Genomic DNA, 57,671 nt, shown 5'->3' with positions numbered 1-57,671 from the left:
TCGTCGGCGGGATCCTGGTCGGCGAGCTCGGCACGGTCGGGGCGCTCGCCCGGGCCTGGGAGGCCGACGACCCGCTGCCCGGCGACGGCGCACCCCTGCTCCACCTGCTCACTCACGACGGAGGCCTCTGAGATGCCCACCATGCCCACACTCGTACTCGTCGGCCACGGCATGGTCGGCCAGCGCTTCCTGGAGGCCCTGGCCGAGCGCGGTCTCACGGACACGCACCGCGTCGTCGTGCTGTGCGAGGAGCCGCGCCCCGCCTACGACCGGGTCCAGCTCACCTCGTACTTCTCGGGCCGCACCCCGGACGAGCTCTCGCTCACGGACGCCGGGTTCCTCGCCCGGCACGGCATCGAGCTGCACCTCGGGGACCCGGCCGAGCACATCGACCGCGCGACGCGGACGGTCACGGCGCGCTCGGGTCTCCAGGTCAGGTACGACACCCTCGTCCTCGCGACCGGCTCCTACCCGTTCGTGCCGCCCGTGCCCGGCAAGGACGCGACGGGCTGTTTCGTGTACCGCACGATCGAGGACCTGCTCGCGATCGAGGAGTACGCGAAGCGGCGCGCCACGACCGGCGCGGTGGTGGGCGGCGGGCTGCTCGGCCTGGAGGCGGCCGGCGCCCTGCGCGGCCTCGGCCTCGCCACGCACGTCGTGGAGTTCGCGCCGCGTCTGATGCCGGTGCAGGTCGACGAGGGCGGCGGCGCGGCCCTCCTGCGCACCATCACGGGCATGGGCCTGAGCGTCCACACGGGCGTCGGCACGCAGGAGATCCTGACCGGCGGCGAGGACGGCGCGGTGCGCGCCATGAAGCTGTCGGACGGCTCGGAGCTGGCGACGGACCTGGTGGTGTTCTCGGCGGGCGTTCGGCCGCGCGACCAGCTCGCCCGCGACATGGGCCTCACGGTGGGCGAGCGCGGCGGCATCACCGTCGACGAGCGGTGCCGCACCAGCGACCCGGCCGTCTACGCGATCGGCGAGTGCGCGCAGGCCGTGGACGGCCGCGTGTACGGCCTGGTCGCGCCGGGCTACGAGATGGCGCAGACCGTGGCCGCCTCGATCGCCTCGCAGGACGGGCAGTTCACCGGTGCCGATCTGTCGACGAAGCTGAAGCTGCTCGGCGTGGACGTGGCGTCGTTCGGCGACGCGCACGGCGCGGCCGACGGCTGCCTCGACGTCGTCTACTCGGACTCGCGCTCGGGCACGTACAAGAAGCTCGTCGTGGGCCCGGAGGGGGAGCTGCTCGGCGGGATCCTGGTCGGGGACGCGGAGGCGTACGGGACGCTGCGCGCACTGACCGGTTCGGTGCCGCCCGTGGCGCCCGAGCAGCTGGTGCTGCCCGCCGGTGCGGGGGCGCCGGTGGCGCTCGGCCCGGAGGCGCTGCCCGGCGACGCGGTGATCTGCTCCTGCCACAACGTCACCAAGGAGGCGATCCAGGCGCACGCCACGCTGCCCGAGGTGAAGAAGTGCACCAAGGCCGGAACGGGCTGCGGCAGTTGCGTGAAGCTGATCGGCCAGCTCCTCCCGCAGAGCGGCGACAAGGGCCTGTGCGGCTGCTTCCCGCACACCCGCGCCGAGCTGTACGAGATCGTCCGGGTCAAGCGGATCGCGTCGTACGCGGAGCTGCTCGACGCGCACGGGCGGGACGGGGCGCGTGGCGGCGAGGGCTGTGAGGTGTGCAAGCCGGCCGTCGGCTCGATCATCGCCTCGCTCGCCCCGACGATCGGCGCCGAGGGCCATGTCCTCGACGGCGAGCAGGCGGCGCTCCAGGACACGAACGACCACTTCCTCGCCAACCTCCAGAAGAACGGCTCCTATTCGGTCGTGCCCCGCATCCCCGGCGGGGAGGTCACGCCGGAGAAGCTGATCGTGATCGGTGAGGTGGCGCGTGACTTCGGCCTCTACACAAAGATCACCGGGGGGCAGCGGATCGACCTGTTCGGCGCGCGGGTCGAGCAACTGCCGCTGATCTGGGCGAGGTTGGTGGACGCTGGTTTCGAGTCGGGCCACGCGTACGGCAAGGCGCTGCGGACGGTGAAGTCGTGCGTGGGTCAGACGTGGTGCCGCTACGGCGTCCAGGACTCGGTGCGTATGGCGATCGACCTGGAGCTGCGCTACCGGGGTCTGCGGGCGCCGCACAAGCTGAAGTCGGCCGTGTCGGGCTGCGGGCGCGAGTGCGCGGAGGCCCAGTCGAAGGACTTCGGGGTGATCGCCACGGCCAACGGCTGGAACCTGTACGTGGGCGGCAACGGCGGCGCGACCCCGCGTCACGCGGACCTCCTCGCGCAGGACCTGTCCGACGCCGAGCTGATCCGGCTGATCGACCGGTTCCTGATGTTCTACATCCGCACGGCCGACCGTCTGGAGCGTACGGCGGGCTGGCTGGAGCGGATCGAGGGCGGCCTCGACCACGTTCGGGACGTCGTCGTGCACGACTCCCTCGGCCTCTGTGACGAGCTGGAGGCCCTGATGGCCGACCACGTCGCGCACTACCGCGACGAGTGGGCCGACACCATCAACGACCCGGAGCGCCTGGAGCGCTTCGTGTCCTTCGTGAACGCGCCCGACGCGCCGGACCCGCTGGTGCGGTTCGTCCCGGAGCGCGGCCAGATCAAGCCGGACCTGCCCCTGCTGTCCATCGGCTCCCGCCCCCTGGAAGGATCGGTGACGTCATGACCGTCGCACCCGAGAAGACCGCCGTGATGGTGCAACTCCACCTGGAGGACGCCTGGTTCACGGTCTGCGAACTGACCCGGCTGACCCCGGGCCGCGGGGTCGCGGCGCTGCTCCCCGACGGCCGGCAGGCCGCCGTGTTCCTGGACCGCACGGGCCGCCTCTACGCGGTCGGCAACCGTGACCCGTTCACGGGCGCCGCGGTCCTCTCACGCGGCCTGATCGGCTCGACCGAGGGCCGCCCGTTCGTCGCGTCGCCGCTGCTCAAGCAGCGCTTCGACCTGGAGAGCGGCGCATGCCTCGACGACGAGGCGTACGCGGTCGCCACGTACGCCGTGCAGACCACGCCGAGCATCACCTGACCCACGCCGAGCACTTCCTGACCGACCGTTCCGCTTACGCCGGTCGCAGCGGCACAGCCCGCTGAGGGACGGGGGCGGGTCAGTCGTCGATGCCCGAGCGCTCCACCCCCGCCACGATCCACCGCTGGAAGAACAGGAACACCACGAGCAGCGGCACGATCGACACGGCCGCCGCGATGAACAGCTCGTGGAGCCTCACCACTTGGGACGTGGTGAAGGAAGAGAGCGCCACCTGGACGGTCCATGCGTTGCGGTCCTGGCCGATGACCAGGGGCCACAGGAAGGAGTTCCACGCGCCGATGAAGACGATCGTGCCGACGGCCGCGAAGACGGGCCGGGAGTTGGGCACGACCACCCGCCAGTACGTACGCCAGTGGCCGAGCCCGTCGACGCGCGCCGCGTCCTCCAGCTCCCCGGGAAATCCCAGGAAATACTGGCGGAAGACGAAGCAGGCGAACGCGGAGAACAGGCTCGGGACGATCAGTCCGCGCAGTGTCGAGATCCAGCCCAGCGACGAGACGAGCACGAAGCTGGGCACGAAGGTGACCGCGGCCGGGACCATCAGGGTGCCGAGGATCGCGTAGAAGACCTTGTTCGCGTGCCGGTACGGGATGCGGGCCAGGCCGTAGCCGGCGAGCGAGGCGAGAAGGAGGGTGCCGAGCGTCGTCGCGACGGCGATGAGCGCGGAGTTGAGCAGGGAGCGGGCGTAGGGGACGGACGTGTCGCCGAAGAGTTCGTTCACGTTCCCCCAGTGCAGCGAGGACGGGAAGAACGTCCACTCGGGCGAGGTGATGTCGCTCTCGGCGGCGAGCCCGTTGCGTACAAGGAGGTAGAAGGGGATCAGGAACAGGAGCGCGAGCGCGATCAGCAGGGCGAGGCGCAGGGCGCGGCCCGCCCTGACCCGGGAGTCGTCCCTCACTGCGCCTCCTTCCGGCCCAGGCCGAACCACTTGGCCTGCCCCACCGTCACCACCGCGATGATCAGGGCGAGCAGCACCGCGCCGGCGCTGCCGAGCCCGAGGTTCTGCCCCTGGCCGAGCGCCGTGTAATAGAGGTAGACGAGCGGGGGCCTGGCGTACGGCGGATAGCCGCGGGCGTCCGAGAGCAGGTTGTAGAACTCGTCGAAGGCCTGGAAGGCGTTGATGACGAGGAGCAGGACGACCGCCACGGAGGTGGCCCGCAGCTGCGGGAACGTGATGTGCCGGAAGACCTGCCAGCCGGGCCGCGCCCCGTCGACGGCCGCCGCCTCGTAGAGGGTGGGGCTGATGCGCTGGAGCCCCGCGAGGAACAGCACCATGTAGAAGCCGGCCTGGAGCCAGAGCCGTACGGTGACGATGACGGCCCAGTACCAGGGCGGGTCGGTCGTCGACAGCCAGGCGATCTGGTCGCCGCCGAACCAGCCGAGGACGGTGTTGGCGAGCCCGAACCGCACCCCGTTGAAGAGCGACATCTTCCAGATCAGCGCGGCCACCACGTAGGAGCAGGCGGCGGGCAGGAAGAAGACCGAGCGGAAGAACGCCTGGGCACGGCGTTGGCGGTTCACCATGAGGGCGAGGGCGAGCGACAGCGCGTAGGTGGCGGGGACGATGAAGAGCGAGAAGACGAGGAACGTCCACAGGCTGTCGGTGAACGCCTCGTTCCTCAGCATCGCCGTGTAGTTGCCGAGGCCGACGAAGCCGCTCGGGGTGACGGTGTTGCGGGCGTCGAAGAAGCTGAGGTAGACACTCCAGCCGAGCGGGATGTACGTGAAGACGCCGAGGCCGAGGAGGAAGGGCCCGACGAAGATCCAGAACCAGAGGGTGCGGTTCTGGACGCCGGCCCACTTCCGTGCCGTGCCGCCCTGCCGGCGGCCTCTCTGCCGAGGGATCGCCTGGCGGCGGCCCTCTTGCCGGAGGCTCACTTCTTCTTCACGCGGTCGAGTTCGGCCGACACCTTCCGCACGACCTTCTTCAGCTCGCTCTCCGGACTCGCGCCGTCCTTGATGATGCGGCTCAGGGCGTCCTGGTAGGCGGTCTGGCTGGCGGGTGTCCAGCGCAGAGGCTGGGCGCAGCCGTGGTCGGTCGTGAAGCGGACCGCGTCGGCCGCCGCGCCCTTCCTGAGCTTCCCGGCCTTCTTCGCCAGCGATTTACGGGCCGGGATGTGGAAGCCGTACGAGAGGGCGAAGTCCTCCTGGTGGTCGGTGCGGTCGATCCACAGCCACTTGAGGTAGTCCTTCGCGGCCTGCTGGTGCTTGCCTCGGGTGGAGACCGCCGCGCCGTACGCGCCGACCGGCACCGACGGCTCGCCCGCGCCGTCCTTCGGGAAGGGCAGCACGCCGAAGTCGTCGCCGAGTTCCTTCTGCACGGTGGGCAGCGCCCACAGGCCCGACCACTGCATGGCGGTCAGGCCCTGGACGAACGCCGACGGGTCGGACCAGTCGGAGGGCGCGCCCAGGAGCAGTGACTTGTCGGCGTACAGCTGGTGGATCTTGCCGAGGGCGCGGGCGGCGGCCGGGTCGTCGAAGCCGACCTTGCCGTCCTCGGTGACGAGTTCGAGGCCGGCCGCGTACAGGGGCGTGCCGCCGAGGACACCGGCGCCGCCGTCGTTGCCGAGGAAGAGGCCTTTGGTCTTCTTCGAGGTGAGCCTCTTCGCAGTGTCCACGAGCTCGTCGAGGGTCCTCGGCGGCTCGACGCCGGCGTCGGCGAGCAGGCTCTTGCGGTAGTAGAGCATCTGCATGTCGATGGCCTGCGGGATCGCCCAGATCCTGCCGTCGTACGTCTTGGGGGCGAGGACCGCCGGGTTGAAGTCGTCCTTGACCCCCTCGAACAGGCCGGTGAGGTCGGCGATCTGCCTGCCCTGGATCTGGTCGAGGGTGGGCCCGTTGACCTCGAAGACGTCGGGGCCCGAGTCGGTGAGGAGGGCGGCGGCGGTCTGCTCGTCGTAGTTGCCGGGCCGCCACTGGACGGTGACGTGCGCCTTGTCGTACGCGGCGGCGTACTTCTTCACGGCCTGCTCGGTGCCCTGCTCGCCGTACTGGTGGTACCACTGCGACAGCTCCGGCCCGCCGCCCGCGCCTCCGTCGTCCCGGCCGGTGTTGGAGCCGCACGCGGTGAGCAGCCCCAGCGCGGCGCCGGTCCCGAGCAGTCCCCTGCGGCTGATGGTCATTGATCGTCCCCCTGCTTTCGCTGCTCTTGAACGCCGGCTTCTTTCGGCGTACACGGATTACGACGGCCCAACGATCAACCATGCGGCGGGATTACGACAGAGGGACTACAGCCGTATGTCGGCCCTCCCGTCAGCACGGCGTCAACATGCGCGGCGGGCGGATCAGCGACGCGTCAAGAGTGCTGACCTGGGGCGCCGCACGGGCTTACGGTGCGCTGCATGGGACGCGATACGAGGGCGGGATCCCGCGGTCGGGCGGCGGCGCCGGTTTCGCGGGACACAGTGGTGCGGGACCGGCGGTGGGCCGCCGATCTGCGGGCGGCGGTGTTCTGCGCGCTCACGCTGTTCTGCCTGATCCTGGTGATCGACACGGCCAACGGCACGCTCAGCGCGGCGCGGGTCGGGCTGTGGGCGGGGCTCTCGGTGCTGCTGCACGCCGTGCTGCATCCGCCGCTGGTCAGCGCGGGTCCCGGCTGGCTCGCCGTGCGCGGCGTCTGGGGCACGCGGCGGGTCTGCACGGACCTGCTGACGTCGGTGCGCCACAGCGACGGGGTGACGCCGCGGCTCGTGCTGCGCGACGCGCTCGGCGGCCGCGTGGAGCTGGACCCGAAGGTGCTCACCGACAACCCCGTCCTGTGGCACCGCCTGGAGACAGGCACGCGCCGGGCCCGCGCGAACGGACTGCTCCGCTGCGGCACTCCGGTCATCGACCGCCTCGCGGCCCGCATCGACGGCGACGCGGCCCGCGCGGTCTTCGACGCCTCTGAACTCGACTAGCCGGCCGGCCGGTCCGGCGGCTTGAAATACCCCCTGGAACGTCTCCTAGAACGTCACGCCCGTCAGCTGTTCCGACGCGGCCCACAGCCGCTCCCCCGCCGCGTCGTCGAGGGTCCGCCGGGCCCGCCACGACGTCGCGGGCGCCCCGCGCCACATCATCAGGGACGGGCCGGTGAACGAGTCCGGGAGCACCCCGGGAGCCGTCGCCGCGTACAGCGTGGGCAGCGCGCCGGCCTCGGCGGACTGGGCGATGACCCGGTTGCCCAGCTCGATGACCCGCTCGACGGCCTTGCGGCCTTCCATGCGCACGCCCTGCGTCGCGAGGTTCGTGGAGGCGTAACCGGGGTGCGCGGACGCCGCGACGACGTCGGACCCGCGTGCCGCCAGCTTGCGCGCCAGCTCGTGGATGAACAGCAGGTTCGCCGTCTTGGAGCGGCCGTACGCGATCCAGCGCCGGTAGCGGCGCTCGCTGTTGAGGTCCGCGATGTCGACGTCGGCGAGGGCGTGGAAGCCGCTGGAGACGCTGACGACGCGGGCGCCGGGTGTGTCGAGGAGCCGGGGCAGGAGGAGGCCGGTCAGTGCGAAGTGGCCGAGGTGGTTGACGCCGAACTGCGTCTCGAAGCCGTCGGCGGTCCGCCCCTGGGGCAGCGCCATCACGCCCGCGTTGTTGATCAGCAGGTCGAGCCGCTCGCCGCTGCCGTGGGATCCGGCGAACTTCCGCACGGACGACAGGCCACCCAGGTCGAGCTGCCCGAACTCGGCCTGCGCGCCCGGCACTTCGGAGCGCAGCCGCTCCAGTGCGCCCGTGCCCCGCGCCTCGCTGCGGCAGGCGAGGACGACGCGGGCGCCCTTGCGGGCCAGCTCGCGTGCCGTGATGTAGCCGATGCCGCTGTTGGCGCCGGTGACCACGGCCGTGCGGCCGCTCTGGTCGGGGATGTCGCTCGCGTTCCAGCCGGTCATGGCTGTGCTCCCTGGACGAGGGGGTACGGGGGTGCCCGACTGTACTTACCGGCCAGTAGATGCGGAACCCCGCACCCCCGTTTCCCCGCACCCCTTCGCCCCTGTGCTCAGCCCCGCACTTCGAACCGGTAGAGCGAGTACCCGTACGCCGTCTGCCGCTTCACACCCAGCATCCGTACGCGCCGCGCCTCCACGGCGTCGAGGTCGACCGTGTCCACCCCGGCCGTGGTGCGGTCGCGGCGCGCGGCGACGGTGCTCCAGGACGAGCCCGTGGCGTCGGCGGAGACCTGGAGGTCGTAGTCCCGTCCGGCGGCCGTCTCCCAGTCGAGGACGATCCGCCGCACGGTCCGCGTCTGTTCCAGGTCGACCTCGATCCACTCGCCGTCCGTGTACTTCGACGCCCAGCGGGTGCCCGGGTCGCCGTCGGTGGCGTTGGGCGCGGTGAGCGTGGCCGTCTCGGCGGACGACGCGGTGGTGGGGCGGCCGAGCGCCAGGTCGGGGATGTCGTACACCTGGAGGCTCCACACCGAGTACCGCGTGCTCGCGTGCTCCCGCCCGCGCAGGCGTACATGGCGGGCGGTGGTCGCCGGGAAGCCGAGTTCGTCCCAGCCCGCGCGGTCGCGGCCGGTGCGCTCGGCGACGGTGCGCCATGCGACGCCGTCGTCGGAGACCTCGACCCCGTACGCGGTGCCGTGATCCTGCCCCCATTCGACGCGCACACGCTGTACGGGCCGGCTCTGCCCGAGGTCGACGGCCAGCCAGGGAGCCCGCTCGCGGCCGCTGGTCCACCGGGTGACCGGGCTGCCGTCGGTGGCGTACGCGGGGCGGGATCCCACGGCCGTGGAGGAGGCGGTGGCCGGCGCGTCCAGGGAGATCTGGTCGGGTTCGGCGAGCGTGGGCGTGAGGGTGGTGAGCCCGGGTCCGGCGATCCCGCGCCGCAGCTCGGTGGTGAAGTCCCGGTAGCTCAGGCCCGCCGCGGACCCGCTCCACATCTTCTGAGCGAGCGTCCCGAAGGTCTTCTCGACCAGACCGTGGACGGCCTGCTGGGTGTACGTGGCGTGCACGAGGTCGTTCCACACGGCGGACATGGCGCCCCGCAGCTTCGGGTCGTGCGGCTGGAGGCTCTGATCGCCGGGGAAGACGTGCGGGGCCCAGCTCTCGTACAGATAGGGGCCGTCGAGGCCGAGCGGGTGGTAGTAGGTGGCGAACGGGACGATGTAGAGGAGCCCGTCGTTCGTGTTGACGATCTCGTAGCCGTCGGCCGTGGCCGCCTTGGGGCCGTACCAGCCGTTGTTCCAGCTGTGGATGGTGACGTCACGGTCGTAGCCGGACGTGCCGGAGGGCGCCATCTCGGTGAGGCTGCCCCAGGCGCGGGGGTGTTTGCCGAGGGTGCGCAGGTGGGCGGCCATGGCGTTGAAGTAGCCGCGGTACTGCTCCTCCGGGCCGGTGTACTCGTCGGCGCCGTAGTGGACCTCGGGGCTGCGGAACCAGGGCGCGAACTCGTCGAAGACCTTCTTCATGAAGGCCGTCGTCTCCGGTCTGGCGAGGTCGAGGTGGTCGGAGTTGCCGCCCTTCAGGCCGAGTTCGGGGCGGAAGCGCACGAAGGAGCGGGCGTGTGCGGGCGCGTCGATCTCGGGGGTGAGCTGGACGGCGTGAGCGGCCGCCGTGTCCTCGAAGGAGTCCCAGTCCTCCCGCGAGTACGAGCCGTCGGATGCGGCGAGCCCGGCCCATTCGGGCTTGTCGCTACGCAGCCGGAACGCGTCGTAGGCCTTGGACCAGTCGCCGTCGGCGGGGCTGATCTCGTTGTCGTTCAGATGCAGTTGCAGGTCGTTGAGCTTGAACCAGCCCATCAGGCGCAGCTGGTCGCGGACGAAGCCCGGGGTGAAGTAGCGGCGGCCCGCGTCCAGCATGAAGCCGCGCAGCCGGTAGTCGGGCCAGTCGTGGGCGGTGCCGGTGGGCAGTTCGCGGCGCCCGTCGGAGCGCAGGAGGATCTGCAGGACCGAGCGGGTGCCGTAGTAGAGGCCGGTGCGGGTGGGCGCGGTGACCGTGACGGCGGATGCGGTGACGGTGAGGGTGTAGCCCTCCTCGGCGTACGAGTCGCCGCCCGGCGCGTGCCGGTCGGCCGGGTCGAGGACGAGCCGCAGGCCGCCCCGCACTCCGCGGCCGGCGCGGGGCGCGCCGGGCCTGATGCCGGTGACCTCTTCGATCTCGTCGGCGAACTGCCGGGCGAGCGTGCGGAGCTCACCCGGGGCGGCGGTCTGCACGACGACCGGTGCGCCTGCTTCGAGGCGGTACCGTCCCGTGGATCCGGCCCAGGCCTGGAGGGCGGGGATGACCACGGGGCGCTCGTTGACCGCGCTCCCGCCGGCGGCCCGCGCGGCGGCGGGCCCGAGCCCGATCGGCAGGGCGGTGGCTGCCGAGGTCACCGCGAGGGCGGTGACGAACGAGCGGCGTGACAGACGCGGTGAAGTCGTACCGTTACTCGGAGGCATGAAATGGACTACACCACTTGCCTCCTGGGCCTCACAAGGGAACGGACATCACAGAACCCCCAAGAGCGCCCGCCCCCGCCCACACGAAAGGGCGGCACCCCCCGCACAAGGGGTACCGCCCTCTCCTTCGGTGCACCGGAGCCGCTGCCTTTCGTGAGGGTCGGGCACCCAGACAACGGCTCCGGAGTCTTGCGGACCGGTTCCTACCGGTGGTCGCTGCCCGTCGACGTCGACGCGGCGCGGCCGGCCTCGAGGCGGGCGACCGGGATACGGAACGGCGAGCAGGAGACGTAGTCCAGGCCGACCTCGTGGAAGAAGTGGACCGACTCCGGGTCACCGCCGTGCTCGCCGCAGACGCCGAGCTTGAGGTCGGGCCGCGTGGCGCGGCCGGCCTCCACGGCGTTGCGCACGAGGCTGCCGACGCCGTCCTTGTCGATGGTCTCGAACGGCGAGACCCCGAAGATGCCCTTCTCCAGGTACGCGGTGAAGAACGAGGCCTCCACGTCGTCGCGGGAGAAGCCCCAGACGGTCTGCGTCAGGTCGTTCGTGCCGAAGGAGAAGAACTCCGCGGCCTCGGCGATCTGCCCGGCCGTCAGCGCGGCGCGCGGCAGCTCGATCATCGTGCCGAGCGCCAGCTTCAGCTCGACGCCGGTCTGCTCCTGCACCTCGGCGATGACCTGCTCGGCCTCCTCGCGGACGATCTCCAGCTCCTGGACGGTGCCGACGAGCGGAATCATGATCTCGGCGCGCGGGTCGCCCTTGGCGTTCTTGCGCTCCGCGGCGGCCTCGGCGATGGCCCGTACCTGCATGGCGAACAGGCCCGGGATCACGAGGCCGAGACGGACACCGCGCAGGCCCAGCATCGGGTTCTGCTCGTGCAGGCGGTGCACGGCCTGCAGGAGGCGCAGGTCGTTCTCGTTGGAGTCCTGACGGGACTCGGCGAGCGCGACACGCACCGACAGCTCGGTGATGTCGGGCAGGAACTCGTGCAGCGGCGGGTCGAGCAGGCGCACCGTCACCGGGAGCCCGTCCATCGCCTCGAACAGCTCGACGAAGTCCTTCTTCTGCAGCGGAAGGAGCTCCTTGAGGGCCTCCTCGCGCTCCGTGTCCGTGTCGGCGAGGATCAGGTGCTCGACCATCTCGCGGCGCTCGCCGAGGAACATGTGCTCGGTGCGGCACAGGCCGATGCCCTGCGCGCCGAAGCGGCGGGCGCGCAGCGCGTCCTCGGCGTTGTCCGCGTTGGCGCGCACCCGCAGCCGGCGGACGCGGTCCGCGTACGCCATGATCCGGTGCACGGCGCCGACGAGCTCGTCGGCGTCGTCGGCGCCGGCGTGCATGCGGCCCTCGAAGTACTCGACGACCGGGGACGGGACGACCGGCACCTCACCGAGGTAGACCTTGCCGGTGGAGCCGTCGATGGAGACGACGTCGCCCTCCTCGATGACCTGCCCGCCGACCGTCATCCGGCGGCGCTTGGTGTCGACCTCGAGGTCCTCGGCGCCGCAGACACAGGTCTTGCCCATGCCGCGGGCGACGACGGCGGCGTGCGACGTCTTGCCGCCGCGCGAGGTGAGGATGCCCTCGGCGGCGATCATGCCGTCGAGGTCGTCGGGGTTGGTCTCGCGGCGGATCAGGATGACCTTCTCGCCCGAACGCGACCACTTGACGGCGGTGTACGAGTCGAAGACGGCCTTGCCGACCGCGGCGCCCGGCGAGGCGGCGATGCCGCGGCCGATCTTCTCGACCTTCGCGTTCTCGTCGAAGCGCGGGAACATCAGCTGCGCGAGCTGGGCGCCCGTGACGCGCTGGAGCGCCTCGGCCTCGTCGATGAGGCCCTGGTCGACGAGCTGCGTCGCGATGCGGAAGGCGGCACCGGCGGTGCGCTTGCCGACGCGGGTCTGCAGCATCCACAGCTGGCCGCGCTCGATCGTGAACTCGATGTCGCAGAGATCCCGGTAGTGGGTCTCGAGCGTCTCCATGATCTGCATGAGCTGGTCGTACGACTTCTTGTCGATCGACTCGAGCTCGGCGAGCGGCACGGTGTTGCGGATACCCGCGACGACGTCCTCGCCCTGCGCGTTCTGGAGGTAGTCGCCGTACACGCCCTGGTGGCCGGAGGCGGGGTCGCGGGTGAAGGCGACGCCGGTGCCGGAGTCGGGGCCGAGGTTGCCGAAGACCATGGAACAGATGTTGACCGCGGTGCCGAGGTTGCCGGGGATGCGCTCCTGGCGGCGGTAGAGCTTGGCGCGGTCGGTGTTCCAGGAGTCGAAGACCGCGTGGATGGCGAGGTCCATCTGCTCGCGCGGGTCCTGCGGGAAGTCCCGGCCGGCCTCGGTCTTCACGATCTTCTTGAAGCGGGTGACCAGCTTCTTGAGGTCGGAGGCGTCGAGGTCGGTGTCGACCGTGACCTTCTTGGCGGCCTTGGCCTTGTCGAGGGCGTCCTCGAAGAGCTCTCCGTCGACGTCCAGGACGGTCTTGCCGAACATCTGGATGAGGCGCCGGTAGGAGTCCCAGGCGAACCGCTCGTCGCCGGACTGCTTGACCAGGCCGAGGACGGACTTGTCGGAGAGTCCGATGTTGAGGACGGTGTCCATCATGCCGGGCATGGAGAACTTCGCGCCCGAACGGACCGACACCAGAAGGGGGTTGTCGGCCTGGCCGAGCTTCTTGCCCATCTTCTGCTCAAGGGCGTCGAGGTGCGCACTCACCTCGTCACGCAGTGCCACCGGCTCATCGCCACTGTCGAGGTAGACCTTGCAAGCCTCAGTGGTGATGACGAACCCGGGAGGAACCGGCAGGCCGAGATTGGTCATCTCGGCGAGGTTCGCGCCCTTCCCGCCCAGGAGGTCCTTGAGGTCCTTGTTTCCCTCGGTGAAGTCGTAAACGAACTTCACTACGTGGGGATCTTTGTTTTCCGACACGGGTCTCGACTCCTCGATGACTCGGTGGCTGCCCTGACGGCGAGGAACATACCCATATCCAAGGCATCTGGGTACGTCCACTTGTGCGTCATACGGCCGTAACCACCCGTCCGCCGCTAGATCGAAAGTAACTAATGGATAGCGACACGCGAGAGGTTGTCTTCATTTCTTGAACACACAACCCCCGTAGACCCCGAATATCGCTCAAGTGAGCACGCCTAACACTCATCTGAGTTCAAGTCGTAAATGATCGAGCGGTGGCACTCAGTGCCATGCCTTAGAAATGTACAACCGGCCTCAACATGCTCATCTGAGCGCCGCCCCTATCAGAGGTGGCGAGAATCACGCCGTTTACGGACCCCTCGATGTCACCATCCGGACGGAAAGCGGGCGTTCACAGGCCGAGCGCCGCGAGCCGTTCCTCCGCCCGGTCCGGCGCGTAGAGGTGCTCCACGACGAGCGCACCCGCCCCGACCAGGGCAGACCGCTCACCGAGCCGCGCGGTGACCACGTCCAGATGAGCGGTGGAGCGCGGCAGGGCCCGCTGGTAGAGCAGTTCGCGTACGCCCGTGAGGAAGGGGGTTCCGGCCAGATCCCCCGCGATCATCAGGACCCCCGGGTTGAGCAGCGTCACCACCGTCGCCAGAACCTCGCCCACGCTGCGTCCGGCCTCCCGTGCCAGGCGCACCGCTTCGGGGTGCCCCTCGGCGAGCAGCTCCCGCACATCCGATCCCGACTCCGCCGGCACCCCGGCCTCCGTGAGCCGCCGCGCAAGGGCGCGCCCGCTGGCCACCGCGGCCAGGCACCCGTACGAGCCGCACCGGCACAGCGTGCCCGCACCCTCGGGCACCCGGATATGCCCTATGTCGCCCGCTCCCCCGTCGATGCCCCGGTAGATCTGGCCGCCGACGACGACGCCCGCGCCGATGCCGGTGGACACCTTGACGAGGGCGAAGGCGGCGCAGCCCGGGTGACCGGTGCGCTGCTCGCCGTAGGCCATCAGGTTGGCGTCGTTGTCGACGAGAACCGGGACTCCGGCCGCGTCACCTGAGCCGCCCTCGCCGCCCTCGCCGCCCGTCTGCTCGGCGAAGGCGCGGCCCAGGCGGCCCCTGATGTCGTAGCCGTCCCAGCCCGGCATGATCGGCGGCTGCACGACGCGGCCCGTGGCGGTGTCGACGGGACCCGGCACCCCGAGCCCGATGCCGCACACCGCGTCCGCGCTCCGGCCCGCCTCCTTCAGGAGCCCGGCGAACCAGCCGCCGAGCGCGCCGAGCACCCGCTCCGGCCCTTCGTCGACGGAGAGGGCGCCGGAGCGCTCGGCGAGCAGTTCGCCCGTGAGGGTGAGGACGGCGGCGCGCGCGTGCCGGGTGTCGAGGGAGACGGCGAGGACGACCGCGTGGGCGTCGTCGAACTCCAGGCGCAGGGAGGGCCGCCCGCCCGTCGGCGACCCTGCGGGACCGCCCGCTCCCTCACGCAGCCAGCCCGCCCGGAAGAGCCGGTCGAGGCGCTGGCCGACGGTGGCCCTGGAGAGCCCGGTGGCCTCCTGGAGCGCGCCGCGCGTGATCGCCCGGCCGCTGCGCACTAGGTGAAGGAGGTCCCCGGCGCTCGCCTGGCTCCGCGGCCGCTCTCTCGTCCGGTCCCCGGCCATTCGCACCCCTTGCGTTCGTCAACTGCGCGTTACATATTGGGTTTTGCTGGTTAAGTAGACGTAACTCTAGGCTGGATAGGGCTTAACTGACAGACCGTGGGAGTTCGTGTGGACCGCACAACCCGGCGGACCGGTGCGGCTCCGCGCCGCGCCTCCGATGCCGCCGCCGCTCCCCCGCGCGAGCGGGCCGCGCTGCACGATCGGGCCGCGCGGGTCCTGGAGACGAACTGGACGGGCACGTCCACGGTCCCCTCCCGCACCCTGTATCCGCACCAGTGGTCATGGGACTCCGCGTTCGTCGCCATCGGGTCACGCCATGTGTCGCCGCTGCGCGCCCAGTTGGAGCTGGAGACGCTGTTCGCCGCCCAGTGGGGCGACGGCCGGGTGCCGCACATCGTGTTCAACCCCTCCGTCCCTCTGGACGCCTACTTTCCCAGCCCCGACTTCTGGCGCTCCTCCGCTTCGGGCCGGGCGGCCGGTGCGCCGCGGGCCGTGCAGACCTCCGGCATCGTGCAGCCGCCGGTGCACGCGCTGGCCGCGTGGCTCGTGCACCGCGCCGACCCCGGGCTGTCCCGGTCCCGCTCGTTCCTGGCCCGTATCCATCCGAAGCTCGCGGCCTGGCACCGCTATCTCCTGCACCGCAGGGACCTGGGCGGCGGCGGCCTCGCCTCGGTGATCCACCCCTGGGAGCAGGGCATGGACAACAGCCCCTGCTGGGACGCCCCGCTGAGCCGGATCGCCCCGGCCCCCGCGCGCGCGTTCCGCCGCGCCGACCTGGAGCACGGCGCGCCCGACGACCGGCCCACCGACCTCGACTACGGCCGGTACGTACGCCTCGCCACGGACTACCGGGACGGCCGATACGCCGACGGGCAGGGCGAGTTCGCCGTCGAGGACCCCTCCTTCAACGCCCTTCTGATCGCCTCCGAGCACGCCCTCGCCCGCATCGCCTGCGAACTCGGCGCCACGGGCACGGCCCGCCACGCCCGCGCCGAACGCCTCACGGCAGCGCTGGTCGAGCGCCTGTGGGACCCGGCGACGGGCATGTTCTTCTGCCGCGACCTGCGCGTGACCGACAGCCACCCCACGCCCCGCGCACCGGGACACGACACGTCCCGGACGGCCACCCGGCAGATGTCACCCCCGGCCCTGATCCCGGAGTACGGCGTCTCGGGCCTGATCCCGCTCATCCTGCCGACGCTCCCCCGGCACGTGACCGCCGGCCTGCTGCGCACCGCTCGCGGCCCCCGCTTCGGCCTCGGCACGGCGGTGCGGCTCGTACCGAGCTACGACCTGACGGGACCGGCCTTCGACCCGCACCGCTACTGGCGCGGACCGGCCTGGTTCAACACGAACTGGCTGATCGAGCGCGGCCTGCGCCTCCACGGCGAGCACGCGGAGGCCGAGCGCCTGCGCACCGAGCTGCTCGGCACCGCGCTCGACACGGCCTTCGCCGAATACGTGGATCCGTACACGGGACGCGGCTGCGGCGCGCGCGGCTTCGCCTGGAGCGCCGCGCTCGCCCTGGATCTGCTGCAGGAGCCGCGGGAGCGGCACGAGGGAGGGACCTGGGGATGACGGACCGACAGCATCAACTGCTCGTGCGGGGCGGCACGTTCGCGGCGATCGGCCCGAGCGGTGACATCAGCGGCGTACGCGGATCCGGCTCGCCCGACGGCCTGTTCGTGCGCGACGGCCGGCACCTGAGCCGCTGGCAGCTCACCGCGGACGGCGCCGCGCCCGAGGTACTGACACCCGCCGGACCGCCGGGCGGGGACACGGCCGGGCGGACCGGCGCCGGCGAGGGCGTGGCGCGCTGCGTGCTCGTGCCGCGCGGCGGCCGCCTGGAGCCGCCCGCGTACACACTGTTCCGCGAACAGGCCGTGGCCGACAGCGCGTTCGTCGAAACCCTGCGGGTCGTCTCCAACCGCGCGGCGCCGACGACGGTACGGCTCGCGCTGACCGTCGACGCCGACTTCACCGACCAGTTCGAGCTGCGCGCCGACCACCGCACCTACACGAAGACCGGCGCCGTCCGCTCCCGGTCGGCCCTGGAGGACGGCGTCCGGTTCGGCTACCGGCGGGGCGAGTGGCGCTCATCGACCACGGTGACCGCAGAACCCGCGCCCGACGCCGTCGAGGAGACCGGCACCGGCGCCCGCCGCCTCGTCTGGGCCCTCGAACTGGCCGGGCACGGCACGGCCGACCTGAGACTGCGCGTCGCGGCCCGCCCGCACGGCGCGCCCGGCACCCCGGTCCCCGCGTCCCCCGCCGACGCGGCGGCCGAACTCGCCGCGCGCACCGAGGAGTTCACGCGGGACATCACCCTGCCCGCCGCCTGGCCCGGTCTCGCCGCGGCGTGCACGAGGGGCCTGGCCGACCTGGCCGTGCTCCAGGTGCCGGCCACCGGCCCGGACGGCGAGCGGCTGAGCGTGCCGGGCGCGGGCGTCCCCTGGTTCCTCACACTCCTCGGCCGGGACGCGCTCCTGACCTCCCTGTTCGCTCTCCCGTACCGGCCGGGCCTGGCCGCCGCGACGCTCCCGGTGCTCGCCGCGACGCAGGCCACCGAGTCCACGGAGGACGCCGTCGCCCAGCCCGGCAAGATCGTCCACGAGGTGCGGCACGGCGAACTGGCGCACTTCGGACAGGTCCCGTTCGCCCGCTACTACGGCTCGGTCGACGCGACGCCCCTGTTCCTCGTCCTGCTCGGCGCGTACACGGACCGGACCGGCGACGTGGCGACGGCCCGCCGCCTCGAACCGCACGCGCGGGCCGCCGTCAGCTGGATGCTCGACCACGGCGGCCTCACCTCACGCGGCTACCTCGTCTACCGCGCCGACCGCGGCGGCCTCGCCAACCAGAACTGGAAGGACTCACCGGGCGCCATCTGTTCGGCCGACGGCAGCCGCCCCACGGGACCCGTGACGGCGGCGGGCGCCCAGGGCTACGCGTACGACGCCCTGCGCCGCACCGCCGCGCTCGCCCGCACGGCCTGGGACGACCCGGTGTACGCGGACCTCCTGGAGCAGGCGGCGACCGATCTGCGGGACCGTTTCCAGCGGGACTTCTGGATGGCGGACCGCGCGTTCCCGGCCCTCGCCCTGGACGGCGACGGGCGGCACGTCGACGCGCTGGCGTCCGACGCGGGCCACCTCCTGTGGTCCGGGCTGCTCGACAAGGAGTACGGGGAGGTGGTCGGCCGGCGCCTCCTGGAGCCCGACTTCTTCTCCGGCTGGGGGGTGCGCACGCTCGCTGCCGGTCAAGGCGCGTACCACCCGCTCTCCTACCACCGGGGTTCGGTGTGGCCGCACGACAACGCCCTGATCGCGCTCGGGCTCGCCCGCTACGGGCTGCACGACGAGGCGCGGACGGTGGCGCACGCGCTGGTGGAGGCGGCCGCGGCCTCGGGCCACCGGCTGCCCGAGGTGCTCGCCGGGTACGCGCGGGAGGCGCACCCGGCGCCCGTCCCCTACCCGCACGCGTGCGAGCGCGAGTCACGCTCGGCGGCGGCGCCGCTCGCGCTGCTCACGGCGGTCGGGGGATGACGACGGTCGGGGGATGACGGCGGCCCGGGTACGCGTAAGGCTCAGCCGCCGGACGTGTCCAGCTCGGCGTCCTCGCTGACGCCCGCGCAGTCCCACGGGTCCTTGAGCCAGCCGTCCGGCAGAACCACCCGGTTGTTGCCGGACGTACGGCCGCGAGGCCCGTCCGCGCCCACGGGCCACGCCTGGTCGAGGTCCAGCTCGTCGAGCCCCGCGCGCAGTTCGGCGAGCGACGACGTGACGGCGAGCCGCTTGCGCATCTCGGAGCCGACCGAGAAGCCCTTCAGGTACCAGGCCACGTGCTTACGGAAGTCGATGACACCGCGTGCCTCGTCACCGATCCACTCGCCGAGCAGCCCCGCGTGCCGCACCATCGCCTCGGCGACCTTGCGCAGGTCGGGCGCGGCGGGCGCGCCCGTGCCCTCGAAGGCGGCGACGAGATCCCCGAACAGCCACGGCCGGCCCAGGCAGCCACGCCCCACCACGACACCGTCGCAGCCGGTCTCGCGCATCATCCGCATCGCGTCGTCGGCGCACCAGATGTCGCCGTTGCCGAGGACGGGGATCTCCGGGACGTGCTCCTTCAGACGCGCGATGGCGTCCCAGTCGGCGGTACCGCCGTAGTGCTGTGCCGCGGTGCGCCCGTGCAGGGCGATCGCCGTGACGCCCTCCTCGACGGCGATCCGGCCCGCGTCGAGGAACGTGATGTGGTCGTCGTCGATGCCCTTGCGCATCTTCATCGTGACCGGCAGGTCCCCGGCCCCGCTGACGGCCTCCTTCAGGATGGCCCGCAGCAGATTCCGCTTGTACGGGAGCGCGGAGCCGCCGCCCTTGCGCGTCACCTTCGGCACCGGGCAGCCGAAGTTCAGGTCGATGTGATCCGCGAGATCCTCTTCGGCGATCATCCGAACGGCCTTGCCGACCGTCGCCGGATCGACGCCGTACAGCTGGATCGACCGGGGCTGCTCGCTCGCGTCGAAACGGATGAGCTGCATGGTCTTCTCGTTGCGCTCGACCAGCGCCCGCGTCGTGATCATCTCGCTCACGAAGAGGCCCTTGCCGCCGGAATACTCCCGGCACAGGGTGCGGAAGGGCGCGTTCGTGATCCCGGCCATGGGCGCGAGGACCACAGGCGGCTGCACGAGGTGCGGACCGATGGTGAGCTGCTGGGACATCGGGCGGGCTCTCCGAAAACGTGGGGCGGCGGGCAGGGGCGGTTCTCCATTGTCCCCCACCTGGCGGGCGGCCCCGCCCGCGGTCGGGCTACCGTCGGTTTCATGCCCCCTCCACTGACCCACCGCCGGCGGATGCTCGTCCTCGCGATCTGCTGCATGAGCCTGCTGATCGTCAGCCTCGACAACACCGTCCTGAACGTCGCGCTGCCGAGCATGCAGAAGGAGTTCGGCGCGAGCGTCTCCGGCATGCAGTGGACCATCGACGCGTACACGCTGGTCCTCGCCTCGCTCCTGATGCTGGCGGGATCGACGGCCGACCGGATCGGACGCCGCCGGATATTCAAAGCCGGTCTGGTGATCTTCACCGTGGGCTCGGTGCTGTGCTCCGTGGCGCCCAACCTGGAGTCCCTCATCGCGTTCCGCATGGTCCAGGCGGTCGGCGGCTCGATGCTCAACCCCGTCGCCATGTCGATCATCACCAACACGTTCACCGAGCCCCGCGAGCGCGCCCGGGCCATCGGCGTCTGGGGCGGCGTCGTCGGCATCTCCATGGCCGCCGGCCCCATCGTGGGCGGCGTCCTCGTCGACTCGGTCGGCTGGCGTTCCATCTTCTGGATCAACCTGCCGGTGGGCCTCGCCGCCCTCCTGCTGACCATGCGCTACGTCCCCGAGTCCCGCGCCCCCAAGCCGCGCCGCCCCGACCCGGTCGGCCAGCTCCTCGTCATGACGCTCCTCGGCTCCCTCACCTACGCGATCATCGAGGCCCCCGCCGAGGGCTGGACGTCCCCGGTCATCATGACGTTCGCGTTGCTCGCCCTCGCGGCCCTCGCCGGTCTGATCGCCTACGAGCCACGCCGCGCCGAACCCCTCATCGACCTGCGCTTCTTCCGCTCGGCACCCTTCAGCGGCGCCACGGTGATCGCGATCAGCGCGTTCGCCTCACTGGGCGGCTTCCTGTTCCTGTCGACGCTCTACCTGCAGAACGTACGCGGCCTCAACGCCCTCGACGCCGGCCTGTGGATGCTGCCGATGGCGGCCATGACCCTGGTGTGCGCCCCGGTCTCCGGCCGCATCGTCGGCAGTCGCGGCCCCAGGATCCCGCTGCTCGTCGCGGGCATCGCGATGACGGCGAGCGGCGTCCTGTTCGCCGCGTTCGAGGCGGAGACGTCGAACGTGACCCGCTTCATCGGCTACGTCCTCTTCGGCCTCGGCTTCGGCTTCGTCAACGCCCCCATCACCAACACCGCCGTCTCGGGCATGCCCCGCGCGCAGGCCGGCGTCGCCGCCGCGGTCGCCTCCACCAGCCGGCAGATCGGCCAGACCCTCGGCGTCGCCGTCATCGGCGCGGTCCTCGCGTCGGGCATCGCGTCGGGCGTCGGCACGTCCTCGTACGCGACCAGGTTCGTCGACGCGAGCCGCGGCGGCTGGTGGATCATCGTGGGCTGCGGCGTCGCCGTACTCCTGGTCGGCCTCCTCACCAGCGGCCGCTGGGCACGCGCCACCGCCCAGCGCACCGCCCGCTGCCTGGAACAGCCGGAAATTCAGGAGGCCACGGCGGGCGCCAGCTCCTGAAGCGGCCGACGCCGGCCCACGCGGCCTGAGGGACCCTCGTGGGCTCCGGCGTCACCACACCCCTGGTCGACCTCCTCACCGACCGCCCGATACCCGGAGCAGCCGGGAAATCAGGAGGACACGGCCGGCGCCAGCTCCTGAAGCCGGTCGAGCCTCTCCCGGGACTCCTCGTCGGCGGGCGTGTACGTCACCAGACGGGCCCCCTGGTCCGGGCCGAGCCACAGATCGGTGTGCACCAGGGACAGCGGCCCGACGTGCGCGTTGCGGAAGTACTTCGTCTTGCTGCGCGTGCCCACCACCTCGTGCAGCTGCCACGCCTCACGGAACTCCGGCGACTCGTCCTCGAGCCGCTTGAGCAGCAACTCCCAGGCAGGTTCACCCAGATGACCGGCCATCGACCCACGGAACTTGGCCGCCATCAGCCGGATCGTGTCCTCCAGGAACACGAACGACTTCCGCCACTGCTCGTTCGTGCAGATCAGCACCATGCAGTTGCGGTCCTCGGGCGCCACCGCGTCCAGGTCGCCCAGCAGTCGCCCGTACGTGCGGTTGTACGCGAGGATGTCGTACCGGCTGTTCTGGATGCACGCGGGCAGCGGCTCCAGCTTCTCCAGCATCAGCCGCAGCGCCGGCGTGACCGTCTGACAGCTCGCCGCGGGCGACGGATCGACGGCCCCTGCGAGCTGGAACAGATGCGCGCGCTCACTCACATCGAGGAGCAACGTGCGGGCCAGCGCGTCCAGGACCTGCACCGACACCTGGATGTCCCGCGCCTGCTCGAGCCACGTGTACCAGGTGACCCCGACCGCGGACAGCTGCGCGATCTCCTCACGCCGCAGCCCGGGGGTCCGCCGGCGCCGGCCACGCGGCAGCCCGACCTGCTCGGGGGTGATGCGGGCGCGACGGCTGCGCAGAAAGTCGGCGAGCTCGTGCCGCCGGATCTCGGACTCCCGCTTGGGCGACTCGCGCGGGGACTCACCGGCCTGCCCCTGTGCCTGTGCCTGAGCCGCAGTCGTCTTCGTCGTCCGCGCCATCGTGGTCATGCCTCCAGCCTGCCGCGCCACGGAGCCTGTTGCCAGGTAGTCCTTCTACCAGGATAAGAACACTCTGGTACCAGTCTGAGCGCCGGACGACGCTGGTACCCATGACCGGAACCGGGACCCGTTCCCTCACTGTCGCCACCACAACCCGCACCGCCACGGCCCCACCGGCACTCGGCGGACTCGGGCTCTTCACCGTGCTGGTCGGCGCGGCGCTCCCCCTCATCGACTTCTTCATCGTCAACGTCGCCCTGCCCACCATCGGCCACGACCTGGCCGCGGGCGAGGCACTCCTCGAACTCGTCGTCGCGGGCTACGGACTCGCGTACGCCGTCCTGCTCGTCCTCGGCGGACGGCTCGGCGACCTCTTCGGCCGGCGCAGGCTGTTCCTCGGCGGCATGATCGCCTTCGGCCTGACCTCACTGGCCTGCGGCCTCGCCCCCGACGCCTGGACGCTCGTGGCCGCGCGCGTCGCGCAGGGCGCCGCATCGGCCGCGATGCTCCCGCAGGTCCTGGCCACCATCCAGTCGACGACGACGGGCCGGCGCCGGGCGAAGGCCATGGGCCTGTACGGCGCCACGGCGGGTCTGTCCATGGTCGTCGGCCAGATCCTGGGCGGCGTCCTCGTCGCAGCGGACGTCTTCGGGACCGGGTGGCGTTCGGTGTTCCTGGTCAACGTGCCCGTCGTCCTGGTCGGCCTTTTCCTGGCAGCCCGCGCCGTCCCCGAAACCCGCTCCCCGCACCCCGAACCGGTCGACGGCCCCGGCACGGTACTCCTCGCCGCGTCCCTGCTCACGCTCCTGGCACCCCTGACCGAGGGCAGGGCGGCCGGCTGGCCCCTGTGGACATGGGTCTCACTCGCGGTCTTCCCCTTCATCGCGTACGCCTTCTACCAGGTGGAACGCCGGGCAGACCGGCACGGCCGCACCCCGCTGGTCCCGCCCAGCCTCTTCGCCCTCGTCTCACTGCGCCGCGGTCTGATCATGATCGTGCCGTTCTCCATCGGGTTCAGCGGCTTCATGTTCGTGATCGCGGTGGCGCTCCAGCAGGGCGAACACCTCGGCCCCGTGCCGGCGGGCCTGTCTCTCGCGCCGATGGCCGCGGTCTTCTTCGCCGTATCCCTCGCGGGCCCACGCCTCATCGCCCGGTACGGCACCCGGATCGTCACCGCGGGCGGCATCATCCAGGGGACCGGCGTGGCCCTCATCGCCCTCGCGGCCTGGCGGACCTGGCCCGACCTGGGCATTCTCGAACTGATGCCGGGCGCCGCACTCGCGGGCGCGGGCCAGGCACTCCAACTCCCCATACTCTTCCGGCTCATCCTGTCCGAGGTACCGGCGACGCGGGCGGGAGTGGGCAGCGGCGTCATGATCACCACGCAGCAGTCGGCCCTGGCCCTCGGCGTAGCCACACTCGGCTCCCTCTTCCTCACCCTGACCCCGAGCCTGGGCATGCGAGACGCACTGGTGACAACCCTGCTGGTGCAACTGGCGGGCATAGCCCTGACGACAGCGCTGAGCTTGAGGCTGCCACGGGTGGTGAGCTGAGCCGGGGGCCGGCCTGAGCCGCCTGCGATGGCCGGGGCTGGCCGGGGCTGGCCGGGGCCGACTCCCACCCCTCACATGGCAGGGAGCAGGTGACAGGTGACACCTGACGGATAACAGATGACAGCTGACAGATATTGAAATCTGTCAGCTGTCATGTCATCGTGAATAGGGAGACACCGAACCATCGAACTGACGGCACCGATCGAAGGAGCGCCTGATGTCCCCCACCATTCCCACCTCCCCCACCCTCCACCCCCGCCCTCTAGGCTCCACCGGTCCCGAGGTGTCCGCCATCGGGCTCGGCTGCATGGGGATGTCCGCGCTCTACGGCGAGGCCGACCGGGGCGAGTCCATCGCCACCATCCACGCGGCCCTCGACGCCGGCATCACCCTGCTCGACACCGGGGACTTCTACGCGATGGGGCACAACGAGATGCTCATCGGGGAGGCCCTGCGCACCGCCCCCGCCGCACACCGCGAAAAGGCGCTGACCAGCGTGAAGTTCGGCGCTCTGCGAGACCCGGACGGCGGCTGGTCCAGCTACGACGGCCGGCCTGCCGCAGTGAAGAACTTCGCCGCGTACTCACTCCAGCGCCTGGGCGTCGACCACATCGACGTATACCGGATCGCCCGCGTCGACCCCGGCGTACCGATCGAGGAGACCGTCGGCGCCATCGCCGAGCTCGTCGAGAAGGGACACGTCAGGCACATCGGCCTGAGCGAGGTCGGCGCGGACACGATCCGGCGGGCCGCCGCCACCGCCCCCATCTCCGATCTGCAGATCGAGTACTCGCTGATCTCCCGCGGTATCGAGGAGGCGATCCTGCCGGTCACCCGCGAGCTCGGCATCGGCATCACGGCGTACGGGGTCCTGTCGCGGGGCCTGATCTCCGGGCACTTCGGCCGGGACCGCAAGCTCGCCGCGAACGACTTCCGCGGGATGAGCCCGCGCTTCCAGGGCGAGAACCTCCAGCACAACCTCGACCTCGTCGAGTCGCTGCGCAAGATCGCCGAGCAGAAGGGCGCCAGCGTCGCGCAGGTCGCGATCGCCTGGGTGCTCAGCCGCGGCGACGACATCGTGCCCCTGGTCGGCGCCCGTCGCAGGGACCGGTTGACGGAGGCGCTCGGCGCCCTCGACATCAGCCTGGACTCGGCGGACCTCGCCGCGATCGAGGAGGCCATCCCGGCCGGTGCCGCTGCGGGTGACCGTTATCCCGAGGCACAGATGACACACCTCGACAGCGAGCGCTGATCACCGCCCGGTACGGTCGGCATCATGGCAACCGAGACCCTGACCACCGAGCGCATCCTCGAGGCGACCGAGGAGGTACTGCGCCGGCATGGTCCCGCCAAGGCGAACGTCGTCGACGTGGCCCGCGCGCTCGGCGTCAGTCACGGCAGCGTCTACCGGCATTTCGGTACGAAGGCACAGTTGCGCGAGGCGGTCACGAAGCGCTGGCTCGACCGCACCACGAACGAACTGCAACTGCTCATGACAGACGGCTCACTGACGGCACCCGCCATGTTGCGCCAATGGCTCGCGACGCTGTTCGCGGCCAAGCGCCGCAAGGCGGGCGACGATCCGCAGCTCTTCGCCACGTACCAGGTACTGATCAGTGAGAACAGCCGGGTGGTCGAACTCCACGTCGGTGAGCTGATCATGCAGCTCGACCACATCATTCAAGACGGCATCACCAAGGGGCAGTTCAGCCTTCCGCACCCCGACCCCGCTCTGACGGCCCGCGCGGTATTCGACGCGACCAACCGTTTCCACGATCCGGCGTATGCGGGTGAGTGGCAGAAGGCCGGCATCGACGAGGAATTCAGGGCCCTCACGGATCTCGTCCTCCGCGGCCTGAACTCCTGACCGTACCCCCGCACAAATTTCCGGCCGGACCCTGAAAAGGGGTCCGGCCGGAAAAGTGGACCCGAGGGGACCGGCCCGGGACCGGCACAATGCTTGGCGTACAACGCAGAAAACCCCCGTAACAGGATTCTCATCCGTTACGGGGGTTTTCTTCAAAAATAGTTCGGCGGCGTCCTACTCTCCCACAGGGTCCCCCCTGCAGTACCATCGGCGCTGTGAGGCTTAGCTTCCGGGTTCGGAATGTAACCGGGCGTTTCCCTCACGCTATGACCACCGAAACACTATGAAACTGTCAACCGCACCACGCTCTGTGACAAACGTGGGGTTGTTCGTGGTTTCAGAACCAACACAGTGGACGCGAGCAACTGAGGACAAGCCCTCGGCCTATTAGTACCAGTCACCTCCACCCGTTACCGGGCTTCCAGATCTGGCCTATCAACCCAGTCGTCTACTGGGAGCCTTAACCCCTCAAGGGGGTGGGAATACTCATCTCGAAGCAGGCTTCCCGCTTAGATGCTTTCAGCGGTTATCCTTTCCGAACGTAGCCAACCAGCCATGCCCTTGGCAGGACAACTGGCACACCAGAGGTTCGTCCGTCCCGGTCCTCTCGTACTAGGGACAGCCCTTCTCAATATTCCTACGCGCGCAGCGGATAGGGACCGAACTGTCTCACGACGTTCTAAACCCAGCTCGCGTACCGCTTTAATGGGCGAACAGCCCAACCCTTGGGACCGACTCCAGCCCCAGGATGCGACGAGCCGACATCGAGGTGCCAAACCATCCCGTCGATATGGACTCTTGGGGAAGATCAGCCTGTTATCCCCGGGGTACCTTTTATCCGTTGAGCGACGGCGCTTCCACAAGCCACCGCCGGATCACTAGTCCCGACTTTCGTCCCTGCTCGACCCGTCGGTCTCACAGTCAAGCTCCCTTGTGCACTTACACTCAACACCTGATTACCAACCAGGCTGAGGGAACCTTTGGGCGCCTCCGTTACTCTTTAGGAGGCAACCGCCCCAGTTAAACTACCCATCAGACACTGTCCCTGATCCGGATCACGGACCCAGGTTAGACATCCAGCACGACCAGAGTGGTATTTCAACGACGACTCCCCCTGAACTGGCGTCCAGAGTTCAAAGTCTCCCACCTATCCTACACAAGCCGAACCGAACACCAATATCAAACTGTAGTAAAGGTCCCGGGGTCTTTCCGTCCTGCTGCGCGAAACGAGCATCTTTACTCGTAGTGCAATTTCACCGGGCCTATGGTTGAGACAGTCGAGAAGTCGTTACGCCATTCGTGCAGGTCGGAACTTACCCGACAAGGAATTTCGCTACCTTAGGATGGTTATAGTTACCACCGCCGTTTACTGGCGCTTAAGTTCTCAGCTTCGCACACCCGAAAGTGCACTAACCGGTCCCCTTAACGTTCCAGCACCGGGCAGGCGTCAGTCCGTATACATCGCCTTACGGCTTCGCACGGACCTGTGTTTTTAGTAAACAGTCGCTTCTCGCTGGTCTCTGCGGCCACCCCCAGCTCGAGGAGCAAGTCCTCTCACCAGTGATGGCCCCCCTTCTCCCGAAGTTACGGGGGCATTTTGCCGAGTTCCTTAACCATAGTTCACCCGAACGCCTCGGTATTCTCTACCTGACCACCTGAGTCGGTTTAGGGTACGGGCCGCCATGAAACTCGCTAGAGGCTTTTCTCGACAGCATAGGATCATCCACTTCACCACAATCGGCTCGGCATCAGGTCTCAGCCTTAATGTGCGACGGATTTACCTATCGCACGGCCTACACCCTTACCCCGGGACAACCACCGCCCGGGCTGGACTACCTTCCTGCGTCACCCCATCACTCACCTACTACAAGTCTGGTCCGTCGGCTCCACCACTTTCCTTTCCCCGAAGGGTCCGGAACGGCTTCACGGACTTAGCATCGCCTGATTCAATGTTTGACGCTTCACAGCGGGTACCGGAATATCAACCGGTTATCCATCGACTACGCCTGTCGGCCTCGCCTTAGGTCCCGACTTACCCTGGGCAGATCAGCTTGACCCAGGAACCCTTAGTCAATCGGCGCACACGTTTCTCACGTGTGTATCGCTACTCATGCCTGCATTCTCACTCGTGAACCGTCCACAACTCGCTTCCGCGGCTGCTTCACCCGGCACACGACGCTCCCCTACCCATCACGATCCCCGTTGGGGGTATATATCGCAATGACACGACTTCGGCGGTACGCTTGAGCCCCGCTACATTGTCGGCGCGGAATCACTAGACCAGTGAGCTATTACGCACTCTTTCAAGGGTGGCTGCTTCTAAGCCAACCTCCTGGTTGTCTGTGCGACTCCACATCCTTTCCCACTTAGCGTACGCTTAGGGGCCTTAGTCGATGCTCTGGGCTGTTTCCCTCTCGACCATGGAGCTTATCCCCCACAGTCTCACTGCCGTGCTCTCACTTACCGGCATTCGGAGTTTGGCTAAGGTCAGTAACCCGGTAGGGCCCATCGCCTATCCAGTGCTCTACCTCCGGCAAGAAACACACGACGCTGCACCTAAATGCATTTCGGGGAGAACCAGCTATCACGGAGTTTGATTGGCCTTTCACCCCTAACCACAGGTCATCCCCCAGGTTTTCAACCCTGGTGGGTTCGGTCCTCCACGAAGTCTTACCTCCGCTTCAACCTGCCCATGGCTAGATCACTCCGCTTCGGGTCTTGAGCGCGCTACTGAATCGCCCTATTCGGACTCGCTTTCGCTACGGCTTCCCCACACGGGTTAACCTCGCAACGCACCGCAAACTCGCAGGCTCATTCTTCAAAAGGCACGCAGTCACGACGCAAGGAACAAGTTCCTTGCGCGACGCTCCCACGGCTTGTAGGCACACGGTTTCAGGTACTATTTCACTCCGCTCCCGCGGTACTTTTCACCATTCCCTCACGGTACTATCCGCTATCGGTCACCAGGGAATATTTAGGCTTAGCGGGTGGTCCCGCCAGATTCACACGGGATTTCTCGGGCCCCGTGCTACTTGGGTGTCTCTCAAACGAGCCGCTGATGTTTCGACTACGGGGGTCTTACCCTCTACGCCGGACCTTTCGCATGTCCTTCGCCTACATCAACGGTTTCTGACTCGTCTCACAGCCGGCAGACTGTGAAAGAGAGATCCCACAACCCCACATGCGCAACCCCTGCCGGGTATCACACGCATATGGTTTGGCCTCATCCAGTTTCGCTCGCCACTACTCCCGGAATCACGGTTGTTTTCTCTTCCTGCGGGTACTGAGATGTTTCACTTCCCCGCGTTCCCTCCACATACCCTATGTGTTCAGGTATGGGTGACAGCCCATGACGACTGCCGGGTTTCCCCATTCGGAAACCCCCGGATCAAAGCCTGGTTGACGGCTCCCCGGGGACTATCGTGGCCTCCCACGTCCTTCATCGGTTCCTGGTGCCAAGGCATCCACCGTGCGCCCTTAAAAACTTGGCCACAGATGCTCGCGTCCACTGTGCAGTTCTCAAACAACGACCAACCACCCGTCACAACCCACCGAAGCAGATTTTTACCGGGGTCGGCACTGAAGGCGACCGATTCGGCCGTACCTTCAGACACCCAACAGCGTGCCCGACCCGGTCCCGCCCGGAGATCATGCTTTCCACGCTCCGAAGAGCAGTACTCACAGCCTCCGACCCGTGAACCCGGTCGAATAGTCAACGTTCCACCCTTGAGCAACCACCGTCGGACATTTGCCGACGAAATGGCTCTTGGACCACCAGGTGAAACCCGGCAGCCAAAGTGCTCCTTAGAAAGGAGGTGATCCAGCCGCACCTTCCGGTACGGCTACCTTGTTACGACTTCGTCCCAATCGCCAGTCCCACCTTCGACAGCTCCCTCCCCACAAGGGGGTTGGGCCACCGGCTTCGGGTGTTACCGACTTTCGTGACGTGACGGGCGGTGTGTACAAGGCCCGGGAACGTATTCACCGCAGCAATGCTGATCTGCGATTACTAGCAACTCCGACTTCATGGGGTCGAGTTGCAGACCCCAATCCGAACTGAGACAGGCTTTTTGAGATTCGCTCCGCCTCGCGGCATCGCAGCTCATTGTACCTGCCATTGTAGCACGTGTGCAGCCCAAGACATAAGGGGCATGATGACTTGACGTCGTCCCCACCTTCCTCCGAGTTGACCCCGGCAGTCTCCTGTGAGTCCCCATCACCCCGAAGGGCATGCTGGCAACACAGAACAAGGGTTGCGCTCGTTGCGGGACTTAACCCAACATCTCACGACACGAGCTGACGACAGCCATGCACCACCTGTATACCGACCACAAGGGGGGCACCATCTCTGATGCTTTCCGGTATATGTCAAGCCTTGGTAAGGTTCTTCGCGTTGCGTCGAATTAAGCCACATGCTCCGCTGCTTGTGCGGGCCCCCGTCAATTCCTTTGAGTTTTAGCCTTGCGGCCGTACTCCCCAGGCGGGGAACTTAATGCGTTAGCTGCGGCACCGACGACGTGGAATGTCGCCAACACCTAGTTCCCACCGTTTACGGCGTGGACTACCAGGGTATCTAATCCTGTTCGCTCCCCACGCTTTCGCTCCTCAGCGTCAGTAATGGCCCAGAGATCCGCCTTCGCCACCGGTGTTCCTCCTGATATCTGCGCATTTCACCGCTACACCAGGAATTCCGATCTCCCCTACCACACTCTAGCCTGCCCGTATCGACTGCAGACCCGGGGTTAAGCCCCGGGCTTTCACAACCGACGTGACAAGCCGCCTACGAGCTCTTTACGCCCAATAATTCCGGACAACGCTTGCGCCCTACGTATTACCGCGGCTGCTGGCACGTAGTTAGCCGGCGCTTCTTCTGCAGGTACCGTCACTTTCGCTTCTTCCCTGCTGAAAGAGGTTTACAACCCGAAGGCCGTCATCCCTCACGCGGCGTCGCTGCATCAGGCTTTCGCCCATTGTGCAATATTCCCCACTGCTGCCTCCCGTAGGAGTCTGGGCCGTGTCTCAGTCCCAGTGTGGCCGGTCGCCCTCTCAGGCCGGCTACCCGTCGTCGCCTTGGTGAGCTTCTACCTCACCAACAAGCTGATAGGCCGCGGGCTCATCCTGCACCGCCGGAGCTTTCAACCCCCTCCCATGCGAGAGGGGGTGTCATCCGGTATTAGACCCCGTTTCCAGGGCTTGTCCCAGAGTGCAGGGCAGATTGCCCACGTGTTACTCACCCGTTCGCCACTAATCCACCCCGAAAGGCTTCATCGTTCGACTTGCATGTGTTAAGCACGCCGCCAGCGTTCGTCCTGAGCCAGGATCAAACTCTCCGTGAATGTTTTCCCGTAATCGGGACTACACCACGAGAGCGGAACCGTCGGGAGGAATAATCCCCACGATTCACTGCGTCCTCGCTAGTGCGCCTCACCCCGGTGTGGGAGTGAGGACTTTTTCAAAGGAACCTCCAACCCACCAAAGGTGGGCCGGGGTTGTCAATCTGGCGTTGACTTTTGGCACGCTGTTGAGTTCTCAAGGAACGGACGCTTCCTTTGTACTCACCCGAGAGACTCTCTCAGGCTTTCCTCCGGGCAGTTTCCCTTCGGTCTTGCGTTTCCGACTCTATCAGACTCTTTCGTGTCCGATTTCCTCGGTGCCTTTCAGGTTTCCGCTCCGGCCTTTCGGCTTTCCGCGTTTCCCTTTCCGGCGGTTCCGACTCTATCAGATTCTTTCGGGCCCGATTCCCAGTCAGTGGGGTTTGCCTTCGCGGCTGTTGGGCCGTTCCGACGTCCCAAACTTTAGCGGATTCCCCCGGCGGCGCCTAATCGGGCCATCGAGTCCACCGCGAATTGAATTCGGGCGTGCCGAATTCACTCCCGGTGGGAGATCGTGCTGCTTGTTTGGGTGCCGCTTGAGCGGCGGAGGTGCTGTCGCGGGGCCGACTGGCCGGGTGACAACTCGGAGGACTCTAGAGATCTCCGGGCCCCGTGTCAATTCGGCCCTACTGGGGCCCCTGGGCCGAGGGGTCCACCGTCGCCTGGTGCTCCTGGGCGAGGTGCTCCTCGGCCTTGAGCCAGGGCAGGAACTGGGCGGGTTTTCGCCAGCCGCAGGTGTCGCATCTGATGGTGCGGCGCGGGCCCGAGCGCTGTACCCGCACCGTGTGCTCCCGGCCGTGCTGGTCCCAGCGGCTGACCTTGCTCGTGGTGGTGTTCGGCAGCATGACGCCTCCTCCGCGGCCCCTGTGGGCGTGCGTTCCGCAAGGAGTGTGCAGCAAGAGCAATATCAACAGGGGGGTTTCTGTGGTGCGTTGTACGTCTCGCCGGCGTCCGCGGCCGCGCGGAAACGACGAAAGCGGCCCAGGAGCGCGATGTGCACGCTCCTGAGCCGCTTCTCTGTGGTGCCTGGTCCCCTAGGGGTGATCAGCAGCCGACGAGGCGCGTCGCCAGGTAGCCCTCGATCTGGTCGAGAGAGACACGCTCCTGCTTCATGGTGTCGCGCTCGCGAACCGTGACGGCGTTGTCGTCGAGGGTGTCGAAGTCGACGGTGACGCAGTACGGCGTACCGATCTCGTCCTGACGGCGGTAGCGGCGGCCGATGGCGCCCGCGTCGTCGAAGTCGATGTTCCAGTTCTGGCGCAGCGCGGTGGCGAGTCCCTTGGCCTTCGGGGACAGCTCCGGGTTGCGGGACAGGGGCAGGACCGCGACCTTGACCGGGGCGAGGCGGTGGTCGAAGCGCATGACGGTGCGCTTCTCCATCTTGCCCTTGGCGTTGGGCGCCTCGTCCTCGACGTAGGCGTCGAGCATGAAGGCGAGCATGGAGCGGCCGACACCGGCGGCGGGCTCGATGACGTACGGGGTGTAACGCTCGCCGGCTTCCTGGTCGAAGTAGGAGAGGTCCTGGCCCGAGGCCTTGGAGTGCGCGGAGAGGTCGTAGTCCGTGCGGTTGGCGACGCCCTCGAGCTCGCCCCACTCGTTTCCGCCGAAGCGGAAGCGGTACTCGATGTCAGCGGTGCGCTTGGAGTAGTGGGAGAGCTTCTCCGCCGGGTGCTCGAACCAGCGCATGTTCTCCTCGCGCATGCCGAGGCCGGTGTACCAGTTCCAGCGCTGCTCCATCCAGTACTCCTGCCACTTCTCGTCCTCGCCCGGCTTGACGAAGAATTCCATCTCCATCTGCTCGAACTCGCGGGTGCGGAAGATGAAGTTGCCGGGCGTGATCTCGTTGCGGAAGCTCTTGCCCATCTGGGCGATGCCGAACGGCGGCTTGCGGCGCGAGGTCTGCTGGACGCTGGCGAAGTTGGTGAAGATGCCCTGGGCGGTCTCGGGGCGCAGGTAGGCGATGGAGCCGCTGTCCTGCGTGGGGCCGAGGTGCGTGGAGAGCAGGCCCGAGAACTGCTTGGGCTCGGTGAAGGTGCCCTTGTTGCCGCAGTTGGGACAGTTGAGGTCGGTGAGGCCGTTCTCCGGCAGCTTGCCGTGCTTGGCCTCGTACGCCTCCTCCAGGTGGTCCGCGCGGTACCGCTTGTGGCAGGAGGTGCACTCGGTGAGCGGGTCGCTGAACGTGGCGACGTGACCGGAGGCCTGCCAGACCTCGGTCGCCAGGATCACCGACGAGTCGATACCGACGATGTCCTCGCGCGAGGTGACCATGTAGCGCCACCACTGGCGCTTGAGGTTCTCCTTCAGCTCGACGCCCAGCGGTCCGTAATCCCAGGCGGCCTTCTGGCCGCCGTAGATCTCGCTGCACGGGTAGACGAAGCCACGGCGCTTGCTGAGGCTGACGATGGTGTCGATCTTGTCGGCGGCCACGGTGCTCTCTTCATTACGACGACGACGAAGCTGCTGCTTCAGAGCGAATGCGAATGCTTCAGGTTACCGGCGGCGTAGGGCTCCGGATCAAATCGGTTGGGGGTCCGGAGCCCGGGCTGGGGTGGGATGCCCGTTTCGGTGTGATCGCGCCGACAGCTTGTTGACAATCGTTTCCAGATTTGTTGAAAATGACTGTCATGAACGTACGACGCCTCATACCCACCGCCGCCGTCGCCTCCGTCACCGTGCTCGGCATCACGGGCCTGTCGGCCTGCTCCGCCTCCTCGGGTGACGGCAGGAACAGCGACGGCAAGCTCGCGGTGGTGGCGTCGTTCTATCCGATGCAGTACCTCGCGGAGCAGATCGGCGGGGACCACGTCGCCGTCACCAATCTGACCAAGCCCGGCCAGGAGCCGCACGACCTGGAGATCAGCGCGAAGCAGACCGCGCAGCTCCAGGACGCGGGTGTCGCCCTCTATCTCAAGGGCCTCCAGCCGGCCGTCGACGACGCGATACAGCAGTCCGAGATCAAGACCAAGGTCGATGCCGCCTCCCTGACGCATCTGGAGAAGCACGGCACCGAGGTCGGCGGGCACGCCGAGGAGCACGACCACGAGCACGGCGGCGAGGGCGGCCGGGATCCGCACATCTGGCTGGACCCGGTGAAGTACGCCGAGGTCGCCAAGGGTGTGGGCAAGGCCTTCGAGAAGGCCGACCCGGATCATGCGGCGGCGTACAAGAAGAACACCGCGGCGCTGGTCGGCAGGCTCGACGGGCTGAACACACGGTTCGAGGACGGGCTGAAGAACACCGATTCGAAGGTGTTCATCACGACCCACGCGGCCTTCGGCTATCTCGCCGAGCGGTACGGGCTCACCGAGGAGGCCATCAGCGGCCTCGATCCGGAGAGCGAGCCCAGCGCGGCGCGTGTGAAGGACCTCCAGAACATGGCGAAGGCCGACGGGGCGACCACGGTCTTCTACGAGACCCTCGTCAGCGACAGGACGGCGAAGACCGTCGCGGGCGACGCGGGCCTCAAGACCGATGTGCTCGACCCGCTCGAGGGCATCACCGACAAGTCCAAGGGTGACGACTACATCCAGGTCATGGAGTCGAACCTGAAGGCCCTGCAGACGGCGCTCGGCGCCAAGTGACCACGGAGGACAGCGGCATGGACGCATCGGTGAAGGCCGGCGAGCCCGTCATAGCCCTGCGCAGCGTGACGGCCGAGCTCGGCTCGCGTCCCGTGCTGCGCGGCATCGACCTGACCGTGCGCCGCGGTGAGGTCGTGGCCCTGCTCGGCGCCAACGGTTCGGGCAAGTCGACGGCCGTGCGCACAGTGATCGGCCAGGTGCCCGTAAGCGGAGGCGAGGTCGAGATCTTCGGTACGCCGCGTCGGCGGTTCCGGGACTGGGCGCGGGTCGGTTACGTGCCGCAGCGGACGACGGCCGCGGGCGGGGTGCCGGCCACGGTCACCGAGGTCGTGTCCTCGGGGCGGCTCTCGCGGGCGCGCTTCGGTCTGCTGCGCAAGGCGGACCGTGAGGCGGTGCGCCGGGCGCTGGACCTGGTCGGGATGGCCGACCGTGCCAAGGACTCGGTGGACGCGCTCTCCGGCGGACAGCACCAGCGTGTCCTCATCGCGCGGGCCCTGGCCTCCGAGCCGGAGCTGCTGATCATGGACGAGCCGATGGCGGGCGTCGACCTGGCGAGCCAGGAGATCCTCGCGAAGACGCTGCGTGCGCAGGTCGAGGCCGGCGCGTCCGTGCTGCTCGTTCTGCACGAGCTGGGTCCGCTGGAGCCGCTGATCGACCGTGCGGTCGTGCTGCGCGACGGCTGCGTCCTGCACGACGGGCCGCCGCCGGAGGCGGTCGGCCAGCACGCGCTGCCGGGCCACGACCACGTCCACCCGCACACCTCGGATCTCACCCCCGTACGCACAGGACTGCTGAGCTGACATGGAATTCCTCGACTCCGCCTTCATGCAGCGGGCCCTGCTCGCCGCGGTCCTGGTGGGCATCACCGCCCCCGCGATCGGCATCTATCTCGTCCAGCGCCGGCAGGCCCTGATGGGTGACGGCATCGGCCATGTCGCGATGACGGGCGTCGGCCTCGGCTTCCTGCTCTCCACGTCGCCCGTGTGGATGGCGATGGCCGTCTCCGTGGTCGGCGTGGTGATCATGGAACTGATCCGCTGGTACGGGAAGACGCGCGGCGACATCGCGCTCGCGATGCTTTTCTACGGAGGTATGGCGGGCGGCGTGATGCTGATCAACCTCGCCCCCGGCGGTTCCACGGCGAACCTGCAGAGTTATCTCTTCGGCTCACTGTCGACCGTCTCGCAGAGCGACCTCGTGTCGATCTGTGTCCTCGCCGGATTCGTCGCCGTGGTCACGATCGGTCTGCGCCGGCAGCTGTTCGCGGTCAGCCAGGACGAGGAGTTCGCCCGGGTGACCGGCCTGCCGGTGCGCGTTCTGAACCTGCTCGTCGCGGTGACCGCGGCGGCGACCGTCACCGTCGCGATGCGCGTCGTGGGTCTGCTCCTGGTGTCCGCGCTGATGGTGGTCCCGGTGGCGGCCGCACAGCAGCTCACTCGGAGCTTCGCGGCGACGTTCGCGATCGCCGTGGCCATCGGCGTCACCACGACGCTGGGCGGCACGATCACCAATTACTACGTCGAGATCCCGCCCGGCGCGACGATCGTGCTGCTGACCATCGCGGCGTTCATCGTCTTCAGCCTGATCGCCACTCCGCTGGCCAGGCGCAGGGCGCGGGCGGCGGCGAGCGGGGCCGGTGACCCGGCCGAGTGCGCGATTCCAGGCCGGATCCCCGGTCAGGCCAAGGCCGAGGTCTGACCCGGGCCCCGTGCGGCCTGGCACAATGGGCCGCCAGCAGTAAATCCGAGGAGGCAACAGTGGGAGCCCCGGTTCGAGGCAGGTCGACCCGCCAGCGTGCGGCCGTGGCGGCGGCGCTCGACGAGGTGGACGAGTTCCGCAGTGCCCAGGAGCTCCACGACGTCCTCAAGCACAAGGGTGACTCGGTGGGTCTGACGACCGTCTACCGCACCCTGCAGTCCCTCGCCGACGCGGGCGAGGTCGATGTCCTGCGCACGTCGGACGGCGAGGCCGTCTACCGGCGCTGCTCCAGCGGCGAGCACCACCATCACCTGGTGTGCCGGGTGTGCGGCAAGGCGGTCGAGGTCGAGGGCCCGGCCGTGGAGAAGTGGGCCGAGGCGATCGCCGCGGAGCACGGGTATGTGAACGTGGCGCACACGGTGGAGATCTTCGGTACGTGCGCGGAGTGCTCCGCGGCGTGAGCGGTTCCGCCTCGGCGGAGGGCTGAGCGCCGTCTTTCTTTCGCGTGCTGTGGGGGGTACTTCCGAGTACCCCCCACAGCCGTTTGATCAGCTAGCCGTTTGATCAGCTGTTGGCGATCTGTTCCTCGTTCGGGATCGCTCCGCCGAAGCGGCGGTCCCGGGAGGCGTACTCGAGGCAGGCGCGCCACAGGTCACGGCGGTCGAAGTCGGGCCACAGGACGTCCTGGAAGACCATTTCGGCGTAAGCGCTCTGCCACAGCAGGTAGTTGGAGGTGCGCTGCTCGCCGCTGGGGCGCAGGAACAGGTCGACGTCCGGCATGTCCGGGTAGTAGAGGTACTTCGCGAAGGTCTTCTCGCTGACCTTCGACGGGTCGAGGCGGCCCGCCTTCACGTCCTCGGCGATGGCCTGCGCGGCGTCGGCGATCTCGGCGCGGCCGCCGTAGTTCATGCAGAAGTAGAGGGTCAGCCTGTCGTTGTCCTTGGTCTGCTCCTGGGAGATCTCCAGCTCCTGGGCGACCGACTTCCACAGCTTGGGCATGCGTCCCACCCAGCGCACCCGTACGCCCAGCTCGTCGAGCTGGTCGCGGGTCTTGCGGATGAAGTCGCGGTTGAAGTTCATGAGGAAGCGGACCTCGTCGGGTGAGCGCTTCCAGTTCTCCGTGGAGAAGGCGTAGAGCGAGATCGCGCCGACGCCCATCTCGATCGCGCCCTGGAGGACGTCCATGACCCGCTCGGCGCCGACCTTGTGGCCCTCTGTGCGCGGCAGCCCGCGCTCCTTAGCCCACCGGCCGTTGCCGTCCATCACGATGGCGACGTGCTTCGGCACCAGCTCGCCGGGGATCTTCGGCGGCCGCGCGCCCGTCGGGTGCGGTTCGGGCGTCTTGTACTCACGGCGGGACCGTCCGAGGATTCCGCGACGTGCCATGTGGGCTCTCCCCTAGCTCAGTTCTAGCTTTTCTCTACGTAACGCAGCGAGCGCAGTCCGCGCTCCAGGTGCCAGTGCAGATACGCCGACACCAGTCCGCTGCCCTCTCGCACGAAGCGTGCCTCGCACGCGTCCGCCGTCTCCCAGTCGCCGGTCAGCAGCGCGCCGAGGAGGACGAGGGCCTGCGGTGAGGGTACGACGCTGCCCGGTACCCGGCAGTCGACGCAAACCGAGCCGCCCGCGCCGACGGAGAAGAACCGGTTGGGGCCCGGGAGACCGCACTTCGCGCAGTCGCCGAAACTCGGGGCGTAGCCGTTCACGGCGAGGGAGCGCAGCAGGAAGGCGTCGAGGACGAGATGGGGTTCGTGCTCGCCTCTGGACAGGGTCCGCAGTCCGCCCACCAGGAGCAGGTACTGCTGGACGGCCGGCTCGCCCTCGTGGTCGGTGAAGCGCTCGGCGGTCTCCAGCATGGCGGTGCCGGCGGTGTAGCGGGCGTAGTCGCTGACGATGCCGCCGCCGTAGGGGGCGATGGTCTCGCTCTGGGTGCACAGGGGCAGCCCGCGCCCGATCAGCTCGCTGCCCCGCGCGAAGAACTGGACGTCGACGTGCGAGAAGGGTTCGAGCCGGGCGCCGAACTTGGACTTGGTGCGCCGCACACCGCGCGCCACGGCGCGCACGCGCCCGTGATTGCGGGTGAGCAGCGTGATGATGCGGTCCGCTTCACCCAGCTTCTGGGTGCGCAGCACGATGCCGTCGTCGCGGAACAGGCTCATGGGCCCATTCTCGCCTACGCCGCAGGGGTGAAGCCGGGGGACCTGTGAAGGGGTGGGGTCAGGGGACCTCGCCGCGGCTCCTGGCGTTCGCATAGGCGGTTGCCGCCCGCAGCCGCTCGGAGGTCGTCGCCACCCGCAGCGCGTCCGGGGCGCAGTCCCATTCGCGGCCGCCTCCGAAGGGCCGGAGCTGAACGTACGGACCCTCGTGCCCCATGACCCGGCCCACCTGTCCGGTGCTGATGTCGACGGCGTAAGAACCGATTGGCGGCTTCATCGGCGTTGGCTCCTGTCCATACGTTCCGTGCGTTTCCCGGCGGGCGGCGGCGTCAACCGAAACAACGCCCCCATTCCACGAGCAGACACGGGACGTGGCGCTGAATCGTCGGCGGGGTGACGCGAGAGGCAATTCCCGACCTCCGCTGCGGCTATTCGCCCAGCTCTTCCCGCGCCTGGGACCGCGTGCCCGGACCGCCGTTCCGCCCACGTCAGGTGGCTCCCCGCCGCCGTCGGATTTCACGCTTCCCGCACCGGCGGGTACGCGTGCCAATTAGAGTGGGAAGGACCTCTGGGCTCTATGTAGCGAGGGCGAATTCGAACAGCCCATTCGGAACGGGCGTGCTCGATGCTGTTTGAATCGGGGGGAATGTGTGCGCGTAACTCCACAGAAATCCAGCGCGCTCACTCGACGCCTCTCGTCTCCTGTTCCGCGCGTGCCTCGATGCCCCGGAAGTGATGTGCCATGGCCCGCTGCGCGCCTGCGGCGTCCTGGGCGCGCAGGGCCGTGACGATGTCGCGGTGGCGGCTGACGGTGACGTCGGGGTCGGGGTCGCTGGACCAGGAGCGCGCGCCGGCGACGCGGTCGAAGACGTTCCAGAACGCGCCGAGGAGCTGCGGGATCAGCTCGTTGCCCAGCGAGCGGTAGAGGGTCTCGTGGAAGTCCCTGTCGAGGTCGGCGAAGGGCTCGTCGGCCTGGCCCGCGGCGGCCATCTTCCGGACGATGTCGTCGAGCCGGTCGAGGATCTCCGACGGGAGGGGGGCCGCGGCGACCCTGCGGATCAGGCCTTCCTCGAGGATCTCGCGGACCTGGAGGATCTCGGCGAGGGCGTGCGCGTCGGAGGCGGGCCGCAGCAGGGTGCGGAAGGTGAGGCCGTCGGCGAGCGGGGTGAGGGAGGCCTGGCCGACGTAGGTGCCGTAGCCGTGTCTGATCTCGACGATGTCGAGTGCCTGGAGGGCCTTGAGGGACTCGCGTACGGAGTTTCTGCTGACGCCGAGCGACTCCATCAGCTCGGCCTCGGTGGGCAGCAGTGCGCCGGGCCGCAGCCCTCTGTCCAGGATGAGCTGTGTGACCGCGCGCTGTACCTGCTGGCTGACGCGGCGGTGCCGTATCGCCGGGTTCCTGGGCTCCTCAGACATGCGCCGCATCGTAGGCGCAGCAGACGTCCCACGTCCCATGTCGGGATCAAACTTCTTCCCGCCCGGCGCCCGGAGCTCTCCGGGCTTCTCTGCGCGATCTCTTGACCGGCCCTCGCGGCGCTCTTATGGTCACGTCGCTACCAAGACGTAGGACGTTGGATCTCCCGCGCATCTCCCTCTCTGGAGGCACCATGAGCGACCACGAGCCGACCGGCCGCCGATCCTTCCTCAAGTACACCGGCGCCCTCGGCGCGGCCGCTGCCATCTCCACCTCCCTGTCGGCCTGTTCGTCCGGACCGAAGTCCACCAACGACACGGGCGGCGGCAAGGGCGGCGGATCCTCGCTGACCGCCGTCATCGGGTACGGCAACGACGGAAGCTGGGACCCGACGCAGACCGCGTCGGCCTTCGCCATGGCCGGTAACCAGCACATCTACGAGGGCCTCCTCGACACCGACCCGATCACGCGCGAGCCCTACGCGGCGCTCGCCACGAAGGTGCCGACGGATGCCGAACTGGCCACCACCTCCTGGAAGTTCACTCTGCGCGAGGGTGCCAAGTGGCACGACGGGAAGCCCGTCACGGCGGACGACGTGGTGTTCGTCTTCGACCGGATCCTCGACCCGGGCACGCAGTCGCTGGCCAAGGGCTTCTTCGAGAGCTGGCTCAAGGAGGTCAGGAAGACGGGTGACGACTCCGTCGAGCTCGTCCTCAAGTTCCCCTTCCCGGACGGTGCCACGCGGCTGACCCTCGCCAAGATCATGCCGAAGCACGTGTTCTCGAAGCCGGGCGCGTGGGACGACGCGACCAAGGGCAAGGCCGTCGGCTCGGGCCCGTACAGGCAGACCTCGCACCAGCCGAAGACGAACACCACCTTCGAAGCGTTCGCGGACTACAACGGGCCGCGCAAGGCGTCGTTCAAGAAGATGAACTGGCTGACCATCGTGGACGCGGCGCCCCGCGTCGCGAAGATCTCCGGTGGCAGCGCGGACGCGCAGATCGCGGACAACATCCCGTACGCGAACATCGCGCAGCTGAAGAAGGGCGGCCTCACCGTCGAGGGCGGGGCCGGGATGAACAACCTCTTCCTGATGTTCAACACCGCGCACAAGCCGTTCGACGACGTGCGGGTGCGCCAGGCCCTGCACTACGCCATCGACAAGCAGAAGATGATCGAGGTGGCGCTCAAGGGGCACGGGAAGGGCGCGAGTTCGTTCCTGAACGAGGGCAACCCCGACCACCGGCCGGCGAAGACGGTGTACGACTACGACCCGGACAAGGCGAAGAAGCTCCTCAAGGACGCCGGGGTCAGCGGGCTCTCGGTCTCCCTGATGTCCGTCAACGTGTCGTGGATCATGGACTGTCTGCCGACGATCAAGGCGTCGTGGGACGCGATCGGCGTGAAGACCACGCTCGACCCGCAGGAGACCACGGCCGTCTTCACGAAGATGGACCAGAAGAAGGACTACCAGATCGTGGCGGCCGCCTCGAACCCCAACCAGTTCGGGCTCGACGCCGACCTGATCATGCATTACAACTACGGCCCGTCGAACCTGTGGATGGGCTACGCGCGCTGGGCGGGCAGCTCCGACGCCAAGCACCTCTTCAAGCTGATGGACCAGGCCACGCGCGAGCCGGACCCGGCGAAGAAGAAGACGATGATCCAGGAGTACATCGACATCGTCGCCGAGCAGGCCGTGCTCTACCCGGTCGTGCACAACGAGCTGATGACGGCCTGGGACCCGAAGAAGATCACCGGTGTGCAGGCGCAGCCCTACCCCGGGATCAACGTGCTCAAGGCCAAGCCCGCGTAACGCGGCTTTCTCGCAAGGGAGTTCGTTCCCGTGGTCGTGATCGCCAGAATTCTGGCCCGCCGCCTGGTCCTGCTCGTGCCGCTGCTGCTCGGCATCGTCCTGTTCGTGTTTCTCGTGATGCGGTTCTCGGACAGCGATCCGGCGTCGGCGTTCTTCCAGGGCGCCAATCCGACGCCGCAGCAGCTGCACGACTTCCGGGAGCGCAACGGGCTGCTCGATCCGCTGCCCGTGCGGTACCTCCACTTCGTGGGCGATCTCGTCCGGGGTGACATGGGCGTCAGCGCCCTGACCCGGCAGCCGGTGGTCGACCAGGTGACCACCGCGCTGCCGCTGACGCTGCAACTGACGTTCCTCGGCCTCGCGGTCGCGGTCGTCGTGTCCCTGGTGCTCGGTGTCACGGCGGCGATCCACCGCGACCGGCTCCTCGACCAGATCATCCGCGTCGTGTCGCTGACGGGCGTGGCGGCGCCCGGGTTCTGGCTGGCGCTGCTGATGATCCAGTATCTGGCGGTCGGGCAGGGCTGGTTCCCGACCGGCGGCTACATCAACCCGGCGGACTCCTTCACCGGCTGGCTCAAGTGCATGACGCTCCCGGCGCTCTCGCTGTCCCTGCCCGTCGCGGCGCAGCTGACGCGCATCGTGCGTACGGCGGTGGTCGAGGAACTGGACAAGGACTACGTCCGTACGGCGATCGGCAGCGGGCTGCCGCCGGTCGTGGTGGTGGGGCGCAACGTGCTGCGCAACGCCCTGATCAACCCGCTGACCGTGCTCGGACTGCGGGTCGGCTATCTGCTGGGCGGGGCGGTGGTCACGGAGACGATCTTCTCCCTGCCGGGGATGGGGAAGCTGATGATCGACGCGGTGAAGAACGGTGACCCGGCGGTGGTCCAGGGGGTCGTCCTGACGACGGCCGTCGGGTTCGTCGTCGTCAACCTCGCCATCGACATCCTGTATCTGATGGTCAACCCGCGGCTCAGGGGGGCGCAGAGCTAGATGGTCACCTCCCGCAAAGCGCTCACCGAGGCGCTGTCCCGGCCGGGCGTCCGGCTGCGCTCCCTGCGCCGGCTGCCCGTCCTGTCCCGGATCGCGGTCGCCGTCGTCGCGGTCGTCGTCCTCATGGCGCTGTTCGCGCCGCTGCTCGCACCCCACGACCCGCTCGACCAGCAGTCGCAGACCGACGGCACCGGGCACCCGTCGGGCAGTCACTGGATGGGCCAGGACAGCCTGGGCCGCGACATCCTCAGCCGGCTGATGTACGGGGCGCGCTGGTCGCTGGCCATCGGGCTCGGCGCGACGCTGCTCGCACTGGTGGTGGGCGCGGTGCTCGGCGCGATCGCGGCGACGTCGCGCAAGACGGTCGACGAGACGCTGATGCGCTGCCTCGACGTCGTGATGGCGTTCCCCGGGATCGCTCTCGCGGCCGTCCTCGTCGCCGTGTTCGGCGGCGGCATCCCCGTACTCATCTGCGCGATCGCGTTCCTGTTCACCCCGCCCGTCGCCCGTGTCGTACGGGCCAACGTGCTCGACCAGTACGGCGAGGACTACGTGACGGCCGAGCGGGTCATCGGGGCGCGCACGCCGCACATCGTGCTGCGGCACATCGCGGTCAACTGCGCGGCGCCGATCCTCGTGTTCTGCACGGTGCAGGTCGCGGAGGCCATCGTCTTCGAGGCGTCGCTGTCGTTCATCGGGGCGGGGGTCCGGCCGCCCGACCCGTCGTGGGGCAGTGTCATCGCGGACGGCAAGAACATGGTCCTCATCGGGGGCTGGTGGGCGACCGTCTTCCCCGGCCTGCTGATGCTGCTCACGGTGCTCGCGCTGAACATCCTGTCCGAGGGCGTGTCCGACGCGTGGGCCGCGCCCGCCGCGCGTGACGTGTCCGGCGCGGAGGCGGACCGTCTCGAAGCTCCGAAGCCCGGCAGCGGCACGGTCCTCGAACTGCCCGGCCTCACCGAGGCCGCCACCCGGCTGAGGTCCCGCGCCCGGCCCCTGCCCGAGGGCGACCCCGTCCTCCAGGTCACCGATCTCGCGATCGGCTTCGACGCGCGGCACGGTGGCGTGGACATCGTCGACGGCATCACGTTCGACGTGCGGCCCGGTGAAGTCCTCGGCCTGGTCGGCGAGTCGGGGTGCGGCAAGTCGCTGACCGCGCTGACCGTGATGGGGCTCGAACCCAAGGGCGCGCGGATCCGCGGCCGGGTCACCTTCGACGGCCAGGAGCTGATCGGCCGCTCGATGGGCGCCAGGCGCCGGCTCCTCGGCCACGACATGGCGATGATCTACCAGGACGCCCTGTCGTCCCTGAACCCGGCGATGACCGTGCGCTCCCAGCTCAAGCAGGTCGTCCGCCGCGGTGGCCGGCGCACCCCGGCCGAGCTGCTGTCCCTCGTCGGCCTCGACCCCGAGCGGACCCTGCGCAGCTATCCGCACGAGCTGTCGGGCGGCCAGCGCCAGCGCGTCCTGATCGCGATGGCCCTGTCGCGCAGCCCGAAGCTGATCGTCGCCGACGAGCCGACGACCGCACTGGACGTGACCGTGCAGGCGCAGGTCATCGAGCTGCTGCTGCGGCTGCGCGAGGAACTGGGCTTCGCGCTGATCCTCGTCTCGCACGACCTGGCGCTCGTCGCCGACGTCACGGACCGGGTGGTCGTGATGTACGGCGGGCAGATCGTGGAGACGGGCGTGACGGCGGACCTCGTCGAGGCGCCCACCCACCACTACACGCGCGGGCTGCTCGGCTCGGTCCTCTCGCTGGAGACGGCGGCGGACCGGCTGACGCAGATCAGGGGCGTCGTGCCGTCGCCGGCCGACTTCCCGGCGGGCTGCCGGTTCGCCGACCGGTGCCCGATGGCGAGCGAGGTGTGCCGGACGACGGCGCCCGACCTGCTCGGCGGCCGACGGCACGCGTCGGCCTGTCACCATCCGGCGGTGGTCCCGCCGCCCACGGTTCCGGCTCCCCGGGGAAGCGAGGCTATGAAGTGACGGATCCCGTGGTCGAGTTGAGGGATGCCCATGTGGTGCACCGGGCCCGCTCCGGCGGCCTGTTCGCCCGCGACCGGGTGTACGCCCTCACCGGCGCCGACCTGTCCGTGGCGCCCGGCGAGACGGTCGGCGTGGTCGGCGAGTCGGGCTGCGGCAAGTCGACGCTCGCCAAGGTCCTCGTGGGGGTGCAGCGCCCGACGTCCGGCACGGTCGTCGTGGCCGGCCACGATCTGTGGACCATGAAGCCGGGCGAGCGGCGCGCCACGGTCGGCGAGGGCGTCGGCATGATCTTCCAGGATCCGTCGACGGCCCTGAACCGGCGCCTGACCGTCCGCCAGATCCTGCGTGACCCCCTCGACGTCCACCGCCGCGGCGCACCCGCCACACGCGCGGAACGCGTACGGGAGCTGATGTCCCTGGTCGGGCTGCCGGGCGCGCTCGCAGGGGCGCTGCCCGGGCAGTTGTCGGGCGGGCAGCGCCAGCGCGTGGCGATCGCCCGCGCCCTCGCCCTCGAACCCACGCTGGTCGTGGCGGACGAGCCGACGAGCGCGCTCGACGTGTCGGTGCGGGCGCAGATCCTGAATCTGCTGCTCGACCTGAAGGAGCGCCTCGGCCTCGCCCTCGTGTTCGTCTCGCACGACATCCAGACGGTGCGGCGCATGAGCGACCGCGTGATCACGATGTATCTGGGCCGGATCGTGGAGGAGTCTCCGTCCGACGACGTGCTCGACCGGGCCAGGCACCCGTACACCCGTGCGCTGTTCTCGGCGACGCCCGGGCTGCTCGACCCGATCGACCCGATCCCGCTGGTCGGCCCGGTGCCGTCGGCGACGCATCCGCCGAGCGGCTGCCCCTTCCGTACGCGCTGCTGGAAGGCCGACGCGGTGTGCGCGGAGGCGATGCCGGAGTTCGAGCCGGGCGGTGAGGGGCATCGGTTCCGCTGTCACCATCCCGTGCGCGAGGGGCAGTCCACGCACGAACTCGTCCAGGAGGTCTCATGACGCTGCGCTCCCCGCTGACCGGAGTCGTCCCGCCCGTCTGCACGCCCCTGACCCCGGACAACGAGGTGGACGTCGGTTCCCTCGTACGTCTTGTCGACCACCTCGTCGCGGGTGGTGTCGACGGGCTCTTCGTGCTCGGCTCCTCCGGCGAGGCGGCCTTCCTGCCCGACCGGCACCGCAAGGTGGTCGTCGACACCGTCGTGGGTCATGTCGCCGGTCAGCTGCCCGTCCTGGCCGGGGCGATCGACATGGCGACCCTGCGCGTCCTCGACCACGCCCGTACGGCGGCGGAGGCCGGCGCGGACGCGATCGTCGCCACGGCGCCCTTCTACACGCGCACCCACCCGGCCGAGATCACCCGCCACTTCCGGCTCCTGGCCCAGCGGTGCGGCCTGCCGGTGTTCGCCTACGACCTGCCGGTGTCGGTGCACTCCAAGCTGGGCGCCGACCTCGTCCTCGACCTGGCCGCCGACGGGACGCTCGCCGGCCTGAAGGACTCCAGCGGTGACGAGGGCGCGTTCCGCGAGGTCGTCGTCGGCGCGCGCTCCCGCGCCGACATCACGGGGTTCAGCGTCCTGACCGGGTCCGAGCTGACCGTGGACTCGGCGCTCGCGATGGGCGCGGACGGAGTGGTACCGGGCCTCGGGAACGTCGATCCGGCCGGATACGCGCGGCTGTACGCGTACGGCCGGGCCGGTGACCGGGAGCGGGCGCGGGTCGAGCAGGAGCGGCTGTGTGCGCTGTTCCGGATGGTGCGGGTGGGAGATCCGGCGCGGATGGGCGGGAGCTCGTCCGCGCTCGGGGCCTTCAAGGCGGCCCTGTATCTGCGGGGCGTGATCGACTGCCCGCTGACCGCGGATCCGCAGATCCCGCTGTCCGCGGAGGAGATCGAGCGGGTGGGGAAGTTCCTCGCGGCGGCGGGGCTCCTGTAGCGGAACGGTCAGGCGCCGCCCGGCTCGATCAGGCCCGACTCGTAGGCCACGATGACGAGTTGGGCCCTGTCGCGCGCGCCCAGCTTGCCCATGATGCGGCTCACGTGCGTCTTCGCCGTGAGAGGGCTGAGGCCGAGGACCTCGGCCGCCTCCGTGTTGGTGAGGCCGCGCGCCACGAGGGTCAGGACCTGGCGCTCGCGGTCGGTGAGCGCGGCGAGGCCGGGCGGGACGGGCCCGGGCTCGGCCGGGGCGCGCAGGACGCGGGCGATCAGGCGGGCCGTGGGGCCGGGCGACAGCAGGGACTCGCCGGCGGCCACGGTACGGATGGCGTCGAGGAGTTCGGCCGGCTTGGTGTCCTTGACGAGGAACCCGGACGCGCCCGCCCGCAGCGCCTCGACGACGTGTTCGTCGGTGTCGTACGTCGTCAGCATCAGGACCTTGACGCCCGCGAGGTCCTCGTCGGCGGCGAGCAGGCGGGTCGCCTCGATGCCGTCGAGGTCGGGCATGCGGATGTCCATGACGATCAGGTCGGCACGGCGCGTGCGGGCCTGTTCCACGGCCTCGCGGCCGGTACCGGCCTGGCCGACGACCTCCATGTCGGGCGCCGACTCGACGAGCATCGCGAACGCGGCCCGTACGAGGGTCTGGTCGTCGGCGAGGAGTACGCGCACGGGCTGGGCCCCGGTCACCGTGCCACCCCGGTCGGCAGGACCGCAGCGACTTCGAATCCGCCCTGGGCGCGCGGCCCGGCGTCGAGGGTGCCGCCCACGCTGCGGGCCCGCTCGCGCATGCCGAGCAGGCCGAAGCCCGCGGGCCGGCCGGGCTCGGGCGAGGAAGAGGACGGCGACGAGGGCGGTGGTGTGCCGTCGTCGGCGACGCGCAGGTGGAGGGCGTCGCCCAGGCCGCGGATGCCGACGCGGACGGTGAGTCCGGGGCCGCCGTGCCGGACGGCGTTCGTGAGTGCCTCCTGGACGATGCGGTAGGCCGCGGCGCCCACGGCGGGCGGCGCCTCCACGTTCTCGACGGACAGGTCGACGGTGGCTCCGGCGGTGCGGGCGGCCTCGGCGAGGTCGGGCAGCCCGTCGAGCCCGGGGAGCGGGCCGCGGCTGTCGTCGGGGCCGGCGCGCAGCACTTCGAGGGTGGCACGCAGTTCGCCGCGGGCGGTGCGGCAGGTCTCGGCGATGTCGTCGAGCGCCCTGGCGACGGCGGCGCGGTCCAGGCGGTCCGGGTCGGCGTGCAGGACGTGGGCGGCCACCGACGTCTGGACGCCGACGAGGGTGATGCTGTGGGCGAGCAGGTCGTGCAGGTCGCGGGCGACGCGCAGCCGCTCCTCCGCGACCCGGCGCCGCGCCTCCTCCTCGCGGGTGCGTTCGGCTCGCTCGGCGCGCTCCACGACCGAGGCGACGTACTGGCGGTGGACGCGGACGATGACGCCGGCCAGCAGGAACGCAACGATCCAGCCGGAGATCCGCAGCGCCTCCGTGCCCTCGGTCATGCCCTCGCCGAACTTGACGCCGAGCATGATGCCGAGGACGCCGGCGCCGAGGAACAGGGTGCGCAGGGGGCGCCCTGTGGAGGCGACCGTGTAGAGGGCGGTCATGGAGACGGCCATCGGCGCCGTGTGGTTGTAGTCGAGCGCGTGGTACGGCGCCACGCAGGCGACGAGGCCGAGGAACGCCCGCACCGGCGCCCGCCGCCTGAACGCCGACGGGACGTGCGCGGCCATGAGCAGGCCCCAGCCGAGCGCGTCCGGGTGTCGGCCGTTGCCGCTCGTCGTCAGGGCGATCACGACGGCGGCGACCGCCGCGACGGCGGCCAGGAGAGCGTCCTCGCGCAGGGTCCGGGCGGCGCTGACGCCGCGCCGGCCGAGACCCGGGAGCAGGATGTGTTTGACGTCCACCGGTTCATCTTCCGTCAGGAGGGCGCGGAGGACGCCCCTCCGGGGCGAGAGGGGCGCCGTACGGTCCGCGGGGCGGTCAGGGTGTGGGCGCGAGGGTGCGCTCCGGTTCCTCCGCCGGTGGCCGGGGCTGCGGCTTCCTGGACAGCGGCCCGGGCCACCACACCGTACGGCCGAGGGCCATGCTCGCCGACGTCACCAGGTACGTACGGACGAGGAACGTGTCCAGGAGCACGCCGACCGCGATGACGAAGCCCATCTCGACGAGCGACACCAGCGGCATGTTGGTGAGGACCGAGAAGGTCGCGGCGAGGACGAGTCCCGCCGAGGCGATCACCCCTCCCGTGGTGCGCAGCGCGGTCAGCGCGGCGGCTCCGGGTTCGGCGCCCGCGAGGGACTCCTCGCGCATGCGGTGCATGAGGAAGATGCCGTAGTCGACGCCGAGGGCGACGAGGAACACGAAGGTCAGCAGGCCGAGTCCGGGGTCGGTGCCCTGGAAGCCGAACAGCGGCCCGAAGACGAGCCCGGCGATGCCGAGCGAGGCGCCCCACACGGCGACGACCGCGCCGAGCAGGATCAGCGGCGCCACGAGACTGCGCAGCAGCACGACGAGGATCAGCAGGACGGTGGCCAGGACGATCGGCACGACGACCTTGCGGTCACGGGAGTTGGTGTCCTTCAGGTCGAGCTGCTGCGCGCTCTGTCCGCCGACGTACGAGCCCTTGCCGTCGAGCCGGTCGCGCAAGGTCTCGATGGTGGTGGTCTCGCCCGTGGACTGGGGCGGGGCGGAGGCGGTGACGGAGATCTCCGTCCAGCCGTGTCCGCTGCGCACGCGCTCGGCGGCGGCGACCCCGGGCACGTCGCGCGCGGTGGCGAGCGTCTCGCCGGCGCGGCCCGTCGGGGTGATCACGCTGATGGGCTGGGTGCCGCGCTCGGGGTAGGCGGCGGCGAGGGTCTGCATCGCGACGACGGAGTCCGGCTTGTCGGTGAAGGTGTCCTCCTGCTTGAGGCTGCCGGGCAGGCTGAACACGCCGAGCGCGAGCGCCCCGAGGAGCAGGGCGCCAGAGGCGAGGACGGTCAGCGGCCTGCGCCCGGCCGAGCTGCCCATCGCCGCGAACAGGGACCTGCGGGCCTTGGGTGTGGAGCCGTACGCCGGGACCAGCGGCCAGAACACGCGCCTTCCGAGCAGGACGAGGACGGCGGGCAGCAGCGTCAGCATGGCGACGAGCGCGCACAGGACGCCCACGGCGCCGAGCGGTCCCATGCCGCGGCTGCTGTTGAGGTCGGCGGCGAGCAGGCAGAACAGGCCGACGGCGACGGTTCCCGACGAGGCGAGGACAGCGGGCCCGCAGCCGCGCAGAGCGGCCCGCATGGCGTCGTAGGGCCGCTCGGTGCGGCGCAGCTCCTCGCGGTAGCGGGAGACGAGGAGCAGTGCGTAGTCGGTGCCCGCGCCGAAGACGAGGATCGTCATCACGCCGGAGCTCTGGCCGCTGACGGTGGTGCCGAACGCCTGGTGGAGCCCGTAGGCGACGCCCATCGACAGGAAGTCGGCGACGCCCGCGACGACGAGCGGCACGAGCCACAGGAAGGGGCTGCGGTAGATGAGGACGAGCAGGATCGCGACGACGGCGACGGTCGTGTAGAGCAGGGGGCCGTCGAGCGAGCCGTAGACCTCGCTCGCGTCGGTGGCGAGCGCTCCTGCTCCGCCGGTGTCGACGCTCAGGCCGCCGGTGTCGTGGGCGATGTCGCGCACGTCGTTGACGAAGGCGTCGCGGGCCTTCTCGTCGTGTCCCGGAGCGGTGCTGGCGACCGGGTACATGAGGGTGGCGCCGTCGCGGGACGGTACGCCCTTCGGGACTGCGGTGAGGTCGAAGGTCCGGTCGACGCGGGCGACCTGGGCGGCGGCCGTGGTGCGGTCGGCGGCGGTGAGTCCGCCGTCGCGGTGGTAGACGAGGACGAGTTCGGTGCTCTCGCCACCCGGCAGTTCGTCCTGGATCTTCGCCACCTGCGTGGAGTCGGCACTCGCCGGCAGATAGTCGACGGCCCGGTCGTGCTGGACGTCGCTCAGCTTGCCGGCGAACGGCCCGGCGATCGCGAGCACGACGATCCACAGGCCGAGCAGCGTCCAGGGCACCGCTGCCCGGCGCCTCTTTGTCGGTACGCCCCCCATCGGTGGGCCTCCCTCACATCACGGTGTCCGGTGTCGCCGTCCGGTCGGACAGGACGTCTCCAGACTCCCGTCGGGGAGGCCTCGGTTCGTCGGGCGTGAGGGCGAGGTGCGGGGTACTGCCGGGGGTGCGTGCGGCGGGTCGTTACTCCCTGGGGAGTACGGGCCCGCCGTACGGCGTCAGGACGGGGTGCGAGCCGCTTCCAGGAGCTCGGACACCTCGTCGGTGCACATGGTGAGGGCGGCGCCCGCGGTGCTGAGTACGTCGCGTTCGGCGGGCGTGTAGGGCCCGTCGGCGAGCGCGATTCTGGCGCCCTGGAGGAGGATCGACTCGCGTCCGGCGGGGGCGAGGTGGGGGGCGAGCGGGTCGAGGGCCTCATGGAGTTCGATGGCTAGTCCGGCGCCGGGCCCGCAGTGCTCGGAGACGCGGCCCGCGTCGGTGAGCAACGCCTCGACGAGCGCGGCGAGTTGGACATCCGTGCAGTCGTCGAACCCGGCGCCGCGCAGCGTCGCGACGGCGGTCTCGAGGGCCGTACGGGAGGAGACTCCGCCCGCGGAGAGGACCGCGAGGACGACGGTGTGGACGGCGTCGCGGAGCATCGCGGAGAAGCGGTGCGTGGTGGGGTGGTCGAGGACGTCGGCGGCGAACCGGTCCTCGCAGGCGGCGCATTCGACGACGGGGCCGGTGGCGCCGCGCGGGACGAGCGGGATACCGAGGAGCACGAAGCGGCGACGGCCCGTGCGGCGGCGGTAGTTGCGGTCACCGCCACAGCCGGGACAGAAGAACTCCCCGTCGCCGACGGTGGTCCACGCGGTGCGGACGCCGATGAGACGCGACAGGGGACGCGCCGCTGGAAGCGATGCTTGACCAGCAAGCCCGTTACGGTCGGTTCGTCCCCAAATCGGCAGCACGTCGCACACCTCCGTCGACCCCCAGGCCACATCGCCTGGTTGGGCGTGATGTTAGCCACATTGTTGATACGGCGTCATCACCTTGTACGGGACCGTGGCCGGTATACGACGCGGCCCCGCCCGCCACGAGGGCGGACGGGGCCGGTGAAGGTGCCGGTGACCTGGGTCAGCGTGCGGAACGGTTGACCGCGGAGACCACGGCCTTCAGGGACGCGCGTGTCGTATTCGCGTCGATGCCGATGCCCCACAGGACCTTGTCGCCGATCGCGCACTCGATGTACGAGGCGGCCTGCGCGGAGGCGCCCTCGCTCATCGTGTGCTCCTGGTAGTCCAGCAGGCGGGCGTCGATGCCGACGGCCTGCAGGGCGTCGAAGAACGCCGAGATCGGGCCGTTGCCCGTACCGGTCAGGACGGTGGCCTCACCGTCGACGTCGGCCGAGACGGTCAGCGTGTCGACGCCGTCCGTGTCGGTCGTGCTCTGCCCGGCCTTGACCTGGATGCGGCCCCACGGGTTCTCGGCGTTGGGCAGGTACTCGTCCTGGAAGACCGACCAGATCTCCTTCGGCGTGACCTCGCCGCCCTCGGCGTCCGTCTTCGCCTGGATGATCTTCGAGAACTCGATCTGCATGCGACGCGGCAGGTCCAGCTTGTGGTCGTTCTTCAGGACGTACGCGATACCGCCCTTGCCGGACTGCGAGTTGACGCGGATGACTGCCTCGTAGGAGCGGCCGACGTCCTTCGGGTCGATGGGCAGGTACGGGACCGCCCACTCGATGTCGTCGACGGACTTGCCGGCGGCCTCGGCCCGCGCGCCCATCGCCTCGAAGCCCTTCTTGATGGCGTCCTGGTGGGAGCCGGAGAAGGACGTGTAGACCAGGTCGCCCGCGTAGGGGTGGCGCGGGTGGACCTCCATCTGGTTGCAGTACTCGGCGGTGCGGCGGATCTCGTCGATGTCGGAGAAGTCGATCTGCGGGTCGACACCCTGCGAGAACAGGTTCATGCCCAGCGTGACCAGGTCGACGTTGCCGGTGCGCTCGCCCTGGCCGAACAGGCAGCCCTCGATGCGGTCGGCGCCGGCCATCAGGGCCAGCTCGGCGGCGGCGACGGCCGTGCCGCGGTCGTTGTGCGGGTGCACGGACAGGCAGACGTACGCGCGGTTCGACAGGTTGCGGTGCATCCACTCGAAGCGGTCCGCGTGCGTGGACGGCGTCGAACGCTCCACGGTGGCGGGCAGGTTGAGGATGATCTCGCGGCCGGGACCCGGCTTGTAGACCTCCATGACCGCCTCGCAGACCTCCAGTGCGAAGTCCAGCTCGGTGTCGGTGAAGATCTCCGGGCTGTACTGGTAGCCGAAGGTCGTCTCGGGGCCGAGGATCTTCTCCGCGTAGTCGATGACGTGCTGCGTGCCGTCGATCGCGATCTGCTTGATCTGCTCCTTGGAGCCGCGGAAGACGATCTCGCGGAAGGTAGGCGCCGTCGCGTTGTACAGGTGCACCGTCGCGCGCTTGGCGCCCTTCAGGGACTGGACCGTGCGCTCGATGAGCTCCTCGCGCGCCTGCGTCAGCACGGAGATCGTCACATCGTCCGGGATCGCGCCCTCTTCGATGATCGACCGTACGAAGGCGAAGTCGGTCTCGCCGGAGGCGGGGAAGCCGACCTCGATCTCCTTGTAGCCCATGCGGACCAGGAGGTCGAACATCTCGCGCTTGCGGGCCGGGGACATCGGGTCGATCAGCGCCTGGTTGCCGTCGCGCAGGTCGGTGGAGAGCCAGCGGGGGGCGGCGGTGACACGCTTGCCGGGCCACGTGCGGTCGGGGATGTCGACCTGCTCGTACTGTCCGTACTTGTGGACCGGCATGGAAGTGGGGCGCTGGAAGTTCGGCATGTGCGGGGGCTCCTCGGGTGTGTCCGGAAGGACGGCCGACGGTCTAAGCGCAACACCGAACTCCGCGGGGAGGGGGTCGGCCTCGACTACAGGCCCTCGCCGCGGCAGCTAAGGAGAAGCAGCCCGTAACGCATGATGCGTCGCAGCCTAGCCCAGCCGTGGGAGGGACGCGGGTGTGTATCAGTATGCGGGATCGGCGTCAGGTAACGGGCAAGAGGTGATCAATCCCTCTATTTCATTAATCCTGGCTGCAGGTAGTGACAGTGAGGTCACGCAGTGCCACATTGCCGCCATGACCGCGAACCGTAAGGGCTTCGAGCCCGTCTTCTGCACCATCGTGCCGCCCCACATCCTCGACAAGGCCGCCCGGTCCGGCGACCCCGCGCTCTCGGCACCGGCCCGCCGCACCCTGGAACGCGACGCCCTGGAGCGCACGCGCCGCCGCCTGACCACCGTGATCGGCGCCCCCTCGGTGGCCGCGCCCGCGGACGCCGTCGAGCAAGAGCCGCACCGCACGGTCTTCGACGCGGGCCACCGCACCGAGCTGCCGGGCACGAAGGTCCGCGGCGAGGGCGACGAGCCCGGCAAGGACGCGACCGTCAACCGCGCGTACGCGGGGCTCGGCGCGACCTTCGAGCTGTACCTGGAGAAGTTCGCCCGCGACTCCATCGACGGCAGCGGTCTGCCGCTGAACGCGTCCGTGCACTTCGACAACGACTACAACAACGCGTTCTGGAACGGCGAGCAGATGGTGTTCGGCGACGGGGACGGGGAGATCTTCCTCGACTTCACCATCCCGGTCGACGTGATCGGCCACGAGCTGACGCACGGCGTCACCCAGTACACGGCGAACCTCACCTACTTCGGGCAGCCGGGCGCCCTGAACGAGTCGGTGTCGGACGTCTTCGGCTCCCTGATCAAGCAGTACTCGCTCGGCCAGAGCGCCGCCGACGCCGACTGGCTGATCGGCGCGGGCCTCCTCGCGCCGCGCGTCACGGGCAAGGCGCTGCGCTCCATGAAGGCGCCCGGCACGGCGTACGACGACGACGTGCTCGGCAAGGACCCGCAGCCCGCCGACATGGACCACTTCGTGCGGACGAGCAGCGACAACGGCGGCGTGCACATCAACTCCGGCATCCCGAACCACGCCTTCTACCTGCTGGCCGTGGCACTCGGCGGCAACGCGTGGGAGCGGGCCGGGCAGATCTGGTACGACGTCCTGACCGGCGGCGAGCTGGCGCAGGACGCGTCCTTCGCGGACTTCGCGAAGCTGACGGTGAAGGCGGCGCGCACCCGCTTCAAGGACGGCGAGGAGCTGGAGTCCGTCCAGAAGGCCTGGTCGCAGGTCGGCGTACCGACGGAGTAGGGCCGGCTCAGGCACAGGGCTCGGCGGCCGCCCGGCTGGGCAGCGGGCGGCCGCTGGAGTAGACAGGTCCCATGCGTATTCAGGTCATCCGTACCGGAGGATTCGCCGGGATCGAGCGACGGGCCGAGGTCGACACCTCGGGCCGTACCGACGCCCACGAGTGGCACGCCCTGGCCGAGCAGGCGCTGGCCTCGGGCCGGGGCACGCCGCCGGTGGGAGTGCCGGACGGGTTCAGCTACACGATCACGGTGGACGGGAAGACCGTGTACTGCGCGGACCCGCGGCTCACGGACGAGCAGCGGGGGCTGATCTCGCGGGTCCTGAAGGAAGGGGCGTAGCCGCCTTTCGGGGGTGTAACGACCTTTTCCTGCAAGGGCGTTGACTTCCGTTACCGTCGGTACGCATGATCGCGCGCATGGCAGCGAGCGAACCGGTACCTCAGTTCCCGCACGACTTCCTGTGGGGCGTGTCCACCTCGGCCCACCAGATCGAGGGCGCCGTCGACGCGCGCCTGCCCTCGGTGTGGGACGCGTTCACGGCACAGCCTGGGCGGGTGAAGGACGGCTCGACGGCCGCCGTCGCCTGCGACCACTACCACCGCTACGGCGAGGACGTGGCGCTGATCGCCGGCCTCGGGGTCGGGGCGTACCGCTTCTCCGTCTCCTGGCCGCGGGTCATGTCCCCGGGCGGCCTCGATTTCTACGACCGGCTCGTCGACGCGCTGTGCGCGGCGGGCGTACAGCCCGTGCCGACGCTCTTCCACTGGGACACCCCGCTGTCCGTGGAGGAGGCGGGCGGCTGGCTGAAGCGGGACACGGCGTCACTCTTCGCGGACCACGCGGCCGAGGTCGCGGACCGTATCGGCGACCGCGTACAGAAGTGGATCACCCTCAACGAGCCCGCCGAACACACCCTCCTCGGCCACGCGCTCGGCCAGCACGCGCCCGGCAGGCAGCTCCTGTTCGACGCGCTGCCGGTGGCCCACCACCAGCTCCTCGCCCATGGCCTCGCCGTACGGGCGCTGCGCGCGGCCGGCGCCACGGACATCGGGATCGCGAACTCGCACGGCCCGACCTGGCCCGCCTCCGACGACCCCGCCGACCGTGAGGCCGCGGACTTCTACGACGTGCTCCTCAACCGGCTCTTCGCCGACCCGCTGCTCCTCGGCGCCTACCCGGAGGGCATCGGCGACCTGATGCCGGGCGATGTGGACGCCGATCTGAAGGTGATCGCCGAGCCCGTCGACTGGTACGGGATCAACTTCTACCAGCCGACCAAGGTCGGCGCGCCGCTCACCTCCGGCGAGGCGACGGAGTTCTCCGGCCTCACCCTGCCGCCCGAACTCCCCTTCTCCCCAAGGGAGATCGAGGGATACCCCGTCACGGACTTCGGCTGGCCGGTGGTCCCCGAAGCGCTCACCGAGCTCCTCCTCGCCTTCCGCGACCGCTACGGCGACCGGCTCCCGCCCCTCGTCATCACCGAGAACGGCTGCAGTTACGAGGGTGTGGACGACCAGGAGCGGATCGCGTACCTGGACGGCCATCTGCGCGCCCTGCACCGCGCCCTGGAGGCGGGGGTCGACGTGCGCGGCTACTTCGTGTGGTCGCTGATGGACAACTTCGAGTGGGCGGAGGGCTACGCGCGCCGCTTCGGCCTCGTCCACGTCGACTACACGACCCTGGAGCGCACACCGAAGGCGTCGTACCACTGGCTGCGGGACGTGCTGCGGGCGCAGCGCGCATGACGGCCGCCGTCGCGGCGCTCGACGAGCCCGTCGAGCGGGTCGGGCGCGGCTGGACGGCCGCGCTGTCGCTGGCCAACGGGGCGATCTGGGTCGGCTGGTACGGGCCCCTGCAGATCCTGCTCGCCCTCCAGGCCGAGGACTTCGCACCCGGCACCGGCATGTCCAAGGAGACGCTGCTCGCGTGGGTGACCGGGGCGGGCGCCGTGGTGTCGCTCGCCGCGAACCCGTTCTTCGGCGCGCTCTCGGACCGTACGGTGTCGCGGTTCGGGCGGCGTACGCCGTGGATCGTGGCGGGCGCGGGCGGCGGCGCGTGTGCGCTGCTCCTGCTGGCGGGGGCCGGGTCCGTGTGGACGATGGCGGCCGGCTGGTGCCTGGTGCAGCTGACGCTGAACGCGGCGTTCGCGGCGGTGACGGCGGCCGTGCCCGACCGGGTGCCGCGGCTCCAGCGCGGCGCGGTGGGCGGCTGGCTGGGGGCCGCGCAGATCCTGGGCGTGGTCGTCGGCACAGGGCTCGCGACCGTCGTGGGCGGGGTCGGCGCCGGGTACACGGCGTGCGCGGTGTTCGCCCTGGTGGGCGTCCTGCCGTACGTGCTGCGCCATCCGGACCTCCGGCTCGCCCCGGCGGACCGGCCGCCCTGGGCCTGGCGGACCTTCCTGGCCGGGTTCTGGCTGAGCCCCCGCCGCTACCCCGACCTCGGGTGGGCCTGGCTGACCCGCTTCCTGATCAACCTCAGCAACGCGCTGGTGCTCCTGTACCTCCTCTACTACCTGCGCGACCGCCTCCACTACGGCGACCCCGACCAGGGTGTACTGATCCTGACGGCGGTCAACGGCGTGACCCTGCTGTGCACCGTCGTCGTGGCCGGGGTCGCCTCCGACCGGGTGGGGCGCCGCAAGCCCTTCGTGATCTGGTCGGGCGTGCTGATGGCGGTGGCGACGGCCGCGCTGTCCGGCTGGCAGACCTGGCCCGGCGCGATCGTCGCGGCGGCGGTCCTCGGCGTCGGCTTCGGCGTCTTCACCTCGGTCG

General features: G+C 69.5%; 43 protein-coding genes and 3 rRNA genes (2 of these 46 only partly in view). 23 read left to right on the top strand and 23 right to left on the bottom strand.

Annotation, left to right across the window (positions count from 1 at the left end):
• The 3 genes in view from OG758_RS32050 to nirD are tightly spaced (at most 1 nt apart) and all read left to right on the top strand, a layout consistent with a single transcriptional unit that may run on beyond the window.
• On the top strand, positions 1-131 hold the 3' end of the coding sequence (locus OG758_RS32050; RefSeq protein WP_326713115.1) for an NAD(P)/FAD-dependent oxidoreductase. The gene continues 1,093 nt to the left of window position 1, outside the view; only the last 131 of its 1,224 coding nucleotides appear in the window; its start codon lies beyond the left edge, outside the window; the stop codon is at positions 129-131.
• A gap of 1 nt (position 132) precedes the next feature.
• A complete protein-coding gene (gene nirB / locus OG758_RS32045) occupies positions 133-2,679 on the top strand; it encodes a nitrite reductase large subunit NirB (RefSeq protein ID WP_326713114.1) in 2,547 nt (848 codons plus the stop codon).
• On the top strand, positions 2,676-3,038 hold the full coding sequence (nirD, locus tag OG758_RS32040; protein WP_326713113.1) for a nitrite reductase small subunit NirD: 363 nt from the start codon (positions 2,676-2,678) through the stop codon (positions 3,036-3,038). Before nirB ends, nirD begins: the two co-directional genes overlap by 4 nt.
• A 79-nt stretch (positions 3,039-3,117) precedes the next feature.
• Here nirD and OG758_RS32035 read toward each other — a convergent pair whose 3' ends face one another.
• From OG758_RS32035 to OG758_RS32025, 3 genes are all read right to left on the bottom strand, one after another.
• Positions 3,118-3,957 (bottom strand): carbohydrate ABC transporter permease, encoded by an 840-nt coding sequence (locus OG758_RS32035; protein WP_326713112.1) that lies wholly within the window; start codon positions 3,955-3,957, stop codon positions 3,118-3,120.
• Complete coding sequence (locus OG758_RS32030) at positions 3,954-4,823, bottom strand: carbohydrate ABC transporter permease (protein WP_382606629.1); 870 nt, start codon at positions 4,821-4,823, stop codon at positions 3,954-3,956. The genes OG758_RS32035 and OG758_RS32030 overlap by 4 nt, the downstream gene beginning before the upstream one ends.
• A gap of 110 nt (positions 4,824-4,933) precedes the next feature.
• Entirely contained in the window at positions 4,934-6,181 is a 1,248-nt protein-coding gene (locus OG758_RS32025) for an ABC transporter substrate-binding protein (protein WP_326713111.1), read from the bottom strand.
• A 219-nt stretch (positions 6,182-6,400) separates the two neighbouring features.
• Between OG758_RS32025 and OG758_RS32020 the strand changes: the two genes are divergently transcribed.
• On the top strand, positions 6,401-6,958 hold the full coding sequence (locus OG758_RS32020) for a hypothetical protein (RefSeq protein WP_326713110.1): 558 nt from the start codon (positions 6,401-6,403) through the stop codon (positions 6,956-6,958).
• Between the two features lie 45 nt (positions 6,959-7,003).
• Here the strand turns inward: OG758_RS32020 and OG758_RS32015 are convergent, their stop codons facing one another.
• The 4 genes from OG758_RS32015 to OG758_RS32000 all read right to left on the bottom strand — a co-directional run bounded on the left by OG758_RS32015 (position 7,004) and on the right by OG758_RS32000 (position 14,979).
• Positions 7,004-7,918: an oxidoreductase gene (locus OG758_RS32015; RefSeq protein ID WP_326713109.1), complete on the bottom strand. Its 915-nt coding sequence runs from the start codon at positions 7,916-7,918 to the stop codon at positions 7,004-7,006.
• 107 nt (positions 7,919-8,025) lie between these two features.
• Positions 8,026-10,410, bottom strand: coding sequence for a galactose-binding domain-containing protein (locus tag OG758_RS32010; RefSeq protein WP_326713108.1), 2,385 nt, complete (start codon positions 10,408-10,410; stop codon positions 8,026-8,028).
• 203 nt (positions 10,411-10,613) lie between these two features.
• Positions 10,614-13,331 carry a pyruvate, phosphate dikinase gene (gene ppdK / locus OG758_RS32005; protein WP_266564457.1) on the bottom strand — a complete coding sequence of 906 codons (2,718 nt, stop codon included), beginning with the start codon at positions 13,329-13,331 and terminating at the stop codon, positions 10,614-10,616.
• A 394-nt stretch (positions 13,332-13,725) separates the two neighbouring features.
• Positions 13,726-14,979 carry an ROK family transcriptional regulator gene (locus OG758_RS32000; protein WP_326713107.1) on the bottom strand — a complete coding sequence of 418 codons (1,254 nt, stop codon included), beginning with the start codon at positions 14,977-14,979 and terminating at the stop codon, positions 13,726-13,728.
• Between the two features lie 108 nt (positions 14,980-15,087).
• On the opposite strand from OG758_RS32000, the gene OG758_RS31995 reads away from it, so the two are divergent.
• Together OG758_RS31995 and OG758_RS31990 are read left to right on the top strand one after the other, a co-directional pair.
• Positions 15,088-16,557 carry an MGH1-like glycoside hydrolase domain-containing protein gene (locus tag OG758_RS31995; protein WP_326713106.1) on the top strand — a complete coding sequence of 490 codons (1,470 nt, stop codon included), beginning with the start codon at positions 15,088-15,090 and terminating at the stop codon, positions 16,555-16,557.
• A complete protein-coding gene (locus OG758_RS31990) occupies positions 16,554-18,524 on the top strand; it encodes an amylo-alpha-1,6-glucosidase (RefSeq protein ID WP_326713105.1) in 1,971 nt (656 codons plus the stop codon). The genes OG758_RS31995 and OG758_RS31990 overlap by 4 nt, the downstream gene beginning before the upstream one ends.
• Before the next feature lie 41 nt (positions 18,525-18,565).
• On the opposite strand, the gene dusB is transcribed toward OG758_RS31990, so the two are convergent.
• Positions 18,566-19,696 carry a tRNA dihydrouridine synthase DusB gene (gene dusB, locus OG758_RS31985; protein ID WP_326713104.1) on the bottom strand — a complete coding sequence of 377 codons (1,131 nt, stop codon included), beginning with the start codon at positions 19,694-19,696 and terminating at the stop codon, positions 18,566-18,568.
• Positions 19,697-19,798: 102 nt separating this feature from the next.
• On the opposite strand from dusB, the gene OG758_RS31980 reads away from it, so the two are divergent.
• Entirely contained in the window at positions 19,799-21,268 is a 1,470-nt protein-coding gene (locus OG758_RS31980; protein ID WP_326713103.1) for an MFS transporter, read from the top strand.
• A 110-nt stretch (positions 21,269-21,378) separates the two neighbouring features.
• On the opposite strand, the gene OG758_RS31975 is transcribed toward OG758_RS31980, so the two are convergent.
• Entirely contained in the window at positions 21,379-22,302 is a 924-nt protein-coding gene (locus tag OG758_RS31975) for a helix-turn-helix transcriptional regulator (protein ID WP_382060581.1), read from the bottom strand.
• Between the two features lie 110 nt (positions 22,303-22,412).
• Between OG758_RS31975 and OG758_RS31970 the strand changes: the two genes are divergently transcribed.
• From OG758_RS31970 to OG758_RS31960, 3 genes are all read left to right on the top strand, one after another.
• A complete protein-coding gene (locus OG758_RS31970; protein WP_326713101.1) occupies positions 22,413-23,855 on the top strand; it encodes an MFS transporter in 1,443 nt (480 codons plus the stop codon).
• A 217-nt stretch (positions 23,856-24,072) separates the two neighbouring features.
• Positions 24,073-25,107 carry an aldo/keto reductase gene (locus OG758_RS31965; protein ID WP_326713100.1) on the top strand — a complete coding sequence of 345 codons (1,035 nt, stop codon included), beginning with the start codon at positions 24,073-24,075 and terminating at the stop codon, positions 25,105-25,107.
• A gap of 24 nt (positions 25,108-25,131) precedes the next feature.
• Positions 25,132-25,722 carry a TetR family transcriptional regulator gene (locus OG758_RS31960; RefSeq protein ID WP_266564441.1) on the top strand — a complete coding sequence of 197 codons (591 nt, stop codon included), beginning with the start codon at positions 25,132-25,134 and terminating at the stop codon, positions 25,720-25,722.
• Positions 25,723-25,883: 161 nt separating this feature from the next.
• Here the strand turns inward: OG758_RS31960 and rrf are convergent.
• From rrf to OG758_RS31935, 5 genes are all read right to left on the bottom strand, one after another.
• A 5S ribosomal RNA gene (gene rrf, locus OG758_RS31955) occupies positions 25,884-26,000 on the bottom strand.
• 89 nt (positions 26,001-26,089) lie between these two features.
• Positions 26,090-29,213 (bottom strand): 23S ribosomal RNA (locus tag OG758_RS31950).
• Positions 29,214-29,530: 317 nt separating this feature from the next.
• Positions 29,531-31,058, bottom strand: a 16S ribosomal RNA gene (locus OG758_RS31945).
• Together the 16S, 23S and 5S rRNA genes form the textbook arrangement of a ribosomal RNA operon.
• A 662-nt stretch (positions 31,059-31,720) precedes the next feature.
• Positions 31,721-31,939 carry a hypothetical protein gene (locus OG758_RS31940; protein ID WP_100594289.1) on the bottom strand — a complete coding sequence of 73 codons (219 nt, stop codon included), beginning with the start codon at positions 31,937-31,939 and terminating at the stop codon, positions 31,721-31,723.
• A 199-nt stretch (positions 31,940-32,138) separates the two neighbouring features.
• Positions 32,139-33,521, bottom strand: a complete 1,383-nt coding sequence (locus tag OG758_RS31935) for a glycine--tRNA ligase (protein ID WP_326713099.1) — start codon at positions 33,519-33,521, stop codon at positions 32,139-32,141.
• 197 nt (positions 33,522-33,718) lie between these two features.
• Here OG758_RS31935 and OG758_RS31930 point away from each other — a divergent pair, with 197 nt between their 5' ends.
• From OG758_RS31930 to OG758_RS31915, 4 genes are read left to right on the top strand one after another with little or no spacing between them, the layout of a single operon-like run.
• On the top strand, positions 33,719-34,675 hold the full coding sequence (locus OG758_RS31930; protein WP_326713098.1) for a metal ABC transporter substrate-binding protein: 957 nt from the start codon (positions 33,719-33,721) through the stop codon (positions 34,673-34,675).
• 17 nt (positions 34,676-34,692) lie between these two features.
• Positions 34,693-35,475, top strand: a complete 783-nt coding sequence (locus OG758_RS31925) for a metal ABC transporter ATP-binding protein (RefSeq protein ID WP_116513669.1) — start codon at positions 34,693-34,695, stop codon at positions 35,473-35,475.
• Position 35,476: 1 nt separating this feature from the next.
• Positions 35,477-36,373, top strand: coding sequence for a metal ABC transporter permease (locus tag OG758_RS31920; protein WP_326713097.1), 897 nt, complete (start codon positions 35,477-35,479; stop codon positions 36,371-36,373).
• A 59-nt stretch (positions 36,374-36,432) separates the two neighbouring features.
• Positions 36,433-36,834, top strand: a complete 402-nt coding sequence (locus OG758_RS31915; RefSeq protein ID WP_326713096.1) for a Fur family transcriptional regulator — start codon at positions 36,433-36,435, stop codon at positions 36,832-36,834.
• Positions 36,835-36,937: 103 nt separating this feature from the next.
• Here OG758_RS31915 and OG758_RS31910 read toward each other — a convergent pair whose 3' ends face one another.
• The 4 genes from OG758_RS31910 to OG758_RS31895 all read right to left on the bottom strand — a co-directional run bounded on the left by OG758_RS31910 (position 36,938) and on the right by OG758_RS31895 (position 39,954).
• The gene (locus tag OG758_RS31910; RefSeq protein WP_326713095.1) at positions 36,938-37,759 is read right to left on the bottom strand and encodes an isoprenyl transferase; all 822 of its coding nucleotides are present in this window, start codon (positions 37,757-37,759) and stop codon (positions 36,938-36,940) included.
• Between the two features lie 23 nt (positions 37,760-37,782).
• Complete coding sequence (recO, locus tag OG758_RS31905; protein WP_116513067.1) at positions 37,783-38,532, bottom strand: DNA repair protein RecO; 750 nt, start codon at positions 38,530-38,532, stop codon at positions 37,783-37,785.
• Positions 38,533-38,590: 58 nt separating this feature from the next.
• On the bottom strand, positions 38,591-38,806 hold the full coding sequence (locus OG758_RS31900; RefSeq protein WP_326713094.1) for a hypothetical protein: 216 nt from the start codon (positions 38,804-38,806) through the stop codon (positions 38,591-38,593).
• A gap of 404 nt (positions 38,807-39,210) precedes the next feature.
• Positions 39,211-39,954 (bottom strand): FadR/GntR family transcriptional regulator, encoded by a 744-nt coding sequence (locus OG758_RS31895; protein WP_326713093.1) that lies wholly within the window; start codon positions 39,952-39,954, stop codon positions 39,211-39,213.
• Between the two features lie 182 nt (positions 39,955-40,136).
• Between OG758_RS31895 and OG758_RS31890 the strand changes: the two genes are divergently transcribed.
• The 5 genes from OG758_RS31890 to OG758_RS31870 are packed head-to-tail and all read left to right on the top strand — an operon-like array spanning position 40,137 to position 46,674.
• Positions 40,137-41,759, top strand: coding sequence for an ABC transporter substrate-binding protein (locus OG758_RS31890; protein ID WP_326713092.1), 1,623 nt, complete (start codon positions 40,137-40,139; stop codon positions 41,757-41,759).
• Between the two features lie 30 nt (positions 41,760-41,789).
• Positions 41,790-42,752, top strand: a complete 963-nt coding sequence (locus OG758_RS31885) for an ABC transporter permease (protein WP_326713091.1) — start codon at positions 41,790-41,792, stop codon at positions 42,750-42,752.
• The gene (locus tag OG758_RS31880; RefSeq protein WP_326713090.1) at positions 42,753-44,741 is read left to right on the top strand and encodes a dipeptide/oligopeptide/nickel ABC transporter permease/ATP-binding protein; all 1,989 of its coding nucleotides are present in this window, start codon (positions 42,753-42,755) and stop codon (positions 44,739-44,741) included.
• A complete protein-coding gene (locus OG758_RS31875; protein ID WP_326713089.1) occupies positions 44,738-45,742 on the top strand; it encodes an ABC transporter ATP-binding protein in 1,005 nt (334 codons plus the stop codon). The genes OG758_RS31880 and OG758_RS31875 overlap by 4 nt, the downstream gene beginning before the upstream one ends.
• Positions 45,739-46,674, top strand: coding sequence for a dihydrodipicolinate synthase family protein (locus OG758_RS31870; protein ID WP_326713088.1), 936 nt, complete (start codon positions 45,739-45,741; stop codon positions 46,672-46,674). Before OG758_RS31875 ends, OG758_RS31870 begins: the two co-directional genes overlap by 4 nt.
• 8 nt (positions 46,675-46,682) lie before the next feature.
• On the opposite strand, the gene OG758_RS31865 is transcribed toward OG758_RS31870, so the two are convergent.
• The 5 genes from OG758_RS31865 to leuA form a co-directional block, all read right to left on the bottom strand.
• Complete coding sequence (locus OG758_RS31865) at positions 46,683-47,363, bottom strand: response regulator transcription factor (protein ID WP_326713087.1); 681 nt, start codon at positions 47,361-47,363, stop codon at positions 46,683-46,685.
• Positions 47,360-48,574, bottom strand: a complete 1,215-nt coding sequence (locus tag OG758_RS31860; RefSeq protein WP_442810361.1) for a sensor histidine kinase — start codon at positions 48,572-48,574, stop codon at positions 47,360-47,362. Before OG758_RS31860 ends, OG758_RS31865 begins: the two co-directional genes overlap by 4 nt.
• Before the next feature lie 76 nt (positions 48,575-48,650).
• Positions 48,651-50,741, bottom strand: coding sequence for an MMPL family transporter (locus OG758_RS31855; RefSeq protein ID WP_326713086.1), 2,091 nt, complete (start codon positions 50,739-50,741; stop codon positions 48,651-48,653).
• Positions 50,742-50,918: 177 nt separating this feature from the next.
• Positions 50,919-51,650, bottom strand: a complete 732-nt coding sequence (locus OG758_RS31850) for a TerB family tellurite resistance protein (RefSeq protein WP_382610171.1) — start codon at positions 51,648-51,650, stop codon at positions 50,919-50,921.
• A gap of 166 nt (positions 51,651-51,816) precedes the next feature.
• Entirely contained in the window at positions 51,817-53,535 is a 1,719-nt protein-coding gene (leuA, locus tag OG758_RS31845) for a 2-isopropylmalate synthase (protein WP_326713085.1), read from the bottom strand.
• A gap of 292 nt (positions 53,536-53,827) precedes the next feature.
• Here leuA and OG758_RS31840 point away from each other — a divergent pair, with 292 nt between their 5' ends.
• The 4 genes from OG758_RS31840 to OG758_RS31825 all read left to right on the top strand — a co-directional run.
• Complete coding sequence (locus tag OG758_RS31840; RefSeq protein ID WP_326713084.1) at positions 53,828-54,901, top strand: M4 family metallopeptidase; 1,074 nt, start codon at positions 53,828-53,830, stop codon at positions 54,899-54,901.
• A gap of 71 nt (positions 54,902-54,972) precedes the next feature.
• A complete protein-coding gene (locus tag OG758_RS31835; protein WP_326713083.1) occupies positions 54,973-55,239 on the top strand; it encodes a protealysin inhibitor emfourin in 267 nt (88 codons plus the stop codon).
• A gap of 65 nt (positions 55,240-55,304) precedes the next feature.
• Complete coding sequence (locus OG758_RS31830) at positions 55,305-56,645, top strand: GH1 family beta-glucosidase (protein WP_326713082.1); 1,341 nt, start codon at positions 55,305-55,307, stop codon at positions 56,643-56,645.
• Positions 56,642-57,671: the 5' portion of an MFS transporter gene (locus OG758_RS31825; protein ID WP_326713081.1), read on the top strand. It continues 218 nt past the right edge of the window; only the first 1,030 of its 1,248 coding nucleotides appear in the window; the start codon lies at positions 56,642-56,644; its stop codon lies beyond the right edge, outside the window. Before OG758_RS31830 ends, OG758_RS31825 begins: the two co-directional genes overlap by 4 nt.

The sequence above is a fragment of the Streptomyces sp. NBC_01474 genome, assembly GCF_035918215.1.
Lineage (GTDB): Bacteria > Actinomycetota > Actinomycetes > Streptomycetales > Streptomycetaceae > Streptomyces > Streptomyces aureus.
The sequence above is the reverse complement of the archived record's forward strand: the minus strand, read 5'-3'. Positions and strand labels throughout refer to the sequence as shown.

Excerpts from the sequence above, each read along its gene's own strand:
- OG758_RS31960 (WP_266564441.1), top strand. The coding sequence starts at position 25,132 with ATGGCAACCGAGACCCTGACCACCGAGCGCATCCTCGAGGCGACCGAG.
- dusB (WP_326713104.1), bottom strand. The coding sequence starts at position 19,696 with ATGTCCCAGCAGCTCACCATCGGTCCGCACCTCGTGCAGCCGCCTGTG.
- OG758_RS31895 (WP_326713093.1), bottom strand. The coding sequence starts at position 39,954 with ATGCGGCGCATGTCTGAGGAGCCCAGGAACCCGGCGATACGGCACCGC.
- leuA (WP_326713085.1), bottom strand. The coding sequence starts at position 53,535 with ATGCCGAACTTCCAGCGCCCCACTTCCATGCCGGTCCACAAGTACGGA.
- OG758_RS31965 (WP_326713100.1), top strand. The coding sequence starts at position 24,073 with ATGTCCCCCACCATTCCCACCTCCCCCACCCTCCACCCCCGCCCTCTA.
- OG758_RS31900 (WP_326713094.1), bottom strand. The coding sequence starts at position 38,806 with ATGAAGCCGCCAATCGGTTCTTACGCCGTCGACATCAGCACCGGACAG.
- OG758_RS31980 (WP_326713103.1), top strand. The coding sequence starts at position 19,799 with ATGCCCCCTCCACTGACCCACCGCCGGCGGATGCTCGTCCTCGCGATC.
- OG758_RS31975 (WP_382060581.1), bottom strand. The coding sequence starts at position 22,302 with ATGGCGCGGACGACGAAGACGACTGCGGCTCAGGCACAGGCACAGGGG.
- OG758_RS32025 (WP_326713111.1), bottom strand. The coding sequence starts at position 6,181 with ATGACCATCAGCCGCAGGGGACTGCTCGGGACCGGCGCCGCGCTGGGG.
- OG758_RS31930 (WP_326713098.1), top strand. The coding sequence starts at position 33,719 with ATGAACGTACGACGCCTCATACCCACCGCCGCCGTCGCCTCCGTCACC.
- recO (WP_116513067.1), bottom strand. The coding sequence starts at position 38,532 with ATGAGCCTGTTCCGCGACGACGGCATCGTGCTGCGCACCCAGAAGCTG.
- OG758_RS32015 (WP_326713109.1), bottom strand. The coding sequence starts at position 7,918 with ATGACCGGCTGGAACGCGAGCGACATCCCCGACCAGAGCGGCCGCACG.
- OG758_RS32010 (WP_326713108.1), bottom strand. The coding sequence starts at position 10,410 with ATGCCTCCGAGTAACGGTACGACTTCACCGCGTCTGTCACGCCGCTCG.
- OG758_RS31990 (WP_326713105.1), top strand. The coding sequence starts at position 16,554 with ATGACGGACCGACAGCATCAACTGCTCGTGCGGGGCGGCACGTTCGCG.
- OG758_RS31835 (WP_326713083.1), top strand. The coding sequence starts at position 54,973 with ATGCGTATTCAGGTCATCCGTACCGGAGGATTCGCCGGGATCGAGCGA.
- OG758_RS31970 (WP_326713101.1), top strand. The coding sequence starts at position 22,413 with ATGACCGGAACCGGGACCCGTTCCCTCACTGTCGCCACCACAACCCGC.
- OG758_RS32020 (WP_326713110.1), top strand. The coding sequence starts at position 6,401 with ATGGGACGCGATACGAGGGCGGGATCCCGCGGTCGGGCGGCGGCGCCG.
- OG758_RS31925 (WP_116513669.1), top strand. The coding sequence starts at position 34,693 with ATGGACGCATCGGTGAAGGCCGGCGAGCCCGTCATAGCCCTGCGCAGC.
- OG758_RS31880 (WP_326713090.1), top strand. The coding sequence starts at position 42,753 with ATGGTCACCTCCCGCAAAGCGCTCACCGAGGCGCTGTCCCGGCCGGGC.
- OG758_RS32000 (WP_326713107.1), bottom strand. The coding sequence starts at position 14,979 with ATGGCCGGGGACCGGACGAGAGAGCGGCCGCGGAGCCAGGCGAGCGCC.
- nirD (WP_326713113.1), top strand. The coding sequence starts at position 2,676 with ATGACCGTCGCACCCGAGAAGACCGCCGTGATGGTGCAACTCCACCTG.
- OG758_RS31920 (WP_326713097.1), top strand. The coding sequence starts at position 35,477 with ATGGAATTCCTCGACTCCGCCTTCATGCAGCGGGCCCTGCTCGCCGCG.
- OG758_RS31870 (WP_326713088.1), top strand. The coding sequence starts at position 45,739 with ATGACGCTGCGCTCCCCGCTGACCGGAGTCGTCCCGCCCGTCTGCACG.
- OG758_RS31840 (WP_326713084.1), top strand. The coding sequence starts at position 53,828 with ATGACCGCGAACCGTAAGGGCTTCGAGCCCGTCTTCTGCACCATCGTG.
- OG758_RS31940 (WP_100594289.1), bottom strand. The coding sequence starts at position 31,939 with ATGCTGCCGAACACCACCACGAGCAAGGTCAGCCGCTGGGACCAGCAC.
- OG758_RS31855 (WP_326713086.1), bottom strand. The coding sequence starts at position 50,741 with ATGGGGGGCGTACCGACAAAGAGGCGCCGGGCAGCGGTGCCCTGGACG.
- OG758_RS31890 (WP_326713092.1), top strand. The coding sequence starts at position 40,137 with ATGAGCGACCACGAGCCGACCGGCCGCCGATCCTTCCTCAAGTACACC.
- nirB (WP_326713114.1), top strand. The coding sequence starts at position 133 with ATGCCCACCATGCCCACACTCGTACTCGTCGGCCACGGCATGGTCGGC.
- OG758_RS31910 (WP_326713095.1), bottom strand. The coding sequence starts at position 37,759 with ATGGCACGTCGCGGAATCCTCGGACGGTCCCGCCGTGAGTACAAGACG.
- OG758_RS31830 (WP_326713082.1), top strand. The coding sequence starts at position 55,305 with ATGATCGCGCGCATGGCAGCGAGCGAACCGGTACCTCAGTTCCCGCAC.